Genomic DNA, 56,873 nt, shown 5'->3' on the forward strand with positions numbered 1-56,873 from the left:
TGAATTTAATAATCAATAGGAGGTTACTTACTTATGAAAATGGCACATACTTGTGTTCGTGTGAAAGATTTAGAGGCATCAGTCAAATTCTATCAAGAAGCATTCGGTTTTGAAGAATCTCGCCGTCGCGATTTTCCAGACTCAAAATTCACATTGGTTTATCTAACTTTACCAGGTGATGAGTACGAATTGGAATTGACTTATAATTATGATCATGCAGCTTATGATTTAGGTGACGGTTACGGTCATATTGCAATTAGTTCAGATAATCTTGAAAAACTTCATGAGGAACAAAAAAACAAAGGATTCAACGTGACTGACTTGAAGGGTTTGCCAGGAACAGATCCTTCATATTATTTCATTACTGATCCAGATGGTTATAAAATTGAAGTGATTCGCTAAAAAAGCAACGAGCCAACTCCTCTTGGAGTCGGCTCGTTTTATTGTTTTAGTGGACATGAAATCCGTTTGACACTTTCGCTGCATAAGCTATCTCGATACTCTTTTATATAGACTGATGGTGTTCGGTCAAATTTTTCTTTAAACTTTCGACAAAAATATGAGGTGTCGCAAAACGCCCATTTCAAAGCTACCTCTGTAATCGACAATTGAGAACTGAGCAGATCCTGAGCCGCATGCCGCAATCGTTCATTGACAAGATATTTGCTAAATGTCAGACCCTGTTCACAAAACAATTTCTGGATCGTTCGTGGCGACAGGTTAAAGTGATTCGCTACCGAAGATAAATTTAGTTCCTCGTTTGATAGATGATGTGTAAGATAATCTTGTATTTGAGCAAACAGTAAAGTATTTTGCTGATTTGGCAGCTGATTCTCGCTTTGGATCAACCATTGGCACAGTATGTCTAAATAATTATCCATCACAATCACTCGTTCATCCTGGGATAGCCCGATCAATTGATCTTCAAGTAAAAAGGTGTACTCAATAACCACTTTCCCTAATCCCTGCCGACAATCCAGCCTAAAACAAAAATCAGTCATTTTAGGAATTTTCGATGCCAGTACATCATGGGGAAGCAGTAGATTGATTCCTTCAACGCGGGACAATCTTCGATAACCGCCTTTTCCTGATAAATCAAAAAATAAGCATTCTTCTTTGTCCAGCAGCGTACTCTGTCCATTATAAGAATGCCGTTCCCGACCCGATCGAATAAAACGCAATCCAAAATACTTTTGATGACGATGCTCATTGGTAAAATAGCCTGTCGATGCTTCATGGTCACTAAATGTCATAACTAAATCATTAATTACATGAATTCTAGAATAATGCATAGCGATTTTTTCTTCTGAAGAGAGTGAATAACTAAATTTCACCTGATCCAAGCTTTCGATATATGCTTGCGGATCAGTGAATTCTAATGATAAATCCTTTCCCATTAATAGGCCTCCAAATCATTCGTAAAAACAACAAAGAGTCTGCGTAATTATTCAATTCAGCAACAAAGAAATTTCTTAAAATAGATTTGTAAGCACTAAACACTGCCCTTTTGTGATTAGTGTAACAAATAAAGGTAGGCTTATCAATTAATGGAGGGTGAAAAGATGAAGCAAAAGTACAAACCGTTATTTGAACCATTTAACATTGGTAATGTCGAGATCAAGAACAAATTCTGCATGGCGCCCATGGGAACCTTAGCTCAGACCGACGAAACTAACAGTTACACCCCAGATGCCGTTGACTACTTCGAAGAAAGAGCACGTGGCGGTGTCGGCTTGATTATCACTGGAGCAAATTGGGTGGAAAGTGCGATTGAAAAACACAACGACGCTTTCTTCCCTAGTCCTGTAACAAACGAAAGTGTCTATGAAAAAATGGGCAAGGAGATTACTGACAAGGTTCATCCTTATGGCACTAAAATTTTTATGCAGCTCACCGCTGGATTAGGACGAAGTGCGTTACCAACAGCTTTAAAGGACACAGATTATGTCGCACCATCCAAAGTGATGAATCGCTGGATCGATGTCGAGTGTCGTGCTTTAACTACTGAGGAAGTTGAAGCAATTGTTGATGGATTTGCCGAATCAGCTCACATTGCACAGAAGGTCGGCTTCGACGGGGTTGAAATCCACGCGATGCATGAAGGCTATTTATTAGACTGCTTTACCATGACTTTGTTCAATCAACGAGACGACAAATACGGCGGAGATCTGAGAGGTCGGCTGACTTTTCCAATTGAGATCGTACAAGCCATCAAAAAACGTTGTGGTGAAGATTTCCCAGTTATCTTGCGCTTCAGTATCAAGAGCTATATCAAACAACTGCGACAAGGGGCAGTTCCCGGAGAAGAATTTTCAGAATTAGGTCGTGATGTCGAAGAATCCTTAGAAGCAGCGAAAATCTTGCAAGAAGCTGGTTATGATGGCTTCGATGCAGATGCTGGAACCTACGATGCTTGGTATTGGGCACATCCGCCAATGTATTTTGAAAAAGGAATGTACCTGCCGCTTTCTCAACAATTGAAAAAAGTAACCAATGTCCCTGTGATCGTCGCTGGCCGAATGGAAAATCCAGACATGGCCGTTGAAGCCCTGCAAAATGGAAAGATCGATGCTGTCGGAATCGGGCGTCAGCTACTAACCGATCCTGAATACGTGAATAAGGTCATGCTTGATGACCTAGTAGATATTCGACCATGCTTAGGCTGTCATGATGGCTGTTTTGGGCGTTTGTTAGAAGGCGGCCGCGGTTCCTGTGCGGTAAATCCACAATGTGGTCGAGAAAACTTTGTTCGTATTGAACCAGCAATGACTAAGAAAAATATTTTGATCGTCGGCAGCGGTCCTGCAGGTTTAGAGGCAGCAAGAGTTAGCGCACTTCGCGGTCACAAGGTCACGCTTTTTGAAGCTAAAGATAGTGTAGGCGGTTCATTAATGGTCGGTGGGATTCCAGCCTTTAAACACGATGACCTTGATCTAGTTGAATGGTACAAGCATCAGATGGAAAAATTAAATGTCGATGTCCGTCTGAATGAAGCAGCTACCAAAGAAAAAATTCGCGAAATGAACCCTGACGCTATCTTTGTAGCTGAAGGTTCAACTCCGATTCAATTAGAACTTCCCGGCAGCGAAAACAAACCAGTCAACCTAGCAGATGAAGTCTTAAAAAATCAAGTCGCGCTCGGTGAAACCTGTACGATTATCGGTGGTGGTTTAGTCGGCTGTGAATTAGCACTACATTTAGCATTGCAGGGAAAAAAAGTCTCAGTAGTAGAAGCTCTGCCAGATATTCTTAGATCCGGCAGTCCGCTCCCTCCCATGAATGAATGGATGTTAAGAGATTTGCTAGCCTTCCATAATGTTAAGATCATGACAAATGCGCATGCAAAAGAAGTTACTTCAGAAGGTCTTAAAATTACGGTGGATGATAAGGAACAGTCAATAGCTGCTGACAATATTATTGTTGCTGTCGGTTACCGATCAAAAGGGGATTTATTTGAAGAATTGCGCTACGAATCGCCTTATGTATATCGCTTAGGTGATGGCGCTAAGGTGCGAAATATTCGAGCAGCGATTTGGGATGGATTTGAAGTCGCTCGAACAATTTAAGAATTCAAAAGAGTCATCCATTGAAAAATTTCAATGGATGACTCTTTTTATCCGATCATGACACTTTCTTCTGGAAGCTTATATTTTCCACCTTCTCGTTTAGTTAAACGCATCGTCAAAGAGAAACCGACTGTCAAGATGCCTACCCTGCCGATATACATCAAGCCAATGATCAAAAGTTTTCCCATAAAGCTCAAGCTAGGTGTCAATCCCATCGTCAGACCAACGGTGCCAAAGGCCGAAAATGTTTCAAACAAAAGATACTCAATTCCACGAGAACGCGGCAATATCTCAGTAACAGACATCAACATCGTTACAGCGATACACAAGCTCAAAGTAATGAAGAAAAGAGTCAATGCACGAGATACAACAGAAGGCCGGATTGTTCGGTGAAAGACTTCTGCATGTTCTCTTCCCTTCAGCATAGAGATTGTTTGAACCAACAAAACCCCAAAAGTTGTTGTTTTCAGTCCTCCTGCTGTTGAACCAGGTGTACCTCCAATAAACATTAAAACGATAGTGAAAAGAATTCCTGCTTGACTGACACTACCATAATCAACGGAAAAATAGCCTGCTGTTCGGGCTGTCACTGACATGAAAAGCATGTTGGCAAAGCGCGAAGCAGGAGAGGAATCCCCAACAATATAACGACCTCCAGATTCCGATACATAAAATATAATAGTCCCAATAATCAGTAAGCTTAACGAGACAGTTAAAGCCAGTTTACTATGTAAACTAAGCTTTTTCGTTTTGCGAAAATTCATCAGATCCTGCCAAACGATAAAACCCAACCCTCCAGCAACGATCAAGCCAGAAATCACCAGTAGCACATACGCATTATTTTGGAAGCCTACCAGACTATCGCCAAACAAGTCAAAACCAGCATTACAAAAAGCAGAAATAGAATGAAAAAACGAATACCAAAGACCCTTAGTAACACCGTAAGCTGGAACAAAATCAACAGCCAGCAAAATCGCTCCAAGCAGCTGGAATCCCATCGCAAATCGAAAAATATAAAGCATCAATCGCATGACGCCTGATAAGCTGTCTAAATTTAGAGACTCTTGTAAAATAATTCGAGTGACTAATCCGACTTTTCTCTTCATGATCGCCATAAAGATGAAGGGCATCATCATGAATCCCAGTCCCCCGACTTCAATCAAACTTATGATGATTAATTGACCTCCAAAGTTCCAGTGCTCGCTAGTCGTTAGCGTCGTTAAGCCGGTTACACAAGTAGCAGATGTTGCCGTGAATAACGCGTCAATAAACGGCGTTCCTTGTCCCGATTTTGTAAATATTGGCATAGTTAGCAGTATACTTCCAAATAATATGATTGCGCCAAATCCTAAAGCGATAAATTGAATAGGATAAATTTTAAAAGGCCAGCGTTTTTCTTTAATCATAGATTCCTACCTTCAAAAAAAGGCACTACTTTCTCAAGTAGTACCCATATTTTTAACTTTGATCATGCGCGTGACTTCTGCCCGTTCATTTTCTTCCAACTTCATTTTGATAAAGTAAATCGTTTCTTCCAGCTGCGGAATCGTCATATATTCCAGAGCATTCACCCGACGGCGCGTTTTCTCAATTTCCTTTGCCATTAACTGACAGGTTTTTTCGATCTCAGTTAGCTCCAGCAGTTTTGGTAAAACTGCTGTGAACTTCTGAATACTCTGATCCAAATCGTCATTGGAATTTAGAAAACCGTATTCTAACGGGCCATCAGATAACTCCGACTTATGTTGAAAGTTCATGATTGGCACTTTAACACTCATGATATCTTTTTCAATCACATCAAGCGTTACGCGCTCTTTCGGAACCGCCAATAATTCTTCGATGTATTTATCATTCAGGAGCGCATCCGCTATTGAAAAATTCTTCATCGCTTGCTGCAGTTCCTCTTCGACTTCAGCCCGCATCACATTGTTCTTTTTGACCAATAAAATGAAACGCCGCATCAGTTCATCTTGCTTGTCCTTCAACAGCTTGTGACCACGGCTAGCTGTTGTCAGTTGCTTTTTTAATCGGGTAAGTTCCATTCGTGTTGGATTAACATTTAATTTCACCATAGGATTAATCTCCTTTTGTTAAATATTCGTCCAACATATCGTCCTTGATCCGTTTCAACTCAGTTCTTGGCAGCATCGCAAGCAATTCCCAACCAAGATCCAAGGTTTCTTGGATCGAACGATTTTCATAAAAACCTTGATTGACGTATTCCTCTTCGAATCGTTCCGCGAATTTTGCGTAGATTTTGTCAACATCGGATAATGCTGAATCGCCTAATATCACGGCTAACTCTTTGGCCTGCTTCCCTTGAGCATAGGCCGCAAAAAGCTGGTTCATTGTCGGCGCATGGTCCTTACGTGTCTTACCTTCCCCTGTTCCTTTATCTTTCAAACGTGATAATGACGGCAAAACATCAATTGGCGGTTGAATCCCATTCTTATCTAGTTCCCGTGATAAAATGATCTGACCTTCTGTGATATAGCCAGTCAAATCGGGAATCGGATGAGTCTTGTCATCTTCCGGCATTGTTAGAATCGGAATCTGAGTTACAGAACCTTTCAATCCACGAATTCTCCCAGCACGTTCATAAAGTGTCGCTAAGTTGGTATAAAGATAACCCGGAAATCCACGGCGTCCTGGAACTTCGCGACGCGCCGCAGAAATTTCACGCAAAGCCTCACAATAGTTCGTCATATCCGTCATGATAACCAGTACGTGCATCCCTTTTTCGTATGCCAGATACTCAGCAGCAGTCAGTGCCATTCGTGGCGTTGCAATCCGCTCAATGGCTGGATCATTGGCCAGATTCATAAAGACGACTGATCGATCGATAGCACCTGTCTGACGGAAGTCCTCCATGAAGAATTCTGCTTCTTCAAAAGTAATCCCAATACCGGCAAATACCACCGCGAAATCGTCTTCCGTATTCAGTACAGTAGCTTGACGAGCGATTTGGGCTGCCAACTCTTTATGGGGCAAACCAAAGCCTGAAAATACTGGTAACTTTTGTCCACGAACCAATGTATTCAGATGATCGATCGCTGAGATTCCTGTCTGAATAAATTCATCCGGATAATCTCGGGAAACAGGATTGATTACTTCCCCGTTAATATCGACATTTTTCTCTGCTAAAATTTCCGGTCCGCCATCTTTAGGTCGACCCAATCCATCAAACACACGGCCAACCATATCTTCCGAAACACCCAATTCTAAGGGGTGACCTAAGAAGCGCGCGGTCGATTCCTTCAGATTGATTCCACTGGTTCCTTCAAAAATTTGCACAAGGGCTTTGTCTTCGTGGATCTCCAGCACCTGTCCTCTGCGCAATTCACCATTTTTCAAACGGATTTCAAGCAGCTCTTCATACTTGATCCCTTCTACTTTGTCGATTGCCATCAAAGGTCCGACCACTTCATTAATCGTTTTATATTCCTTAATCATTGGTCATTCCTCCTTCTGCAACAATCGCTTGAATTTCTTTAACAATATCTAGATTAATTTGATCTAACTTTTCTAATTCCGTTTCAGCAATATATTTACTTCGTGCAATTCGATCCCGCAAAGCAACTGTACCATCCATAATCTCTTTTAGATAGGTACCTAATTCCAGCGCACGTTGACTCTCTTTGTCAAAGGTCAATATATTTTGCATCATCTTATACTGCTTTTCTCTTGAAGTAAAAGTATCTACATCATCAAAGGCATTTTGCTGCAGATAATCTTCTCGCAAAGATTTAGCAACTTCTAGCGTCAGACGATCTTTTTCTGAAAGAGAATCGATCCCAACTAAACGAACAATCTCATTCAGTTCAGATTCCTTTTGCAGCATCCGCATGCCATCACCAACCATTTGCGACCAATTGGCCTGCAAGTCGTTGTCTAAATACTTCCCAACTTCAGAGGAATATAATGAATAACTTTCCATCCAGTCAATGGCTGGGAAATGACGTTGTTGAGCTAATGTTGCGCTCAGTCCCCAGAATACTTTTACGACCCGCAGTGTATTTTGCGTTACGGGTTCTGAAGTATCACCACCAGATGGAGATACGGCACTGATAGCTGTGATTGACCCTTCACGTCCATCGCTGCCTAAAGCAATTACTCGACCAGCACGCTCATAATATTCAGCAAGACGGCTTCCTAGATAAGCAGGATATCCTTCATCACCAGGCATTTCTTCCAAACGTCCACTCATTTCACGCAGAGATTCTGCCCAGCGCGAAGTAGAATCCGCCATGATCGCGATGTTGTATCCCATATCACGGAAATATTCTGCGATCGTGATCCCAGTATAGATTGATGCCTCACGAGCTGCCACTGGCATGTTTGACGTATTGGCTATCAAAATCGTCCGTTCCATCAAAGATTCGCCAGTAGTAGGATCGACCAGTTCCGGAAATTCATTTAAAACATCTGTCATTTCATTGCCACGTTCGCCGCAACCAACATAAACTACGATATCTACATCGGCCCACTTAGCTATTTGGTGCTGAACGACGGTTTTTCCAGCTCCAAACGGTCCCGGTACCGCTGCAGCTCCACCTTTAACCACTGGGAAAAAGGTGTCGATCACTCGTTGCCCAGTAATCATTGGCGCTTCTGGATTCAGTTTTTCTGATACTGGACGCCCGCGACGTACCGGCCATTTTTGCAGCATCGAAAATTCTTGTAACCCATTTTGTGTTTCGATCACATATACAGTGTCATCAATCGTAAATTCCCCCGATGAGATTTTTTTTAAGGTTCCTTTAACACCGTTTGGCACCATAATCTTGTGTGTAATAATCTTCGTCTCATTAACTATTCCAACAATGTCGCCGGCAGACACAGACGCCCCTTCTTCAAGAGTCGCCTCAAACCACCATTTTTTGGTATGGTCCAACGCAGGAATCTGTACTCCGCGGCTAAGAAAATTACTATTAGTTTGATCCTTAAACGTGTCTAACGGACGTTGGATTCCATCAAACATTTGAGAAACAATTCCCGGCCCTAATTCAACCGAAAGCGCCTCTCCTGTCGTCTTAACGGGTTCCCCTGGTCCAATGCCCGCGGTTTCTTCATATACCTGGATGGATGCAACATCGTCCCGCATTTCAATAATTTCGCCGATAACCCCTAGGTCACCCACATAACAAATATCTTGAATGGCGGCTTGCTCCATATGTTCGGCCAATACTAATGGACCAGAAACTTTTATTATTCTACCTTCTCGCAAGTCATTAGCTCCTTTATAAAATATTCTGTCCGACTGCTCGTTCGACCTGTCCTTGAATCATGGACTTGCCGATTCCTAATGTTCCTTCGTGATTAGGAATCAATACAATCGCCGGAATCATCTTTTCTTCATAACGTTTGATCGTGTCAGGAACAAGCTGGGCAAATTCTTCGGTAATATAGATGATGCCATAGTCATTATTTGCCATTTCATCAATTTGCTGCCTAATAATTTGCTTATCCTTCGTCGTTCGTGTATCAAAGTCAAAGAGTCTGAATGGTAAGACCGAATCTTTATCGCCGATCGCACCGATTTTATGTGCCATATGTCTCACGCATCCTTTCTCTGATTTGCTCTTCAGTCAAACCGACCCGCTTCCCAGTGATGATCAGCCTAAGATTCTTGGCTTCAATCGACTTAGCATTTAATAAAGCCAGCACCGGCAATGGTCCAAAGGCTTGGGTCTGTGCCGTTTCATAAAAGCCTGTTAAATAATCATCACAAAGTCTTTCTAACTGGCTTAAATCAATCGTATTCTCTTTAATGATTGGCTCAATTACTTCGCCATAAGACGTCGATCGTAAATAGTTGGTAAATTGTTCTAAGTCTCCTTCGACACAATCTAACAACTCTTTTTTCAAGATACTTCCATGACTGGACAATGCTGTAGACATGAAATTACGACTTCGCTTTTGCTTTATGCCACGTGCTATCATTAGTATATTTGTAAAATCAATGAAGCTGATCACTTCTTTCGATAACTCTGGCTCGTCAATCTTGTCCGCTACTTTTCGTTGACAGTACAGATACTTCCGATCCAGAATAATATCGATCCCCTGTAAGCTGTTTGATTCTTCGAAGTGCTCACGAACCTCCTGAATACTTTCAAGCAAAACATCTGGTAATCCACTCGCTTGACCTGTTCGAATCGCCGTTTTGATTTGATCTAGCGAATAAAAACCATCAGAAATGTATAGATCATCAAAATTCTGATCCAGCAATTCAGCCTTTATCAACGCTTTAAGGTTATGAAAAGTATAACGCATGGTATATATCCAAATTACTTTCGGATCAGGGACAATTTTCACTAATTCCGACAATAAATCTTCTTGCGCACGTCCTAAAGCTTCTTCAAAACTCTCAGAAAAACTATCTGACAAATAATCGCCGTAAATCGTTCCCCTAAACAGCGCTTCGACCTCTGCTGAGTCTTCAGCTTTTAGCATTCGCGTAATCAGTTCTGGGGTCAACAACTCCAATTCTTTCAAACGAACCAGCGGATTCAATTCATGATACGTAGATTGTTTCATTCAATGCCTCCTAATTCGTACTATTTACAGATAAAACTTGTATTTCTCTAGCTGTTCGATTCAAAAAGCTCTTGAGCAAATTGGAAACTTTCTCGTTGTTGGATTTCCCTCACCAGACTCTGATAAAGAAAGTTATACTGCACTCCTTCTCTGTCCAGAATAAATCCAGCTTGATCACCAACAGAAGTTTTTCCCAATACTAAATGATACGGTAGGATATTATTTTGCTCACTTAACCATTCTTCCGTGAAAAGAGTCTGTGACTTTTCTCCTGGAATAAAAACTAATTCACCCTGTAATTGCAATTTATTCAAAGCATTATGGGCAAATTTTTGTTGATCCTCCAACGACCAATCTTCCATTTTAATAACTGCTTCGGCAAAGACCCGTTCTAAAATTGCCTGTTTCTGATTTAAAATCATCTGTTTTTGAGCAACTTGTTGCCGATTCGTAGCCTGTTTGTAACTATTCTCTAGGCTCTGTATATTCTTCTCCAAACGTTTTTGATGATCAGTCTTAATCTCTGTCAATTCCGCTTGAAACTCTTGATCAATTCGTGCCGTTTCTTTTTCCTTCAGCTGTCGCAGTTCCAGATCGGCTTGTTGATTCAATTGCTCAACTATCTTTTCGATTGCTTCCATCAAAAATCTCCTTATTCGTACTAAGGTATTTACTTTTTCTTACGGAAAAAATAAATTTGATCCTCTTGCCATAGGTCACTCTTCTGAACCCTCATAGCAATAGTTTTTTAAAAGTGTATTTTTTTAGTCATCTGCTAAAAGAGAATCTGAAATCCTTACACTTGTCCGACTAGCAAGAATGAGATAACGAATCCTAAGATCGCGTACGTTTCAACCATGGCAGCATAAATAATTCCTTTAGTCGAATGCTCTGGTTTCTTAGCTAAAATTTGAATACCTGCGGCTGCTACGCGCCCTTGGGCAATACCTGAAAATAATCCCGTAAAGGCAATTGGTAGTGCAGCTCCTAAGTAGCCAAAACCTTGAACTAGTGTTAAATCAGACGATAAATTGGTGAAAATCAAGAAAGCAATAACGAAACCGTACAAACCTTGTGTACCTGGTAATAGCTGTAAGATTAATGCCTGACCAAATTTTTCTGGTTGACTAGTAGTCAGAGCTGCCGCTGCTTCACCAGTCATCCCTACACCTTTTGATGACCCGATTCCAGAAAAAATCGTTGCTGTTGCCATTCCTAAAATTGCAAAAACCATACCACCGCTGTTGTTAATCAAATACTCCATCATTGTTTAAAATTCCTCCAATTATTTTTCTTGTTCTATATTCACATATTTTTCTTCTGTTTTTAATGGACGAAATGCACGTCCGCCACCTTCGTAAAATTTACCGAAGAATTCTACATACTGTAAGCGGGCACCATGAACATAGGCCGACAGTAAAGATAGAAAGATATTTAATCCATGTAAAGCTACCATCAACAAGATTCCGACACTGAAACGCGCCACTGGCGGCATGTAGCCTACTAACATATTAAATGCTGCAGCGATGCTTCCACCAGAAATTCCTAAAGCCATCAATCGTGTATAACTAACTAGGTCACCAATGTAACTAGTGATGCCATAAAGATTGTAAGCCCCTTTTGCTAATCCTTTGATTTTTGATTTCGATTGTAGCATTGGTGTAATGATAATCAATAACGCACCCAAAACAGCCAAACCCACTCCAATAAAAAATAGTGGCTGACTATTCAAGAGCATTTTTCCTAGACCGCCAATGATTGCCCCGATCATGATCCCTTGCCAGGCAAAGCCGTCTGAGACAGCTCCTAAATAGTTTTTGGCTTTGATATTTTCTTTTGCTGCAAGCCCTAACCCGATAAAAATCTGAATTACACCAAAAATGATTGATAAGATCAATATACTAATAACATCATCACTAGTAGAAAGAATCGGTTTATAACCTAACGAAAAACCAAAGAATGAATTATAGATTAGCCCCCATAGAATAGTAGGAACCGCTAAAATCTGGAAGAACCGCATAAAGCGTTCCATTCCACGCGGCAGAACTGTTCGTAGAGCAATCGTGGTCGCTACCAACATCAATGTGCCATATCCTGCATCTGCCACCATCATCCCAAAAAATACAAAATAAAATGGCATGAACCACGGCGTCGGATCGACCTCATGGTATTTAGGCATACTGTACATTTCTGTCAACATTTCGAAAGGTTTAACTACTGCGTTGTTTTTCAATTTAGTCGGAATTTCTTCATCAATTTCGACCATCGTTGGCTCCTCAATCTCTAAATAGAGATTATCTTTACCAATCAAGTTTCCTACAAAAGTCTCAAATTCTTTGAATGCTTCTGTTTCCAGCCAACCTTGAATTAAAAATACTTTGTCATCTTTAATGAAACGGTCATGAATCAGCCAGCGATTTTTTTTTGCTAATAAAACCTCTTCTGCCGTCTCCAAGCTTTCAATGGACACTTTTTTCTGTCCTATCAGTTGTGCTAAACGCTTTTGTTCTTCAACTAATTCAATCATTTCACGCTGAATCGATGCCAACTCATTTTTAGGTAGCTGTTTTCGATTATAGGTAAAAGCTATTATACTGAACTGACGAGCAAGTTCTAGAACGTTTGTCTGTTCCTTTTGTAAAAATAGTAATACAAAGTTGACGCTTTGATCGTCACTATAAATGACTTCATAATGGATCTGTTCATCTTCCACTTGCTGTTTGAACGAATCCCAAACGCTTGCATCTGCTGTACCCAAAAAACATCGTGTTGAACGTAGAGAATACTCTTTCGGCAAAAAATCTAACGCTTGCCATTTTTGCAAAAGGCTTTCTTGCTCTTGCAGTTTTCGCTGCCTTGCGTTTGCTTCTGTAAAACGTTGTTCTAATCCTTGAATACTTTCTAATTCCAACTTTAAAACAGACTCATCGAAATTTTCTTCAAGCGTTCTTAGCGTTGCCTGCTGACGTTTAAGATGAAGTCCCTTTTCACGACTACTCCCATGATGCTCAACAAATCGGACGGCATGATTTATCTGTTCCAATTGGTTGTCAAGCCGTGTTAATGCATCTTGACTAGGTAACGGTTCTACCTCGTTAAAATACTCATCTACCCACTCATTACTGACCGTTTGCTGAAAGAGGTCCCGAATTTCGACTCCTTGAAATCCCTGAATTGCAGATAGAATTTGCTCACTGTATTCTTGTTGCGCAATCAAAGTCAGTTTACTCATTTTACTGACTGCCATATTCTGCGATCACCCTTTCGATTATTTTTTGAACCGTTTCTTCTTTCTTTGAATCATAATTTTCTTCCATTGTTTTGATTGCTTCTTCGGCATTTCTACTAAGGTTACGTTCTTCAACTTCCATTTCATTCGCTAAAACCTGTTCTCTCTCCGTCAAAGCTTTTGAAAAATCTGATCTCAATTTTTCACGTTTGTCTTGTAGTGATTGTTTCTTGTTTGTTTCATAATCTGAAAGTTCTGCTAGCAGTTGTTCCTTTTTTCTTTCGTTTTGTTCCTCTGCAGATTTTATTTTTTCTAAAGCTTCTAACACACAAACCCTCCTTTTAGATACAAAAAAAGAGCGCAAAACTCTCAGGGTTGCTCTTCTCACCCCTTGAAGAACACGATCCTTGAAGCTTACGCCCAACCATTTTGTATTTATTCAATGAATACAGTATATCAAAAAAAGGAATATTCGTAACTATTTTTTGGCAAAAAGGTCAAAAATCTCATATGTTTAGTTGAGTTATTCAATCCTATTTATAGTAGTTTTTTGTACAATAAGAATGAGAAAAAACTTAATAATCGAAATACTTGCTTTTTAAGTTTTGACTATGTTATTAAAAGATATAAGGAGTGATCAACTTTGAAAAAAAATATTATTGGCATCGCAGCAAATCAGCATTATCAAAAGAATCAAGATTTTTTTGATCAACCATTTACTTATAGTCCCCAAGGCTTTACTGATGGCGTTCATCAAGCTGGCGGCATCCCTGTACTATTACCTATTAGTGATCCAGAACTAGCCAGTGAGTATATTGCAGCAATCGACAAACTATTGTTAGCTGGCGGGCAAGATGTTACTCCTTTTCTTTATGGAGAAGAACCGCATCCAAAATTGGGTCCAACAAGTATTGAAAGAGATTCCTTTGAAATGGCTTTGATCAAAGAAGCAATTAAACAAAACAAACCAATTTTTACAGTTTGCCGCGGCACTCAGCTCTTGAATGTTACATTAGGTGGAACACTGTATCAAGATTTATCTCAATACCCTGATTGGGAAGTAAAACATGACATGTTCCCTACGGTGCCGGACTTTGGGCTGCATTCTATTATCGTCAAGGAAGATTCAGCTTTAGCGCCTTTATTGGGTCAACGCGCAAAGGTCAACTCATATCACCACCAAGCGATTAAAGACTTGGCTGAAAGTCTTATTCCTATTGCTTGGTCTGCTGATGGTATTGTCGAGGCCGTAGAAAGCCGTGATCGAAATACCAAAATCATCGGTGTTCAGTGGCATCCAGAATTGACGCATCAAAAAGATCCTCAGGAACAAAGCCTATTTGATTATTTTGTCCAAGACTTTGAGTGAAAACTGCATTTATTTTTTTAGTAAAAAAGATACGGAATATCATCTGCAAAAAAAATCGTAGTAATGGTGTTACCCATTTACTACGATTTTTTATTAATCATCTTCCAAGCTTGATTCTGTTATTGATACAGAAGAAAACTCATTGATCTCATTTCGATTCAGTCGTTCAAAATATGATTTTGTTTCTTTGATAACAACTGGACTCAAGAGAATTAAAGCAATAATATTTGGAAATGCCATCAAGCCGTTAAAAATGTCAGCGATCGTCCAAACAGCAGAAACTGTTAAATAGGGGCCAATAAACACGGCGAAAATATAAACCCAACGAAATACTGCTGAAAACTTCGTATTCCCACCTGTTAAATAGCTCAAACAACGTTCCGAATAATAATTCCAGCCTAAAATAGTAGTAAATGCAAAAAATGCTAAACAAATCATTAATAATAGTGATGCGATTGTCTCTGAAAGCGGCAGTGCCTCGGCAAAAGCATGGATTGTTACTGCCGAACCGTCTAGCCCTGTTTTCCAAGCACCGGTCAAAATGATTGCCATTCCTGTCATATTACAAACAACAATCGTATCGATAAATGTACCAGTCATTGAAACCAATCCTTGACGGACTGGTTCTTTTGATTGTGCTGCTGCCGCCGCGATTGGCGCACTTCCTAGACCCGATTCATTCGAGAATATTCCACGAGCGATCCCCTTTTGCATTGCAATCATCATTGCCCCAAGAGCACCACCAGATACAGCGCGCAGACCAAAAGCGCTTTGGAAAATTTCAACGATAACAGCAGGTATCTTATTAATATTCAACACAATCATGAATAAGCATAGCCCAACATAGATAACGATCATTAAAGGTACGATAACCTCAGATACGCGAGCAATTCGTTGAACGCCTCCGACTAAAACAATCGCCACTAATACCGTAACTACTATCCCGGTAATAATGACTGCCCACGAATACTCATTTCCAAAAAGTGTAATCGTGTTTAATTTTTGGGGATCAAAAAAAGTTTCCGCCGCAGAAGTGATGCCGTTAATCTGTGCGATCGTCCCAATTCCGATCAAACCAGCTATTGCTCCGAAAAAGGCAAACATCTTAGCCAACCATTTCCACTTAGATCCTAGCCCATTTTCAATATAATAGAATGGTCCGCCTAATGCTTTTCCATGGTCATCAAAGGTTCGATATTTAACGGCCAACAAGCCTTCAGCATACTTTGTTGCCATTCCCAATAGACCAGCCAACTCTAACCAAAATAATGCCCCTGGTCCACCAGCAACAATTGCCGTTGCGACGCCTACAATATTACCTGTCCCGATCGTCGCAGACAGTGCCGTACATAATGCTTGAAAACTCGTAACATCTCCTTGTCCGCCCTCTTCATTTTTCACCATATACTTCAGTGCCAATGGCAGGCGACGGATTTGAATCGCCCGACAACCGACTGTCAAAATGATACCAATACCCAAAATTAATATGATCATTGGGGCTCCCCAGATCAAAGAATTAATTTTTACTAAAAATCCTTCCATCAAAACCCTCCCTTTTTCTTGCTATTTTATCATAAAACCAGTTCTCGAACTATTCTAAATAAAAAAATCACTAATTTTGTACAAATATAGTCGAAAATATCTGAAAGCTACTTCACGCTTAAAATTTGACAAAAAATATCGCGATCAGTGTGAGAATCAATTGCTGGTCACTAATAACTTGACCATCTGTAATTGTTAAGTCAACTCCTTCTATATTTTGATAGATTAGAAACTCTTTGCAACACTAATAACTATAGCCCAGCTGATAAGTCAATTCCTAGTTACCAGCTTTTTCCATGTCATCATTTTTCACGAAACTCTTAATTATAAACCCAATAGAAAACGATTTCAAATCGCAATTTTGCACTTACCCCCCTCGAATTAACCGATTTTGGGCCAAAAACGGCTTTTTTAGCTCAAAATGTGCAAAATTGAGGGGGGTATCTGCAATTTTGCGATTCGCACTTTTTTGAAAAATCCGCTATCTTTTAGTCACCGGCCGGTACTAAAAATTTATTGGAGGAATTCAAATGATTCAACACATCGGAAACAAACTGCAAGTAGAGATTGACGCAGGTGGAGAGAAAGTGAAGAAGATCAGCTTTGCAAATGTGATCGAAGAGCCAAGTGAAGAAAAAGTTCTGGAGCTAGGCGAGATTATGAAGGAACTATCGGTAGAAGGCAGTGAGCTGTACGGCGTGATTCTAACCAGTCAATCACGCTACACCAAGTAAGAATGAGAGAGGAGAAAAATAAATGTCCATGTTAAAAATCGTCGCAACCTTTAAAAACAGCTTTGGCAAGAATCAAATGTGGAGCTTCAATGATCCGGATACTACGAAGACAGGCACCGAAATCAAAGGATTATTAGAACGCATGACGAACGTGAAGCTTTGTCAGAAAGACGGCGCGGAACTCTTCCACACCGTGGAAACCGCTAAGTACGTCGAAACAATTGAGACCATTATTTTCTAAATTAAACACTTTAAGAAGCGGCGGTAACGCGCGACCGCCCTTCTCCATTATGAAAGCGAAAGGATGAGAACCTATGATGCAGATCCAACCCCTGTCGTTCCGGCAGCTATTCCATTTGAAACCAAAAACCTTAGAAACTCGTATTACCGATTTTTATCAAGCCACACAAAACAGCAGCATCACGATCCAATATATCTTAACATTAAAAGTGCGCTACCAGCTGGGAGCGGCGGAGTTTGATCATTTTCTGAAGGATCTTGTCCGTGAGCTGTTTATGAATACCAAGGCAACACGTACCATGAAACGCTTCTTTCATTATTTTGAAGATTATTTTATGGCTCCTGAATGGAAAACGTTAAGCACGAGAATCTCTCCGCAAAGAAACTTCGGTGAGAAAGTCGTGACAAAGCTCCGTTCTCTGTTTCCATTTGCCCGTCCCGAAGAAACCAATGAACCTTGATGACTACGAACCTACGCAGATAAAAAACTATAGAAAGGAAACAGAACAATGATCCAGGATTTAATTGTGACATTTGGAAAAGGCGATGGCGGCACTCATGACTGGACCTATAAAGGCCTCAATCCTGACCTAGCCGCACCAAAGATCAAAGAAGCTTGCGAACTATTGACGAAATTAGATATTAGTACACAAAACGGCGTAAAACTATTTGATTCTGTGGTGACCGCAAAAGTCGTGAAATACATTGATACCTTAATCTTTGATCCAGAACATGAGGCACAGAACGTGAATTATTACGGCGAGCCGGGCAAAGAAGCAGAACCAACCTGTGAAGAAGTACGCTGCTTTGAGGTATCGGATAAGCCAAAACAAACAGAACAGGAACTGTTGGCGACTCCGAAACCAACAGCTCTACCCAAAGCACCACTTGGCCGTTATTTCAAGCGGTTAACTAGTATTGAACCAACAGAAAAAACAGAAGTAGCAGTAGCAAAGGACACTCTTCCACAAGTGAAGACAATGCCAATCGAGACGATCAAACAGAAGCAAGATTCGGTCCAAACTGTTAACCCTGACTCAAACCAAGACACTAAAGAACGAAACGGACTACTGCACTGGCTGCATCGAATCAGGAAGAAAAACAAAGAAGGACCTACAGAAATTCCGCGCGAATAAGCCATTTTCGCGATTATATCCGATCATTGACAAGTTCATAACTGCGTAGGGAACAACATTTTTCTGACACCTGCGATTCTACTCGCAGGTGTTTACAAATAATTTTAGATAAACCTCTTTTAGCTTTGTCTAAATTAAAAAAACACATGAATTGACGAGAAAGTCTGATTCATGCGCTTTTACTATACTGGGAGATATTCAGTCATTCGTTAAAAATCAAAATTATCAGGGTCAGCACCAAGCCGTTCATTAATATTCAAGCCATCAATTTACTTCATCTTGCTATTACTCAGTTCAAAATCAAATATAGCAAAATGCTCTTTGATTCTAGCTCCATGAACGGATTTAGGAATCACAATGATGTCACTTGTGGAGTCGATTTATTGTGGTTCCTGCCAATCTCAATATATCTGTTTATTTCTTTTTGCGATCATTTTGCATAATAGAAATCGATTGTTTCAAGGCACTTAATGTTCCGCCTTCGCTGTATACCAAGACATTTGATTTGTACAATTGAGCCGAGAATAGTGTCAAGAAAATCGTGAATAGCACTAAGATTCCCAATGACACAAAGGCACTCGAAAGTGCGGCTGTTCCAGAAGCAAGTCGCAGCGGCATACTGTAGGACGATAAGAAAGGAATATAGGATGTTACTTTGATTATTATATTTGTAGGATCAGATGTCCCTAAAATCAATCCCAACATATAACCAATCATAGATAAATACATCACTGGTTGAATAGCTTTCGCTGTATCTTCAGGTTTGCTCACCAAGGAGCCGCATAGCGCTGAAAGAACGGCGTACAAGAATAATCCCACGAGCATGAACGCAATAATAACCAGTGCCCCACTACCTAATAAGGACTTAATAGAAACGTTATTCAGAAGGTCTTTTACCATGTCCATATCTTTAAACTGACGATAACCAAAGACTATCGCTACCCCGTATATCAATAATTGTGTCAAGGCTACCAACAGCACCCCTAAAAGTTTGCCGTAGTAGTGTGTTTTAGCCTTCATGCTAGAAAGCAAAACTTCCATGATACGAGTGCCCTTCTCAGAGGCGATTTCTTGAGCGATAATTGAGGAGTAACTGACGATAAATACAAACATGATGATTGTTGTTAAAAAGCTTAAGACAAATTGGGTACCCGAGTCTCCACCATCACTTTGCATTTTACCGTTCTCGAAAGTAACTTTCGTTGATTCAAATTTTGCTGGCTCCATAACTTTTTGAACCTGTTCCGTGGTTAGATTTAGCTGGTTGGCGCGAATATTCGCTTGCATTGAACTTAAAATTTGCTGCAACTGCATTTCAGTTGAAGTTCCTAATGATGCTTTGCTGTAAAGTTTGCCTGAAACTTTTTCTTTCCCCATTTTTAAGTCAAGATAAGCATCGATCTTTTTATCTTCTAATTGTTTTTGCGCTGTTTTATCAGTCGCGATGACTTTGAATTTATAATCTTTATTTTTAGTCTTTGCTAACTGTTCTGCAACGGCTGGTTGATCACTTACAATACCAATCTCATTGATATCATTGGCATCTCCGAAGAAATGTTGAGATAAATAGAAAATCCCCATAAGCAGAAAAGGTGCCAAGATCATGATGAGAAAGGCTGTTGATTTTACATTCTTTTTATATACGTCTTTGATAATAACGCCCATTTTACTCATTTACAGCACCTGCTTTCCATTTGAAAATTTCTTCTAGAGTTGGCGGTTGTTGATTGAACATTGGAATATAACCAGATTTAGTCGCTTGGACAAAAATTTCTTTCCCAGCTGCGGGATCTTCTAAGGTAATATCAAAGCTTCCGTCTTCTTTTTGAATCACTGTATGAACACCAGAAAAAGCTTCTAACTCTTCTTTTGTTAAATGAGATTCTAAATACAATTTGCTGCGGCCGAAGGATTCGCGAATTTCATGAACTTTACCATTCAATACTGTTTCGCCATCGCGCAACATAATCAAGTGATCACAAATTTTTTCAACGTTATCCATATTATGACTGGAGAAAATTACACATGAACCTTTTTCCTTTAATTCGATAATACCATTTTTCAACAATTCAGCATTAACTGGGTCCAAACCGCTAAATGGTTCATCTAAAATAACCAGCTTCGGTTCGTGAATCAGCGTTGAGATCAATTGGACCTTTTGTTGATTCCCTTTAGAGAGTGATTTTACCTTATCGGTTTTCTTGCCTTTGACTTGGAATTTTTCCATCCATTCGTCAATTTTTGGCGCGATCTCTTGTTTTTTTCTCCCACGCAATGAAGCAAAAAACAACAATTGGTTTTCAATCGTAACTTTCGGGTATAAGCCCCGTTCTTCTGGCAAATAGCCGATCATATTATAATCTTTGCCAGACAGTGTATGCCCATTCCATAAAACACTGCCTGAATCTTTCGATAAGAAATCTAAGATCAAACGAAATGTGGTGGTCTTGCCCGCACCATTTTGTCCAATCAATCCTAATATCTTTCCGTCTTCAATCGTAAAGTTCATATTATCCAAAGCCTTATACGATCCAAAACTCTTACTCAAATTTTCAACCTGTAACATCTTATCACTCCTTTTTATTATTAAATTCACCTTTCCCAAAAACTGAAAAATGAACATATCACTTAACACCTATAGTTTCCTTTTGAAATAGAAATAACAAATTAGATAGCTAATAAGAAACACGTACAGTAACCCACTCGCTGTCATCATTACTAATCTTGATACAAAACTACCAACTATACTCAAAATAACTAAGCTTATCGTCATCACAAAGGTCGTAATCTGAAGAGCTCTAGCAGAGATTTCAATATTTCGTTCATCAGTTTTAATAATTCGTTCTTTTCTTAATTTCTGAGGGTTTCTCATCGTCTGACGATTTCTAAAAAAGAAAATCACAAATACTATACAGAGCGAAAAAAAGAATCCGGTTAAAAAACCTACTGCATGGTCACTGATTTTGAGCTCAAACCACTTTGTTCCAATAAATAGTGTGGCTGAACAGACTAACATGAAAATAATTGCAATCATATATCCAATATTCTTTTTACGTAGTTTCTCCCGGTATTCGCGATCCTGTTTTGATAGTTCCTTCATTATTCATCCTCCTCATCAAAAATGAAAACTTCTTCTATCATTAAACCAAAAAATCGCGAAATTTTATAGGCTAGGATCAATGAAGCGTTATAGCGTCCATTCTCTAAAGAAATAATCGTTTGGCGTGTTACTTCTAAATGATCGGCCAATTCACTTTGAGTCATCTTGCGTTCTTTACGTAATTCTTGAATTCGATTTTTCAAACGATCACTCCCTAAATGTATAGCGCCCTTTACATCTTATGACAAAAGTATAGCACCCTTTACATTTGATGTAAAGGGTGCTATACATTATTTTTCCTGTAATTGATTAAATGTATTTTCAGCTACCTGTTTGGGCAGTCCTACTTCTTGTAACTCATCAATAGATGCTGCTTGGATATTCTTTAAAGATTTAAATTCTTTCAACAGCATTTTTTTCCGTTTTGGTCCTAACCCATCAATATTGTCCAACTTCGATGCAAAACTATTTTTACTGCGCAGCTGGCGATGGAAAGTTATCGCAAAGCGATGGACTTCATCTTGAATACGTTGCAGTAAGAAAAATTCTTGTGAATTACGTTCCAGTGGTACTACATTCAGTTCTGGCCCGAATAGTAACTCACTAGTTTTATGTTTGTCATCTTTTGCCAATCCCGCGATTGGGATATCAATCCCCAATTGATTAGCCAAGACATCTTTCGCTACATCTACTTGTCCTTTACCGCCATCAATCACAATTAAATCAGGGAATGGAAGACCTTCTTTTAGAACACGTGAGTAACGACGATAGATGACTTCTCGCATTGATGCATAGTCATCTGGCCCTTTGACCGTTTTGATTTTGTATTTACGGTATTCCTTCTTCGCTGGTTTTCCATCGATAAAAACCACCATTGCAGAAACTGGATCTGTTCCCATAATATTGGAGTTATCGAAAGCTTCGATCCTGATTGGTGCCGGAATGTTCATAGCATCGCCCAATTTTTCCACAGCGCCGATTGTTCGTGCCTCACTGCGACCAATCAAATCAAATTTTTCATTCAATGCGACTTGAGCATTTTTTCCTGCCAGCTTCACAAGTTTTTTCTTATCTCCCCGTTGCGGCTGCAAAACTTTAGTTGCTAACATTGCTTCAACACTAGGCTTATCAATATCATCAGGGATCAGAACTTCTTTAGGAATAAAATGTTCATTTTCTTGATAAAATTGTCCGATATATGTCAAGAAATCGTCTTCCGCATCATTATAAAATGGAAACATTGAGACATCACGTTCAATCAATTTCCCTTGGCGAACGAAAAAGACTTGAACACACATCCAACCCTTATCTGTGGCATAACCAAAGATATCTCGATCTACCAAATCCGTATTAGTCATTTTTTGTTTTGTCATGACCGTCTCGATAGCCTTGATTTGATCTCGGTATTCAGCAGCCTTCTCAAATTCCATATCAGCCGCGGCCTGATTCATTTTTTCCTCTAGTTGCTTTTGAATCTCAGTATGTCCGCCATTCAAAAATCGCTTGATTTCTTCAACCATATCTTTATAGACCTGAGGATCAACATGAAAGGCGTAAGGACACAAACACTGCCCTAAATGATAATATAGACACGGAGTCTTTTGCGACGGTTTGCATTTTCTTAATGGAAACAAACGATCCAATAACTTCTTTGTTTCATTCGCTGCATTCACATCGGGATAAGGACCAAAGTAATGCGCTTTATCCTTCAACACTTTCCGTGTAATCATCAAACGAGGATATTTTTCATTCGTAATCTTCAAGAACGGATAGGTTTTATCATCTTTCAACATGATATTGTACTTAGGATCATTTTTTTTGATTAAATTGATCTCAAGCAGCAAGGCCTCAATATTTGATTCAGTTACGATGTACTCAAAATCCACGATTTCGCTGACTAACCGTTCTGTCTTAGTATCATGACTGCCCCGAAAATAAGATCGGACACGATTTTTTAAGATTTTTGCCTTTCCCACATAAATAATTGTCCCATTCTTATCTTTCATCAGATAGCAGCCCGGTTGGTCTGGTAAAAGCGCTAATTTATTTTTAATTCGTTCGTTCATAAGCTGCTTCCCTTCAAAGCTATCTCTTTCAATTTGCAGTTGATTTAATCCAAGTATTTCCATTTGTAATTATGAAAGAGCTCGGACTGACAGCTACTTCGTCTTAAAGTATTCATTTTTCTTCAAAAAATGAGTTGGATTCTCCCCACGCATATCATCTAAGTAACCATTGCGATCGATAAGATAGATATAAGCAGATGCTTCCTTAAACTTCAAAGTAAACTGTGAAAACTTAGACTGACAGCTAATTTTTATTAAAGGATTCATTTTTCCAAAAATCGGAAAAATGAGTCCTATTTTCGTTTCGCATACGATTAGGCTAAACAGCCTGTCCATTAATTGTCTAAAAATCCATAACTACTTTTCAAACTTGGTCAACTGCCAAAAGCCTAACTCGCAAAAAAGCTGGACAAAATGCCCAGCTCAGTTTCTTACATGTGAGCTTGGATAAGCTCTTTTAATTGGTCTTTGCTATGAACACCGATCACTTTATCAACGACTTGCCCATCTTTTTTCAAGACAAGTGTTGGGATACTCATGATCCCGAATGATGCTGGTGTTTCTGGATTTTCATCTACATCCATTTTTACGACTCTGAACTCATCTTCATCGTATTCTTCAGATAATTGTTCTAAGATCGGTGCTTGCATGCGACAAGGACCACACCATGTTGCCCAAAAATCGATCAAAACAAGGCCGTTATCTGTTTCTTCGCTAAAAGTTTTATCAGTAACTACTTGTGACATTTGAATTCCTCCTATATAACTTGAATGCATCAAAATCAGCATTCTGTTTTCTTACTAAAAGTAGTATAGCACGGTCTTATTTTCTTCGCTACTGTTCTGCTTACACTTGTAAACTATTTAAATGTTACTACTGTTGCACCATTACCACCTTGATTAGCCGGAGCGAAATCAAAACTTAGAACATTGCGATTATTTTTTAGATAATCGGTAATCCCCTTTCGTAAAGCCCCAGTCCCTTTACCATGAATGATCCTCACCTGCGCAAAGTTTGCTAATAAAGCAGCGTCAATGTATTGATCGACTTCCGCAAGTGCTTCTTCATAACGTTTGCCCCGCAAATCCAATTCTGGCTTAACCTTAGAACTAGCACCTCGTTGCACTCCTGTGATCACACGCTGTTTCGGTTCTTCGATTGGTGCAGTCAAAGTCATATCATCCTCTGAAACGGTCATCTTCAAAATCCCCAGTTGAACTTGCCAATCTGTGTCACCGACTTTTTTAATTAAGGTTCCACGTTGACCATAGGTTTCTACGATAACTTCATCATTTGGTTTGAATTGTTTTTTTGCCTTTGCTTTTTGTAGGACTTTATTTTTCTTTAGTTGTTCGTCTTGTTTCAGATCCGCAAATTGCGATTTGGCATCGATCAATTGGTGTTCCTTCACATGTCCTTGGCCATCCAGCTGCATTTGGCGAATATCTTTGATGATTTTTTCAGCGTTTTCTTCAGCTTCACTAACGATTTTGTTCGCTTCTTTACGGGCTTTTTCCATTTCTTTTTCTCGTTCATCAAAGAAATAGGAATAAGCATTCTTCAAATCGCGATACAGTTTTTCGGATTCATCTACATAATGACGAATTTCTAAATACTCAGTCTCAGTAGCCTTCCTCTGGTTTTCCAAATCAGAAATCATTTCATTCAAATCTTGACTTTCTTCATCAATAATTTGTTTGGCACTTTCAATCACCATCGGATCTAAACCTAGACGACGTGAGATTTCAAAGGCATTACTGCGTCCTGGAACACCTATCAATAAACGATAGGTCGGACTCAATGTATCTACATCAAATTCCATGCTGGCATTAATCGTATTTGATCGATTATAACCATAGATTTTTAATTCTGGGTAGTGGGTAGTTGCCATAACGTAAGAAGATTTTGCACCTACAGCATCCAAAATCGCGATTGCTAATGCCGCTCCTTCTTGCGGATCAGTCCCAGCACCCAACTCATCAAATAGTACTAAACTATGTTCATCGATCTTCTCAAGTATCGAAACAATGTTGGTCATATGAGAAGAGAATGTTGATAGACTTTGTTCGATGGATTGCTCATCACCAATATCTGCGAAAACTTCATCAAATATACCCATTTCGCTATCTTCACCGACAGGCAATGGTAATCCCGCTTGCCCCATCAATTGCAACAGGCCTAATGTTTTCAAGGAAATAGTTTTACCCCCAGTATTAGGTCCAGTAATGACCACTGCCTGGAAATCCTGTCCGATCATCAGATCATTCGCTACCGCTTTTTCTTGGTCCAATAATGGATGGCGAGCCTGTTTGAAGAACACATGATTTTCTTGGTTAATCGTTGGTACGACAGCCTTCAATTCTTTTGCAAAACGTGCTTTCGCATTCATCAAGTCAAAGCGTCCCAACACATAAGCGTTATGCAGAATATCTTTACGCGGTGCTACTAACTCTGCAGACAGCTCAGCCAATATTCGTTCAATCTCTGTACGTTCAGCAATTTGTTGCTGGCGCAGACGATTGTTCAACTCAACAACTTGTTTAGGCTCCATAAATAAGGTTTGACCAGATGCACTTTGATCATGGACGACACCACCAAATACTCCGCGATATTCTTGTTTAACTGGAATAACGTAGCGGTCGTTCCTCATTGTGATCAAACTATCGCTCAAATACTTCGCGTTTTTCCCGCGGATCAAACCATCTAATTGTTCTCGAATCGTCTGCTCACTGCGACGAATCTGGCTGCGAATTGTGCGTAATTCTGGTGAGGCCTCGTCACGTACACGACCATCTTCTTCCACAGAACGACGTAACTTCCCGCTTAACTCAGGTAAAGTCGTCAATTGGTCTTCCCAAAAATAGAGCCGAAGAAACTCCAACTCACTATCCTTTAAATCCTCAATAAAACGAACAAGTTCGCTTGTTGTTGAAAGTACACGAGATACCTCAGCAAGTTCCAAACCATTCAAATTCGCACCAATCTCGATCCGTTTCATATGCGGCTTGATATTGTTCAGCTTGGGAATTGGGAGTCCGCCTCGGAGTCGTTGGACTTTCATTCCATCCTCTGATTCATCTAACCAAGCCTGCACAGTATCCTCGTCACTAGAAGGTGCCAATTGACGGATTTCTTCTTCTCCCTGTTCAGTAGATAAATACTGTTGAATCATTTTCTTTACTTGTTCGAACTCTAATGTTTTTAGAATACGTTCATTCATCTTTTCACCTTCTATACATAAACAAACCGAAACCTGTCAAACAGCGTCCCGGTTTTTTACTTTATCCAATAATATTTGTAACCCATAAATTGTTAAACTGTGAACTCAAGAACAACGAATGCTCAATCATAAAACGAGCATACCAGCTACCCTCTATTTGATTCTGTACTAATGCCATCGGTACAAAACTGACCAGCTTCAAAATCAAAAAAATACTGATATAACAAACAACTAATTGTAAGATCCCTGCTAAAATGCCGTCATATTGTGGAATAAGTACTTTAAACAATAAATCTTTAAAAAAGATCGCAATCAGATGCGTTGCCAGCCAGCCAATAATCAGAATCAAAACAAATGCGACACCTGCATAAAAGGCTTTGTCCAAATTAAAAGCTTGTTCAACCGAATAATAGACCATTTTTGATTCACTTGTAACGGATGGATAAGGCACAAATAAGTCTAATTGAGAACCTAATTGCTGATAAAACATTCGTGCTGCAATAAAAGATAATAGGTACCCAATCGAAAATACTATCTGATAGGCGGTGCCTCGTCGATAACCAACGTAAAAAGATAGCAGTAATGCAAATAAAATTACCAATGTTAACATAGTATCCCTCACTTATTTATTTGCCGCTCTTTTTTGAATCTCACGTTTTCGGTTCTCATTGACGATCTGCTGCGCTTCTACGTGATTCCGGATCGGAACATTTTCTTTCCCGTTTTTCCGCATGATTTCCTTGGCTTCGGCTTCAATTGCTTCGATTTTTTTAATTCGATTCTCTAATTCTAGATTGTGAGCAGCTTGCCCATCAAGCGTATTTTGTTGTCTTTCCAACTTTATCAACGCTTCTTGTTTTTTTAATTGATCTGAGATCGCATTGATCGCCAATAGCATCGCGGCTTTTTCTTCCGTGATCTCAGGTGATAACGACATAATCTCATTTAACTGTTCATTGACCAAGGCAGTGACCATATCCATGTGTTGCTTGGATTCTTGCCCAATGATAGTGTAAGTCTGACCGGCAACAATAGCCTTATAGCGATTTTGCGCCATATTGATCAACCTTCCTAAACATTTTTTATTAAATATACTGGTAACAAAAACACTCATTTATTATATGCTAAAACCCTTCATATGTACAACTTTCATCGATTAAAAGCCGATTAACTTAAAGAAAAGAGAAAAATTTATGGATTTTGCAATCTTAAAATTACCCACAAATGAGATTCAAATGTTGGTTCATTGTTACAATACCAATCTATTGAGCTAAAAAGGCACTTACAGTTTTTTTCAGCAAGAAATTAGTGTGAGTAATACTGCTTATGCTTCAGGAAACTTTTTATTCTATGCTACTAACGCTGAGCAAGAACCGGCACACAGGTGCTATTAGTATAAAATGAACATACCTCGCCAGATTTGATCATCATTTTGGCGAGGTATCTGTTTTTTTATACTTCTGTCCCAGCTAACAATACTTTCCGAACATTACGCAATGCTTCAATATCCTCAGTGGCATCACCATCTACTACAAGTATATCAGCTTGCAGCCCAGCCTTTAATTCTCCAGTTACTTCCGACAAATCAAATACTTTAGCAGGATTTTGTGTTGCGGTTTGAATCGCTTCGATCGGTGTTAATCCGTAACGAACCATCAACTCTAGTTCTTCAACGATCGGTACACTCGGTGCCTCTTGCATAACCATATCGGTTCCTGCAAGAATCGTCACTCCCTCATCATAAATCGCTTTGAAATTTTCCGAATACGCTTGAACAGAGCTTTCAAAGAAGTCTAGGTGATGGGAGTAGGTTTCGGTTGATTGATTAGAATGGTCAATCCCGACCTCTTGAACTTTTTGATTGAATTCTGCTAAAAAATGATAAGCAAACATCGTTGGTGTCCATGACTGCTGATTTTTTACCATCTGTTTGGCTTGTTCAACAGTCAAAAAGTTTCCATGTTCAATCGTATCAAAGCCGGCATCGATACACATCTGAATGCCTGGTTGAGTGCCTGAATGTACCACACACTTCATTCCGAGACGATGCGCTTCTTCCACCCCAGCTTCCAACTCTTCCTGTGTAAATTCACAAATGTCATCTCGATTGGTTGTTAATAGCTTGATCCAATCCGCGCCATCTTTTTTTTGGCGACGAATCGTATGCCGAATATTTTCTACGCCATCAACCTCTTCAATACCATCCTCATGTCCGTGCCCGCCAGTAATGCAGATACCGCGATCAGTATGCAAAATACGTGGAGCTTTGACAAACCCTTTTTCAGATGCCAATCGCAATGTTTCCAATAGAAATTGCGGGCCGCAACAATCTCGTATCGTTGTTACCCCTTTTGCTAGACATGTTTCTGCTTGTTTCTGAGCATAATAAGCAATCATAAAATCGTTGTAACGATGCAAGTCTGGTTGTGTCCAATAATACCCCAGGTGGATATGAGCATCCATTAACCCAGGTAAAATCGTGCCATTACCGTAATCTCGAACTTCAGCCTGCGGAAACTCAGCTGTTAACTCCTCGGCCTTTCCCACAGCTAAAATTGTATCTTTAGCATAAACAATTCCGCCATTGTCGATGACAGTTTTTCCATCACCAGTGATTACTTTCTGTGCCTTTATTAGAATCATCCTTGTATTCCCTCCTGTTGAAACGGTTTCACTTTAATAAGTGTACCAAAAGAACCGTCAAAATTAAAAGCCTATTTTGACGGTTCTAATGTTAGAGGACTACTATTTTTGACGATAATACTCAGGTAAATAAAACCCATAGTTTTCTTCAAATAGTTTTCCAACCTGTAGGAGCAGATCTTCTCGTCCACGAGCAGCCATGAACTGAATTCCTAGTGGCAAGCCTTTTTCCGTTACATAAGTTGGCAAACTGATTGATGGCTGCCCAGTCAGATTAGCTAGTTGAGTATAGGGTGTGATTTTCAGACTTTTATCAAACATTTGCTCGATAACATGAGTCAGTTCAGTTTCTGACAAGCTGGCTGATACTTCTAAGGCATCGCGAATCTCTGGGCTTTGCAAGTCATCTGCTATTTTAGGTGCTGTGGTGGCAGTTGTAGGGGAAAGCACCAGATCGTATTCTGTGAATAGCTTCTCCATAACAGAAGCAGCATGATCCCACAGATTCAATGCACTGATAAATTGACTGGCTGGAATTTTTTTCCCATATTGGTAAATTCCCCAAGTCATTAGCTCCATGTCGTTTTTTTCTACGGGACGTTTAAGTGCTTGCTGAATTCCTGCGAACATCGCAGCTGTTTCAGCTCCATTCATCAAATAGTAACTCGATATTAATTCCTTTCCGTTGAGAGGATAAGAAATTATTTCAGCTTGGTGTCCCTCTCTCAGTAAAAAATCATGCGCCATTTCCACGGCACTAGCGGCATCAGGAGAGATGCTGGAATCTATCGGCGAATCAATAATAACTGCCACTTTTAATTTCTTTTGTTTAGCTGCCTGATTATGTTGCCACGCCTTCTCAGGCGCTTGATAGGGCGCAGCACTATCGATGTGACGCATGCCATAAAATAGTTTTTCTGTATCGCGCATTGAAACAGTCAACGCAAAATCAATTGCAGCTCCCTGCCAACCACGCCATCCGCTCGGCCCCACCGGCATGGTTCCGCGAGTCGGCTTCAATCCGATCAATCCACAGAAGGATGCAGGAATACGAATTGATCCCCCGCCATCACTAGCTCCAGCAATTGGAACGATGCCCGCTGCCACAGCACTTGCTGCACCACCACTTGAACCCCCAGAATAATAATCAAGATTCCAAGGATTTTTAGCTGGCCCGTATAGCTCCGCATCTGTGATATTTTTAAAGCCAAACTCTGGGCTATTTGTTTGAGCGAAAGGGATTAATCCATTAGCAATCAATTGATTGGTGAAATTACTATTTTGACTTGCACGGTGCTCCTTTAGCAATTTTGATCCAGATGTACTTAACCAGCCTTTTTTTTCTTGTCCCAACATTTTCAGCGGAATAGGCAAACCTGCAAATGGTCGTTCACCAATGTCGATAAGTTTCTGATACTCTTCGATTGCATCGTGACCTATCATAGTAACAAAAGCATTCAGTTTGGGATTTTGTTTACGAGCTTTATCTTCAAAGCTATCTAATAATTCTCGAAAGCTAATCTCTTTACTACGTAATTTTTCAGCCCAGTATGACCCATCTTTCAATATCAACACCTCTTCGACTTTTTTATATTATGACAAATTAATAGTAAGAATACCAGCAGCAGACCTATTTAATCAGCACCAAAAAAGCCAGAAATGAATAGCCCAGTTGACCTGGCTATTCATTGTGGTGTTACTTAATACGTTCTGCCAGTGTTCTTCTTCCAGAAGACCTCATTACTAGATAAGGTGTTAGTAAGCAGATAATGAGCATTATCAGCAACGAGAGGCCAATTTCAGCTATTGGTACATTGAAGCTGGCGTAGGTCGCAGAGCTTTTAACAATAGTAAACAAAGCATACGTAATTCCCATGCCAAAAGTCATTACTAAACCGCCAACGATCAGTGCATAATAGCCGCCCTCGATCATTAATACAGTATTTGTCTGCCTGCGTGTCATACCGATACTTTCTAGTGTTGCTAACTCTTGTTTTCTAGCCAGAATACTCGTTGTGATGATATTGACGAAATTCAATAGTCCAATCAACGCTAAGATCAACGCTAAGGTATTCCCCATCATTCGCATCGTGCTGATTTCTTCAATGGCTCGATTGATCATTTCAGTTTTTGTAATGATTTTATAAGCTGATTGTTCATCAATAAATCTTTGGAACTGTTCAGAAACTGCTTTTGCTTTAGCTTTTTTAAGATTGAAATTCACATTCCAGATTCCTGCATCTGGTGCAATTTTATCTAAGTAATTTTTTGAAACGAACATCGCTGGTGCTCCCTGTGTTTGAAACTCCAAATAGTCATTAGGGATGAATCCACCGATTTTTATTTTGTGTGATTGATTATTTGAGGAAAATTGCAGATCAGGAATGTTAGCAAAATCTTCTGGTTGATCAGACTGGATAAAACCAATGTCACCCGCTTCAAAAGCCTTTTTGTCGAAAGAACCCTTATTATTTTTTTCAAATAATTTTTCTAGTTCAGCAGAATCAATACTAATAATTTCTCCGCTGAATTTATCTGGCTGAATCGTTTTTTGATCAATCTTGGCATATTTGAAGTACTGATTATAGGAACGAATATAATCGGAAAAATTTTCTTCATTATAAGTAACCAAAACTGGGCTCGAGTAATAAATATGTGCCTCAGTGATATCATCCGTTTGGTTTATTAATTGTGTTAGCTGCTGGCTGACCTGTTCTTTTTCTAATTTTTGGGTATCCGAAACAGCGCCGTCAGATTGGTTGTAACTAGGACTGATCATAACATCATAATCCATTTCACTTATGACAAAATTTTCAAAATCTATACTTTTAACGATTGAATTCACCGCAACAAACGATGTGATCCCTAATGTCATGGAGACAATGACGATCATCGCCCGTTTTTTATCCCGGAAAATATTACGCCAAGCCATTAAATATAACTTGCCTCCATTACGTGAGCGAACATTGTTCTTTTTCACTTTTGATTCGGTAAAATTAATGGCTAAAACTGGTGAAACCTTTGCAGCGTAGTTTGCTGGTTTTATAGAACTGAAAAGCATTACCACTAATGAAAATATGCCAGCACCAATGTAAATTAAGGGACGTGTCGAAACCACCACAGCTTCTGAATAATTAGTAGCCTTCATAACAAATGGAATAAAAAGATGGGAAACGCTGAAGCCAATAATCAACCCTAATGGAATCCCAAATGCAGATAGTAGCAAGGATTGATAAAAAATGATTTTTCGCAGCTGGCGTTTAGTTGTTCCTAAAGCTTTTAACAAGCCGTAAAAACGAATATCATTAGCAATCGAAATATAGAGGACATTGTAAATCAAAAGGCCGCCTGAAATAAGAATGATTGCCAAAAACATGCCTACTCCAAAAAAAATCGAAGTTGAACTTTCATTATTTTCTTTTAATGTAGGTTTAATTTCCTGTGTTTCATTCAACTTTAATTTCTTTGCTATAGTCTTATTTTGTTGTGTCAGATTACTGCTGTCTTTATATTTGATTGAGTAAGTTTTGTTATTCGCAGGTGTACTGTATTTTTCGGCAAATTGATCAGAAACCAAGATATAACTAAAATCAACAACCCGGGCTATTACGTATTCTTTATAATAGCCGGATAGAGTAAAATTCTTCTGATAAATTTCCCCATCGATCAAACACGGCAAAGAGATTTTCTGCCCCACTTTGGGTTGAGAAATTCCTAGTTCTTTTAAGGCTGCGATCGGTGCCATCAACTCATTTTCTTTCTTCGGTAACTTCCCAGTAAAATCATTAATCGCCTCTTTTCTCAATCCTGTCCATTCATCCTCGTTGTACCAATGCAACGCCATTTGAACCTTTTTATTTTTTAGTCTTTGGCTATCCACTGTTCCAATCGTCTGCTGCTCACCGACCACTTCAACCGATGAATCCCTTTTTAAAATATCCACTTGTTTGTTTGAAAGATTATTTAAATTTGCATCCGCAATCGTCCCAACTCTTTGAATGGTTTGTTTATTATTGGCCTCGATAAAGCTCATTCCTAAACCAATAACAGATGAGATCAGTAGGGTCGTCAATGCGAGCGCCAAAATCACAAAAAGATTACGTCTACGATTGCTCTTAAAGCTATTCATCCATAAATTGTGGATTGCTTCTCGTTGTTCCTTCATGACCAATCACCGCCTGTTACCCGAACCTCTGATAGCTTGCCATCTTCAATTCGAATCACCCGATCCGCCAATTGAGCAATTTGATCATTGTGTGTGATCATGATGACCGTTTGATTAAACTTTTTGGCCGATTGTTTTAACAGGCCCAGAACATCCTGACTACTTTTACTGTCCAAATTTCCAGTGGGTTCATCAGCCAAGATGATTGCTGGTTTAGCCGCTAACGCGCGAGCAATTGCAACTCGCTGCTGTTGCCCTCCTGAGAGCATTGATGGCAAACTATTTTCCCTGCCTTTTAACCCTAAGGTCCCGATCACTTCGTCGACAAACTGCTCATCCACTTTGTTGCCGTCTAATTGGATCGGTAAAACGATATTCTCGTAAGCACTCAAAATCGGCACCAGATTGTATTGTTGAAAAACAAAACCGACGTTTCTCCGTCTAAAAATTGTCAATTCTTCTTCGCTCAAATGCTCTAATTGCTTTCCTGAAATTTCAATTTCACCTGCTGTTGGCCGATCCAGTCCACCCAATAGATTCAATAATGTACTTTTACCTGACCCAGATGTTCCGACAATCGTTACAAATTCTTTATCTCCAATCGTTAAATTTGCATCATCAACCGCATGAACTTGATTTTCTCCTTCACCATAAGTTTTTGTTAGATGAATCGTTTTTACTACGTTCATACCAACAACCTCCCTTCTTGATACTTTTAATATAGCAAGGGACTCTTACAGTAAAATGTCAGCTGCTGCATACAAATCTGTCAGTTCTGTAAGAATAAAGAAATCGTCGTCTGGTCTGCTTGCGATTCAGCCAAAACATAACCTCCTTGCGACTCACAAATCAATTTGGTCAGATACAATCCGATCCCAAAGCCTTCAATCGTATTTTTATACTGTGCTCCACGATAGTACTTTATAAAAAGATTAGGCAGGTCTTCTCTAGCGATCGTTTTTCCTTGGTTTTTGATGGAAATTCGCGTATAAGAAATCAAACGATCAACAGATATCTCAATTTTTGAATCTTCATAGGCATATTTCACAGCATTTTCCAATACATTGCCGATTGCTTCACGCGTCCACTTCACATCATGGGGAAGCTCACTTTCCGCCCCGCTTACTAGAAAACGAACTTGTTCATCTGTATTTTGAATATTTTGACCAATCGCTTGTTGGATTGTTTCCTTGATATTTTGATTCACCTTCGTCAGCTGTATTGATTCCGTTTCAAACTTAGACATATGCAAAAATTCCTCCACTAGCCAATTCAAACGCTGAGAATCAAAAGACAAACGTGTTAAAAATTCCTGCGATTCACTTGCGGAAAGTTGATCATTTTTTAGTAATTCCGTAAACATTACCATACTGGTGATTGGGGTGCGCATCTGGTGAGCGGCATCTACCATCAATTCTTGGACTCGAACTTTTTCCCGTGCTGCTGTTTCTCGATAAAGCTGGTTAGCTTCTGCGATTCTCAGTGTTTTGAAAATCAGCTTACTTTTCTGCCCTTCTTGATAAGAGATCGCATTTTGTGGAAAATCACCTTTAATAACGACATCGAGAACTTCCTCGATATTGGACAATTCTCTTTCATGCTGTTTTCTAGTATAGAAGAAGAACAGCAGTAGAATTGATAAGAATAATAGAACTGTCAGGCTGTACAACAACATGAATCATTCCCCTCGTTTCCAAATGTAGCCTACCCCTCGAACAGTTTCGATATATTGCGGATGCTTAGGATCCTCTTCGATTTTCAGACGAATTCGACGAATATTTACCGATAATGCATTTTCATCGACAAATTTTCCTTGATCATCCCATAAGTTTTCCAGCAGCAATTCTTTTTCCAAAACAATTCCAGCATTTTTCATCAAGTAATTAATTAAGCGGAACTCTGTCGAACTCAATAGAACTTCTCGATCATATTTAAATAATCGATGGTTATCTAAGTTTAATACAAAAGGCGGTGATTCAATTTTTTGGCTTCTATTTTCTTGTTTTTTAAACAACAAAGCTACTTTTGCTCTTAAGATTGCCAAAGAGAATGGTTTTGTTAAATAATCATCACCGCCGATCGAAAGACCCGTCAGAATATCTGATTCCAAATCATGCGCTGTTAGGAAAAAAAGCGGAACAGCTGAAAACGTCCGAATTTTCTGACAAAGTTCAAAGCCATTTCCATCGGGCAATGTTACATCCAAAATGACTAAGTCAGGGAGCTCTTCTTGAATCAGCTCCACTGCACCTTGCACACGATTATTAATGAATACCTCATATCCTTCTTGCTCTAAATAGAAAGAGATTCCCCTCCGCAGGTTTTCATCATCTTCAATCAAAAAAATTTTCTTTTTCATTTTCTAACCTTCTTTTTTACCATTTCTTGCTTTTATTATCCTGTTTCTTGAAACAATTATCAATGTAGTCTTTTCTACAGCAAAAAAGCAAAGCCCTTTTGGGACTCTGCTTTCTTGATCCTTCTTTGATTTAATCAATGATCATTGATGAACGATGATCATCTTGTGTATTCACGATAGCTTGGGCGAATTGTTGAACAAAATCAGCGAGTTTAACTGTACCGATTTTCGTGTTTCCTTCGTTCAGAGCTGCATAGATACTCTCTGAGTGCTTTTGATATTGACTGGTTTTCACAAAGGCTTCAACAATAGCTTCTGGTACATGATTAGCTAGCATTCCTTGTTTTAACTGTTCATCTGTAATTTCAACAAAGTGTAAATCTGGAAGATTAGCTACCTCGGCTAGTTCGTGGATAAATTCTTTCATTGAAAATGTATCACTAACCGCGAATCGAACCGTCACGCCTTTTGGTGTATCCAGTATCAAAGGAAGAACGACAGCAGCGATATCATTTGGAGCGACATATTTTTGTTGCACATCTGCTGGTACATTTGAATAGATCACATGTTCCTTCTTGATACTATCAAGATTGCTGTATAAATTATTATAAAAGCCGACTGGTCGAACAAACGCGATATCGACATCAGACATTTTTTTGAGTTCGGTCTCCAGATATTTATAGGCATGCAAAGAGCCAGCCTCTGGCCCTGCTTCAGCTCCAATACTGCTTAGTTGAACCACTTTCTTCACACCAGCCTTAGTGAGTGCTTGCCTAAAAATTTTTCCTTGATTTTGCATTTCTTGATTTAAATCCAATCCAGCACCTGTTCCTGAGATCATCAAGTAGACGACTTCTTTTCCAGTAAATGTCTCGGTTAAAAAATCTACATCTGCCATTGTTCCGACTGCGGGGATCGCGCCTAATTCCTCGATTAGAGAGACACGTTTATCACTAGAAGTAACAACCGTAACATCATGTCCTTGATTGATTAATTCAGGGATTACATAGCGATTGATATTTCCTAAAGAACCTAACATAGCAATTTTCATACATGAAACCTTCTTTCGAATTTTAAAGATAGCTCTATCTTTAAAGGTGATTATAAAAGATAGAGCTATCTTTGTCAATCTTGAAATACTAGAAAAGAAGTTTTATACTATCCTTATGAAAAAGAAAGATAATACAAAAGTCGAAAAAATACTAAACGCTACCGTTGAAATCATTCTTACTGAAGGAGCAGCCGCCGTCTCTACCGTTAAGGTGGCAAAGATCGTAGGCATCGCTCAATCCAACGTCTATCTCTATTTCAAAAATAAGAATGACTTACTTCTAAGTGCCTACCAACGCGAACTCGATCAAATCAAGGCTACTGGTGAATTAAAAACGTTAAACGATTCAGACATCCCAATCAAGACTAGGATCGATAACTATATTCGTTCAGTCTTTAATTATTCCATTGAGCATCCAGATGGGCTAACATTGATCGAACAAATCAAGATGCTGAACATTTCCGATGAGAACCTTTATGACAACAATACAATTGTTATCGACCTGTTGAACGAAGCGATTGAGACGGGATATTTGAAAGACTTGCCGGTTAATTTACATATGGCAACTGTTTTCAATGTGCTCCATCGTCACGCGCTGAATATTAAGGAAGGTTTCTATGATCAAAACAAGTATTCCTATGAAGCGATTGCTCAAATGGTTTTAGATGCTCTGAAAGCATAAAAATCCAAGAACTCATTACTCATGAGTTCTTGGATTTTATAAGTATTTGTGTTGAAAATATTTTTCCAAACGATGCTGAATTAGACCAATCCCGATATACAGTAGCCAGTAAATCAATGCCACTAGAAGATACATAGATAAGTAGTCAAATGTTCTTCCACCAATGATTTTAGCTTTTTGAAAAATATCTGGTACCGTAATCATTGCCGCCAGAGATGTTCCCTTTAGTAGATCCATTGCGACATTGCTCAGAGCTGGCACAGATATTCTCACTGCTTGAGGTAAAATTATAAAGCGCATTGTTGGAAAGAAACGATTGCCCAAAGCATATGCGGCGTCCCACTGACCCGGATTGACTCCAGCAATCGAACCGCGGTAAATCTCACCAATATAGGCACTACTAGTCAGACTGAAGCAAATAATCGCTGCTACTACAGCATTTAATTGATAGGGTAATCCAAAATATAATAAGAAAAGCAGCACCAGTGCAGGCGTTCCACGCAAAAAAGATAGATAGAAGCGAACAAACAATTTAATTGGTCGCCAAGGAATAAATCCTAAGACGGTCATGCTGATTCCAAGGACATTGCCTAAGAAAAAGGCCGCAAGACTGATCCCTAATGTATAGCCTAATCCGCTTAGCAGAAAGGGAATCGAATCCAACATTAAGTTTAAATCAATTGTTGGAATATACATTAGTCTGTCGAGACTTTCTCAGTTACTTCCTGTTTTGGTTTCACTGAAACATCTGTACCAAAATATTGTTCAGATAATTTTTTTAATGTCCCATCTTTTTTCAGTTCTGCTAAAGCTGCATTAACCTTCGCTTTTAAAGCCTGATTTTTCTTGTTTAATAAAAAGCCTGTCGAGTTTGCATTAAAATAGACATCTTCCAGAATTTTGACTGGAATGTCTGGTAAAGCCGCAATAGACATTTTTTGTAAATAGTAATCATTCAAAATCACATCTGTGCGCCCGTTAGCTACATCAGTCAGATATTGATCGTTCGTTGCGTTGTCATAGTTCACCGCTTCAGCCCCGTATTTTTCTGCGATCTTCATATAGCTGGTATTCGGTTCACCAGCAGCTTTCTTTCCTTTCAAATCTTTTAGTGAATGGATGCCAGAATCATCACTTTTCCTTACAATCATACTATCAAAGGAATACTTAATGGGTGAAGATAGCGAAAACTTTTTGCTGCGCTCTTTTGATATTCCAAAATCATTAGCCGCAAAGTCTGCTTCTCCACGATCGACAGTTGTCACTTGCCCGTCGACGTTGTATTCTTTAAATTTAATTTTTAGATTCAACTCTTTTGCAACTGCTTTAGCAACATCAACATCATAACCGACTAGCTTATTTTCCTCGCTATAATACGAAGAAGGAAAAAGTGTTCCAGAAGTCGCAACTGTTAATTCTTTTTTCTCTTCTACTTTTTTCCAACTATTATCTTCGCTTGATTGTCCACTTCCACACGCAGCAAAAATTAATCCAGCTCCTACTAAAACTAAGCCTATCAACTTCTTTTTCAATACTATCTTCCCCTTTTTATTCTACTGAAAACTCTTACTATGAATTCTTTATAGCATATAAAAAACAAAAAGGTGTAGAAAGATGCTTATGAAAAACAGACAATAAGACAGAATTGATTTAATCTTGTCGTGTAGTAGCACAACTTTTAAATAACATATTGTATCTTAAACATGGAAAAAGGAATTATCTTGCAGAAATCTGCTACTGATAGGAGAAAAGGTAGCATTCTTTCTTATTTGCAGTATCTAACGTTTTGTTTTCTCACAGCCGCTCAATGTCTTTACCTGATTTTTTGTACAGAAAGTCTCACCATCTGTTCCCAGTTCATATTCTCAATTTTGATCAATTTATTCACTTTATCCATTTGCGTAAAGAAATTACTCTCTTCTTGAATCGTACCTGTATCTGGCTGAAGATCTACGTTGATAACTTCTAAAAGTGTTGTTCTTCATTGTCCAATTGATCTGATAAATCCAATCCGTTCTCCCTGATAAGCGGTCAAGTGAGCAGTATACAAGATTTTTTCACCGAAATTACATCGAATATTTATAAGTTTTAGAGCTGAATTTTCCATTTTCCCTTCCCCTTCTTGCTAGGAAGGGAGAGAAAGTGTATAGAAAAAAAGGCATAGTCTAGCACCATGCCTTGTATTTCGTTGATTTTTTTTAAAAGTGTACACTCATCCCTTGAAATTGCCGCATTTGGACTTTGAATGAATATTTATTTACTTATTCAAAAGTTTTCTGCGCAATTCCACTGATGCTATTATTACTTTCTCTACTCTTGTTCGCTTAATCAAAAGATAGCATGTACAGCAGGATTAGAAAAGAACACTTATCCAATTTTATAAATAGCGATTATCTCGTAGGCGAATCTTCTTGATGTCTTCTACTGATTGCGTACCTGCCAGCTGCATGACCATCTCTAGCTCTTTCTTAAAGAAGTCAAAGACCTGTGTAACTCCTGTGGAGCCACCAAGTGCCAACCCATAAATCACTGGACGGCCAATAGCAACGAGATCTGCTCCGGAAGCAATTGCTTTAAAGACATGCTGACCACGACGAACCCCGCTGTCAAAGACAATTGGTACTCTTCCAGCGACTGCTTCTGCAACATATTGTAACGAGTCAAACGAAGCAGGTCCACCATCTAACTGACGCCCACCATGATTAGACACCCAGATACCAGCAGCACCAGATCCTAAAGAGCGTTCGACGTCTTCTTCTGATTGAACGCCTTTCACATAGACAGGAAGATCAGAAAAATTAACAATAAACTCTACATCTTTTGGACTTAATTTTTGCTTGGATGAACCATAGACAGCATCCATTGTCTGACCAATACCCGATTGATAAGCTTGAACGATGGGCATCGCCAAAGGAAAAGTAAAACCGTTTCGTCGATCTGTTTCACGATTCCCGCCAACCGTGGCATCCGCTGTTAATACGATCGCTTTCGACCCGTTACGTTTTGCCATATCCAAAATATCACGATTGATTCCATCATCCTTACTCATGTAAAACTGAAACCATTGAGGTGACTGTTCTCCACCAGCTTCACGAATTTCCTCTAAAGTACAAGAAGCATATGAACTAGCTGTGTAAATAGTTCCAAAACGAGCAACTCCTTTAGCCGAAGCTCTTTCAGCAGCCACATTGGCTAAGCCATGAGCCGCGACGGGAGCCATAATAATCGGAGCGGTTAGATCTTCCCCTGCAAATTTTGTTTTCGTACTCGGTATTTCCACATCCCGCAGAACATGCGGTATGATCAGCTTATGATTAAAAGCCTTTTCATTTTCTTTATAAGTAAATATGTCTCCAGCACCGCTGCTGATGTACCCATATCCGCCTTTAGGAATCACTTCTTTTGCTGCCTCTTCCAAATCAACAGTATTAATAAAATCGATTGCGCCTTCTGCGGTACTTGCTTGATAAATTTTTTCCATGTGAACTCCTACCTCCAAAGTGATAACGTTTACATAAACAATGGTACGCTTCCCTTTGAAATGTGACAAATCATTTGTTTATAGAGCATATTTCGCTAAATAGCAGAAAATTAATCCTGAATATCGATGAAAAATCTTCTTTAAAAAAGGGATCAACATATAGCCCTGTCGATATTTTAGGTAAACGATTATTTAAATGATTTTCTAATACCTTCAAGACAGAAATATGAAAGAAAGAGTAGCAACAAGTACAAAACTCAACTTCTGACATTTTTCCTATTCTCGATCGTAAAAAGTGGCTCTAAAGTATTACGAAAAGGAGTAGCTTTTTAATAATGTAATAACGCTAGGATTTTTATGTTTCATCGCTTCTCTTTGCACCTATGTAGCAAAGGCACAGTTGAATCCATCCACTTTTATTCATTTCATTTTTCTAAACTTTTTTATAGTAATGGTCGTATCATTAATTATGGAACTGATTTTGAATAAAAAATAAGAGAAAGCCTAGAACATCGGGCTTCCTCTTACTTTTTTATGCTATTCTTCTTCAGTCATGAATATCTGTTGTTTTATCAAGGTTTCAAGTCACTTAAATGACAATAATTATATTTCAGAAAACAGCTTTCGTTTTGCTGTTATCTGATACATTCTAAGTAAATTCTTGGTCAATTTCTTAGTCAAAAGAATTCTTCATCTAACGTGGGGCGGCCGTTCACTTTGTGGGCGGTTTTTTTTATGCCATTCTGAACCTTCTGTTTGCTGCCATCACTACATCTTGAGTTCCAGTAGTATGGACGTGGTAACTCTGATTGTTATTACTGTTTGTGTTATAAACATTGTTGACAACAGTTGAAGTCGTGTGAGAAACACTCTGAGCCAATCCGGCGAATGTCCTTGAAATCTGACCACTTCTCAATTTTTCAAAGAATGGAACTCCCAAAGCAGATACTATTTTTTCTGGAATCACATATTCGCCATTGTCCAATAATGGATTTTCTGGTGAGTCTTGAATCTCAGCTTTATATCCAGTTGGAACAGTGATCAATCCACCGCTAGCTTTTGTTGTTTTACTCTTTTTCTTTTTCGAACTAGTACTTTCTTTTTTTGTCTCGGTAGTTTCTAGTTCAACAGCAATTTTAGTTGAATATTTTTCTTGTAATGCTGAATTAATCGCATCGCGGATCGTGTTACCTATGTTCAAACTATTTTTTAAACTGCTGTTGATTGCTTCAGCGATCTTAGTTCCAGCAGTTCCCGCTCCTTCGGCAGAAAGATTTTGTAATTTTTCTGACAAAACCTTTTGCAAATCAAGTTTATTCTTAAATCCTTCGTTTAACCTTTTTGCAAGTAGTTCCCCTAATTTATTAAACTCAGGAGGAAAGCTCTGAGTCAAATTAGCAACGATTTCATCCAAAGCCTGTGACATTCCAGATAAATTATTGACTATATCATCTGTAGCGACACTGGAAATACTACTAATTGCATTTTTAATGATATTGATTTTTTCAGTTAATGATTTTTCAGTTATTTGAAGTCCTTGTATTCCTACTAAAACATCGCCAATACTTTTTAACTCAGTAAAGACCGCCAAAACAGGGGATAATTCTGCTGCCTTAATTCCGCCAGACACAAAGTTGTTCAATGATTCAACAAGAGATCCGGAAGTAGCTGTTTTTATAAGTTTTTTTATAGTACCTATATTTTTTTCTACCTTCTCATCATTCAGTTTTAACTTTTGCAGCTCAGTTAGTTGATTTCCTACCTCAACGATATTTGATACAATACCACGCGAAATAAATGAATTGAACAGTTCAGCGATTGTATCGAATACTGAGCCATCGAAACCAAATTCGCTTAGGTTAGAAAGTACACTTTTGATCGCTTCTGTGTTTTTCTTGATTGTCTCATTCTCTAACTCTAATTTTTGTAGATCGATTAGCTGATTTCCAACACTAACAATATTACCGACTATTCCAAGTGATATGAACGAGTTCAACAACTCGCCTAGTTTCTCAAATACTGAGCCATCAAATCCAAATGTACTAAATTCAACTAAACTTGTTTTGATCGTCTCTATTTGGTCCTTCACCACTCCTGGATCAAGTTCTAACTCTTGAAGTCTGGTCAGTTGATTGCCGATACTAACAACATTGGCCACTATTCCAAGTTGAATAAACGAATTGATCATCTCAGCAATTTTTTCAAATGGGTTACCATCAAATGCTAGCATACCTATATCGGCTATTGCCGTCTTAATAGTTTCTATACTCGTTTTAATTCTTCCAGGGTCTAGTTCCATGCTCCCCACTGATGCCAGTGCTTTAGCGGTTAAATACAGTGTTCCTGCAATTCCGATAAGCGCCACAAGCCCACTAATCAGAAAGCCAGCCCCTATCCCCGAACTCATGATAGCACCTACAGCAATTGCCAAAACGCCAATCTCAGAAATAGACAACGCAATCTGCCCTATCTTAGCTTGAATCGAACCAAAGTCCGGGTCAATCTCTCCTACTTGCTGTAATGCCTTTGCAGCTAAATAGATATTTGCTGAAATCCCAGCGATTGTAGCAAGTCCGGCAATAATCATGTCTGGCTTTTTATCTGCAATAAAACCAACCGCCATTGTAAGAGCGCCCATGCCTACAATTGCTTCGCCAATTGCTAACAGTTTTGGCTGCAATCCTTTTAGATCACCTACTTTTTGAACTTCTTGTAACGATTTTGCAGCGAGATAGATATTCGCTGAAAGTCCGGCAATCGTCAGCATTTTCATGCCTAAACTCTTTAAATCATTGATCCCGATTGCCTTCAGTTCTTTAGATGATTTTGTAAAACCATCTAACCCCTTGAACGATGGAAGCTTTATCCCTAAATTTTGAAGAAAACCTAAACCTTTAAAAAGTCCACCAGTAGCTTTTAAAGCTAAGCCGGCTCCTTTTAAGCCAACAGCAAGTTTTAACAGATTCGGGATCACCGACCCCACCCAAGAGAAATCTGGCTTCTTACCTTCAGTCGATTTTGAAAGGTTATCGAATACCTTTTTAATAATATCTGTGAATGGGGCCATGCCTTTTACGAAATTATCTACGGTTCCTTGGCCAAAGATTGAATCCAAGCTTTCAGTTAAGAGTTTTTTTAGGTCTGCCGCAATTGGTTTTATTTTTTCCGGTAGCACCTTGACCATTTTTTTTATACCTTTTATGATTTTAGGCGTTAAATCTTTAAGCTTTTTATCCAAATTGTCTAAGTAGATAGGTATTGCAACTTCAAGACCTTCAGTATTTCCATCAGATAAGAAATTTTCCCAAGCGCCTTTCATCATTTTTAGTGATCCTTCATAAGTAGTTGCCGCTTCTTTAGCCGTTGTTCCTGCTATATTTTGAGCTTCCTGGGCGTTATGGATTGCGTCAATCATCATAGGTGCTGTCACTTGGCTTATATCTGTAATTTTATTATCTAGATTACCATAAGTATTAATCGCTTCGATTGCGCCTTCTTGTGTAGCCTTAAATCCTAATTTAAGGTTATCGAGCATCGTATAATTATTTTTCATTATTCCTTCATACGCATGCTGAACAGATCCAATATCTGTCCCGAATGTATTTGAATTATCAGACATATCTGTGATTGCTTTATCTACGTATTCGGCAGCTTTCTTTTTGTCACCATTTAAACTAGTAATTAAAGTTGCCGAATAAGATGTAGCCTGTTCTAAATAATCGTTTTTACTCAATCCGGCCGTTTTATATGCATCATCAGCTTTACTCATGATTTCTGGTGCTACTTCACCACCGAAGAGCTTTTCTACACCACCAGTATTCTGTTCTAGGTCACTAGCGGCATTTACTGAGTCCTTTAGTACCTTACCGGCAATTGCTAACTTACCGAGCGTTAACCCACCTATCGCTTTAATTAACCCAAATACCTTGTTAGAAAGGCCATCAATAGTATTACCAAAACCTACAACTTTATCCCCAGCCCCGCTAAAATCAATTGAAACTTTTTGACCATTTATTCTATCGATTTCTTGTTCTACTTTGTATAATTCAACATTGGCTGTACGAATCGGTTGAATTTCAGCATCTACTTCTAGTTTTTGACGATTCAAACTAGCAAGCTTCTGATCAATGTTTCTTAGCTCTTTGTCTGCATCGTCAACATTTTTCATTCCAAGTTTAATTTCTGTTTTCTGCTGGCGGAGTTCTCGCATCTCAGCAGCAATTCTTTGAGATTTATCTCGAAGCTTGTCAAGCTGTGCACTATCAATTTGTAACTGGTGTTTCTTGTCAGTTAAATCCTTCATTGTGCTCTTTGCTTTTGTAAGATCTCCATAAAAGGCTTTAAGGTTCGACTTTACATTGATTGAAAACTGGCCTACTCCTGATGCTGCCATGTGTCCTCTCCCCCGTCATCATTTGCTACAACCGTACTATTCTTTTTTGCAATAAAATCTAATTCTGATGCAAGACCTTTTGCTTTTGAATTAATCCACGGATTATCCTTGAAAATAAAACTTAATAAATCAATATTTGGAAGAGTCGCCACGATAGCCGTATCCAGTTGGAACATGCAACCGATAATTTCTTTTAATGGATTCTCCATAAGAGCCATTAGTTTTAGCCATGGCCCTACTGTCGTGTCAAGATTTTCAGCGATTTCTTTTATTTCTTGCATGTTATCGCCAAGGTCACCAGCAGCTTTCATGATTCGCGCCTTATCCTTTTCCGAAAGATCATGCAACATGACATTAATTTCTTTCAAGTCTTCGAGATTATCCTCGAAAACAACAATGGTGAAGCCTGTCTTTTTCGCTTTCTCTGAACGTGCTTTTGCTAACTGTTCTTCTAATTCTTTAACTTTATCTTTCATGTTTTAATCAATCTCCTTCTAGTATTTTCCTTCTGATTGCATCCACGCTGGTATTTTATTTTTCGGATTTTTAGCTACTATATTCGTTGTATCAATGGTTGCCGATTCTGTTTTACTTTTAGCTTTTACCTTTTTTTTGCTTTTAGCTTTTACTTTTTTTTCAAGTTCAGCCTTTTCTGCTTCTAGTTTTTTCTTTTCTGCTTTTAATTCGTCAAGTTTTGTCGTCATGGTATTACTCTCCTTCAAAATTTTTATAATAGTTCCGTTCTTGTATTCTTCAGCAAAAGCGAGCATCGCTTTTTGCTTTGCATTCTCAACAGTGTGTCTACTACACTTTAATAAAAATGCTGTTTCTGCTATGTTCTTTGGTTCTCTGGCAAGATAGTTATAAAAGAGGATTGCTTGCCCCCTTTTATCTAATGCCTGCCAAGCTTTGACAATTGCATATTTTTCTAATAGTCTCTTTTCGTATGTGTCCGCATATCCATCTAATAAATCATAATTGTATGATTCAGGTCTTAGTGACAATCGTCTAAGTTCAGACAACGATTGAAATCCATCTGTCATTCTCGACAACCTAGGGTAGTATTGAAAAATAGTTTTAGATTGCTTAACGACACTTGCCCTAAAGCGTTTCATATTATCATCCAAACAAAATCACACCACTTGAAGTAACTCCTATGAATAACCGAGTTATTTTAGATTTAGTTCATTTTTAATGGTTTCGAGTTCTTCTTGAATCTCGTCAATTCCAATTGATCGATAAGCAATTTCTAGAACACTCTTAGCAGCCTGAACCTTCGAACTTGGTGTTGATCTCTTATCGCTCATTACTTCTCTTAAAACTTCTACAGCTTCCTCTGAGGCCTTTTGAAGCCTAGCAGTTACTTGCTGCATAGCATCTCTTCTCAACTTCCGGTACTCTTCCAGAAATTTTTGGTCTTTAAGATATTTGTACCCAGTCGTTTTATTAATGCCGGCCATCTCACAAGCTTTCTCAATGTGAGGCGCTTCTAGTAATGCCTTTAAAAATCTATCCTGTCTGATATTTAATTCTATGGCCATAATTCCCACCCCCTTTTGTACCCAAAGAAGAATTAATGAGAGTTTTCCTTGATATGATCGGATTTCTTTTTCGGTAATTCTGTTTTGACCAAGAAATTGACCAAGTTTACTCATTATTTGGTTAAAGGATAATCGTAAATTTTTCACCCGGAATCCGATCAAGATGTTTGTCAAGCTGAGTTCTAGAAAAAACTTTGCCTTCATGAGTGATTGTTCCGTCCTCATTGTCATAACCGACAATTATCTTTAGGTTTCCCCCTCTTTGAACAATTGCCTTTTTGATGTCTTTTATTTGTTTCTGCAAGTATTTGACATTCATGTTCATCCCCCCTTTCTTCCGTTGATATTCGTTCATTTGTGTAGATCGTATCTTTAGACGAACAAATTATTCATTCATCTTCTAAGCTTAAAAATGAACTTCCTTACTGTTCAAAAACCTGTGATATAGCCATTTCTCGCCGCTGGATGAAATAAAAAAGAGGACACAAGAGATCCACCAGTAATCTGGCTTTCTCCTGTATCCTCTGGTTCTTCCTAGTAAGATACTGTTATTCGACTATCATTATTATATCATTTCCACCCCTAAATTGATACGTTCTCACGTTGTTTTAAAGTCACTTCCTGTTACTTTTTGGACTGTTCTTCTGTAAAAACATGAGATTCAGTAATGCAATATTGAACTACTTTCCCATCTTTTATGATAAATTTTACTTCGCCATATTCCGGCAATTCTACTACTTCTGCTCGCTGGCTATTATCAATATAAATTCTATCCAAAAACCTTACTTCCTTTCCCTGATACCTCTAAACATTTTGCTCGCTGCTTTTCCAATGTTAGCAATCGCTTTAGCTGCTCGGCTGAAGCTCACTGATAATTCACTAGAATCATATGAGCATTCCGTTACACTTCCATACTTTCTTTTCAATCTTTCTACCCTTCGATGTCGATCATTCATTTTCGTTAACCTTTCGTATTCAATTTTTCTAATAGTTTTTTTCCTTTTTCCGTGATCGTGATTGTTCTAGGTTTATACGGAATGTAGTTAATAAACCCACTTTCAGTTAATCGACACATTTCTTTTTGAATCGACGATGAAGATTTCAAATTTGATCCGGCTCCTATTTCTCGGACTGTTGGTGGATACCCTTGTTCTTTAATGAATTTATCAATAGCTATCAAAACGGAATTGCTCGTGGTCAAATGACTACACCTCTACTTTCTCGATTGTTTAGTTAGCGTAATGATCCACGCCAACCATCTAAATCTGCTGATTCAATTTGATCGATAAGCTTCGTCATATCTTTTACTTGCGCCTTGTAGGCTGCTAGGCCTTCTCTACGCTCTTCTTCTGTCTCAGCAATGAAATAGCCGCCATTTTCCCCGCTACGCTTAGCACAAACAGGAACGCCCTTTTTACGTAGACTATTGATGACCTCGTACACAACACGATCATCCACGTTCACTAGATTGCTAATTTCTCGAATCGCAATCTTATGTTCGCTGCCACTAGGGATCACATCTAGAACGTCACTTTCTAATGTATTCAATTGGCTCACTTCTAATACCTCCAATTTAATAAATTTTTGAGCTGTGCAGCTATGACTACACAGCTCGTTGAACTAATTTGAAATCACTTTCTCTTATCCTTTATTCCAGCAAAAGTAATTACTTTGATTCTGAACCTCATTCTTGAGTAAATCCTCGGATCAATCATTTTCTCTAAATCTTTCCAAGGAATATTGCTTGTAATTATCGTTGGCTTATTTTCTGCTCTCGCATCCATGACAGCATATAGTATTCTTGCTGAGAAATCTGATACATTGCCTTTCATATCCATAGGATTAATTTCACTGGCAATATCATCCAAAACTAAAATATCAGCATCGATCATTTGAGTAATAAATTTACCTTCGCTGTCCTGACTACTCTGATCGTTGTAACTGGCTCGAATACGTTGTTGGAGCGCTGGGAAATTCATAAACAAGCATCGTTTGCCATTTGCCAATGTATTAGCATTTCTAATCAATGCACTAGCAAGATGGGTTTTGCCGCATCCTGGTACTCCTTGGAGAAATACTGTTATCGGTTCACTGCTAGCAAGTGGTTCAATCAAGAGCTTGGCTTCTTGAAGAAGTCTCTTTTCTGTATCATTTTTTGTGAAGAATGTTTTGAATCCTCTGTCTAAAACAGACTTGTTGGATACAACGCTATTTTTATAAAGAAATTTTCTTCTTCCTTCTACACTGTCAGCATAATAAGCATCGCTATTTTCTTTAGACACTACCCCATCTCGTTGATCTTTATAGCAAACCGGACAAACGATCTCGCCATTTGGAAGCAACATTTTTTTATAGCGGGGATGTTCATTGCAATATTCATCCACTTCAAGGATTCCATTTGCATGTTCCATTAGATTCTCAGCTACTTCTTTAGGCAACCCGCTTAGTAAATCCATTAAATCACCACCCTAGATTGTCATACTCGCTTGACCCAGTATTTTCTAACTCTTTACCCACGCTATAGTCTGGCCACTGTCTCTTGGCATCGCTAGATTTATTCTTTTTATCCTCAGCCTTTACTTGATCCACTGAAAGATAGCAGTTCTGTTCCCAGTCTTTAAGTATGCTATTAACATATGCATATTTCTTTACTCCGTTATCTACTGCGATTCCCAAAGCGTGTAAGATTAATTCAATAGCCGCCGTTGTAGTCGTTCCGATCTTTTCAAAATCCTTAACCCAATAATCAAAATCTTGGACTGTTTTTGGTGCTAGGGTTCCGAATCCGTTTTGCTCCCAAAAATTGAAAACAGGTTTCAAAGATGATTGTTCTTTACTATTACTACTATCACTACCCTTACCTAACTCTAACCTATCCTTACCTAACCTAACCTGAGGCTCCATTTGGTATGACATTTGGTTGTCGGTTGGTATGTCAGAATTTACGTGAATTTTATATGCGTTATTTTCATCAAAAGAAAGTCTGCTCTTTTCGTCTTTATACATTGTTTCGTAATATCGATCAGGGCGAATGTAATTATGAATTTTCCAATCCTTAATCACGACAACGCCACTTTCGAATGGAATAATATATTGTTTCGTCATTAAGATAGTTAAGTCATCTTGACTCGCTCCTATGGTTCTTTGAACTTTTTTTGGACTCCCGACAAAACCATCATCATCTGCATTCATATTTAAATGAAAATATAGATTTTGAGCAGACGCTGGCATGTCAATAAATAAATCTGTATCTGTTATTTTTTTACTAAACATTCTTCTATTTGCCAATATCTATCCCCCTAAATTTTATTTGTAGCAGTCGATACTTATTCATCAATGAATCCTTTGTTAATGTCAGATAATGCACTTTCGACTTGTCCACTCATATGCTCTCGACAATCCCATAAAGACTGAGATAGGATTTCTAAACTTCCTTTGATTGCCTCATAGTTATCAATCAACTCTTTGGAGACCACATCCGACTGAAAATATTTCATTACTAAATCAAATTGGCAAAGTAAATTTTTCATATCTTTTAAATAGCAGTTCTTTAAATCATCAAATACTGGGTAATGATTTTTTAATCCCTCTTCAAAGGCTAGCTTCATCACCTTGATTTCTACATCATTTGCTGCAAAGTCCATAGACTCTCGAAGCTTTTCTGATTGCTGCACGCCTTCAAATTGTGACCAATACCTTTCTTTTAGCTTATAGCTTTTATCTACCAGGTCTTGAACATCGGCATTATTTTGCCTAACAATTTTATTCAATGTACTAGTATTCATTTGCATTATGATGCTACCTCCAGGGTCTCAAGATTTTCTGCTACTATGATTGTGTTACCAGACTCACTACCACATAAAAAGATTCCGTTTTGAAACTCCATTAAAATCTGTACAAAAGTTCCAGCAGCAAGATATTTCGATTTCTTTACTCGGCAAAAATCGCCTACTTCAATTTTTTTCATGATATACGCTCCATTCAATTTTGTGGTAAAATAGAGCAAAAGAACGGCTGTTCAAGCCCTTTAGTTGCCTTTATCTCGTTGCTTTGGTCGGCGTGTGAGATATTGGCTTTTTCTTTTGCTCTATTCATGGTTTTATCCCTCTAATTCGATTCCTAGTAGCTCTGCTAGTTGCTCGACATCAGCATAAAACATAGCTTGCAACACTTCTAGACCAATGTCAGGGGAGAATCTGGCCTCGCTAAGTTGATACATGTCTTGCACAACCGATTGAACTGTTGGTTGCTCAACGCCGTATACTTTCTTTTCATAGTCTTCAATCTCCGCAACAGCTTCACTAATCAACGCTTGGCCTTCTTTCACGGTAACATGATGAAATGCGGCTTCTAATCCGTTCAGAATGCGCGTTTTCTGACGATCAATTTCAATTGGATTTACTTGTTTTTTATTCATTATTAGCCCCTCCTGCTATTTCAGTCCCAAGAATATCGATCAATGCTAAAACACGCTGATATACATAATCCCGATACTCAGAATTAACATAAACATCTTCACCGTCTATATAAAAGTGCCCAAACGGTCTAGAAACTTCGGATAAATCTGCTAGCACTGACTTTACTGTGTGTTCTTCAGTATCTTTTTCCTCGGGCAGTAATCCAAGTTCTTCTTGGATACTTTCAATTGGTGTATCCATATCAAATTCCATTAATTGACTCATTAAATCTTTTACATTTTTGCTCATTTTTAAATTCCTCCTGTTTTTGCATTAAATGCAAAATCTATTCGTGCATCTGATGCACAATTCAATTGTCCTAACTAATAGTGTTTCTTTTTCTCGAAATCATCTGACCAAGATTTCAAAAATTCTAACAGTCCTTTGAGTGCTCTCTTAATATTTTTCATTTGATTTCTCCGCTTTTGCTCCCATCGCCCCACACGTTAGGAAAATTATTTTTTATGTTTCTCTAAAAAGGCGTCCGCATCTCTTTGGTCAATTTTTTCATAACCATCGATCATCACGACACGCAATCCCAACTTTTCGATAAATACGTATTTCAAAGTGTTATAGCTTGTATTCATGTAATGGGCTGCCTGCATATAGCCCATAAATCTTGGCAGCTCTAGCTTCTTCTTGTAATCAACAAGGAAAGCCATAGCCTGCTGTTTTCCTTCCTCTGCTGCGGCTTTCCTGACCTCTTCACGTAGGGATGGGGATAGGTCTAACTCGTCAATACTCAGTTTCATGGATGATTCCCTCCTAAATCATTTGCAAACGTTAGCCAAAGTATTTGACATTGTATTTAAGCATCGCTTCCAAAATCTCTTCAACTTCTTCAATCGGCAACGTATGAATATATGTCGCAACGATCATCTTATCTTCGACCTGAATCGTTTCGACATACTTCCACTTAGTAGCTCCTAAAAGCCCTTTTTCCTTCTTTACCCGTAAAGCCTTATAAAAACGCTTAGGTAATGCTCCGGTGCGAAATTCATTAGCAGCTCCTGCATCGATGACAATATCGATCGTTCCGTCCTCGTGGATACAGCAAACATTTTTGAAACGGATTTCCGGATAATATCCTGTTAGTTTTCTTACATCTAAAATCTCTTTACCATCATATTTAATCGAGCGTAGATTCTTTTTTTGGATTTTATCTAGCTCTTTTACTGGGATAGCGTAACGGCCATTGCTTTCTTGAAATACGTACATTTGTTTTCTCTCCTTCTACCCAGTTTTAGGTCTTGTGGTTGGACTCAATTTTTTTAATAACATTTTGAGAAATTAGCTACGATTTCGATCAGCTAACAACTCATCGATTGCCTTTTCTACACGTCCTTTCCGATCACCTCGCATTTCTGAGCGTAGCCAACGACTTAATGTTGCATCAGTTACTCCTGACTGCTTGGCAACCTCCCAGTATAAGATGCGGTTTGACTCGATCTTATTTCTAATTTCCAGGTTTGCTTTCATTTCCCCACCTCCTATCCTTCACTATTGACGTCATTTATCTTTTAACAAAAAGACGCTATCGACGTCTAAAATTACTATATCAACTGATTCGGAAGATGTCAACAATTATAATTGCTATCAGCGTCAAAAATTGATATATTGATAGTGGAGGTGAAGTAATGAGCATTGGAGAGAACATAAAAACAGTTCGCAAACTCAAGGGTTTAACTCAAGAAGAGTTGGCGATACAAATGGGAATTTCTAGATCCTATTTGGGTGATTTAGAAAAGAATAGACGAAACCCTAGCACCGAAACAGTTGAAAAGCTATCCGAAAAGCTTGGTGTATCTGTCTTATATCTAATAAAAGGAGTAGAAACTTTAGAAGATTACGGAGTCTTAACCGGGGCGGCTAGTTTTGATCCAGATGATTTTGGTGAATTGTATATTAATGATTCTATAAACACTACAATAAAACGATTAAAAAATTTAGCGTATACCGAGGAAAACAGAACTCAAATATTTCTTCTTTTTTCATTTTTGAATCTAATTGATTATCAGTCTGAAACTAAGGAAGACGTTATAATCAACTCCATTCTGACTTCTTTTCTTGATTCTACACATTTAATAAATAGCATTGTATCGTCTTATTTAACAACAGATTTGAAGGATATTTCTAACATAGAACTACACAAAGCTAATATTGATGAATACACTAACATCTATAAAGAATCTCAAAAAAGTATCATCGAGAATATAGAAAAAGTTGATGATATTCTTTTGAAGCATAAAAAAAAACACACCCACCCGTCTAATGACTAAGTGAGAGTGCAAGTTTTAGGAAAGAGAATCAATATCAGATGTTTGTTAGCATCTACAGCATAACAGAAATACAAGTTTCATGCAATATACAACCTCCTAATTGGATGAGTTAAAAACCATCCGATTATTACCCATCGCCCCACGTTAGGTACTGGGAGGAAAACACAATGGCAACACAAAAGAAAAAGAATCCAATCAAAAAATATACAAAAAAAGACGGATCAACCGCCTATATGTTCAAAGCATACTTAGGCATTGATCCTGAAACAGGGAAAGAGGTTCACACTACACGGCGTGGATTTAGCTCATCAAAAAAAGCCAAGCTTGCCCTATCTCGGCTAAAGCTTGACTATGAAGAAAACGGCTTGAAGAAAGACGAAAATGAGACCTTCAAGCAAGTTTATGAATTATGGGTTGAAACCTATAAAACGACTGTTAAAGAAGTCACGTTTATTAAAAATGAGATCAAGTTTAATAAATGGATCCTGCCCGTTTATGGTGAACTTCGCATTAAAGAAGTCACTGTAAAACGAGCGCAACAAATTGTTAATACTTGGGCAAAAGAGACCGATCAATACAAAGTTCTTCATTCAACAGCTAAACGAATCTTTGAGTATGCTATCAGCCTTGGCGTTATCCAGTATAATCCATTGGCCCATGTCATGATGCCTAAACGCCCCAAAAAGGCCGTTAGCGGCGATCCAGTTAAAGTCTACACCAAAGATCAACTAAAAGCTCTTTTTAGCTATATTGACTCTCTGAAGCCGAATTACAGCAATGACTATAATAAAACGTTGCTACGCTTTCTATTTTATAGCGGCTGCCGTATTAGCGAAGCTCTGGCTCTCAATTGGTCAGATATTGATTTTGAAGAGAATAATGTTCTAATCAATAAAACACTAAGCCAGACGAAACACGGCTATAAAATTAGCGATCCTAAAACAGATAAGAGCGCCGCTAGGATCACTCTTGATGCTGAAACAATTGCGATCCTGAAGAAATGGCAAATCAATCAGCGCAAGTACATGTTAAGTCTTGGTATCACCGATCCGACTATGATATTCTGCGGCATCTACAAACAAATGATTACCCATCATGCTATTTATGTTCGTATGCAGACTATAACAGGTAAATGCGGCATACCTTTTCTTGGACTTCATGTGACACGTCACACCCATGCCAGCCTTCTTTTAGATGCTGGCGCAAGCATGAAAGAAGTCCAAGACCGTTTACGTCATGCAAAGATTTCTATGACTATGGACACCTACGGACATCTAAGCAAAGAGACAAAAGACAAGACGATAGAAAAGCTTGTCGCGCACCTAAATTTTTAAGTGTCTTGGTCAATGTCTTGGTCAAACAAAAAACAGAAAAGGAGAAACCTTGTTGCACCAAGGTTTCTCCTACAAATAAAGCTTATTATTCTTCTTCCGTCATGAATGTATTGAATACTTCTTCAATCATATCCCACTCAGCGTCAGTTTCGATTTGTTGCAATTCGCCTTCGCTGCCGTCTTCGTTTTCAACATACGCGTAAGCCTGTAATTCAACATCTTCATCTTCAGGAGCGCCCGCTGGATAAAGTAATACATAGTTGCGGTTAAATTCTTCTTGACCATCAATTGTCAAAAGAATTTCATAAAGCGTTTCATTTCCTTCATCATCTACTAAAGTGATCACTTCATGTTCGTCGTGGTCATGATCATGTTCATGATCATGGTCGTGTGTGTGTTCATGTGCCATATACTATTCCTCTTTTCTAAAGTTTGTTGCTGGTTCGATCAAGATAATTTTGCAAGATCATGACCGCCGCGAGTTTATCAATGACTTTTTTTCTTTTTGACCGAGAGACATCCGCCTGTTCGACTAACATACGCTCCGCTTGAACTGTCGTAAGGCGCTCATCTTGAAATTCCACCGGTAAATCAAAAAGCTCTTTGATTTTATCCGCATAAGCCATCGAAGCTTCCGCTCGAGGACCAATCGAATTATTCATGTTTTTGGGAAGTCCCACTACAAATTTGGTGACTTGGTATTCTTTGACTAACTCACCTAAACGTTCAAAACCAAACTTCCCTTTTTCTTCGTTGATTCGGATGATTTCGACTCCTTGAGCCGTCCAGCCAAATGGATCGCTCACTGCAATTCCAACAGTTTTTGAGCCGACATCTAGTCCCATCACTCTCATCGAATATCTATACCGTGATCTTTCAGGTAGTATTTAACCAAAACTTCCATGACTTCATCGCGCTCATGACGACGAATCAAGTTCCGTGCATCTTGATAACGAGGAATATACGCAGGATCTCCTGATAATAAATAGCCGACGATTTGGTTGATCGGGTTGTAGCCTTTTTCAGCTAATGCGTTGTAGACGATCGTCAATGTTTCGCTGATCTCTTTCTTACGGTTGTCATCAAAATCAAAACGGACTGTTTCATCTGTGTATCCCATTTTCTCACACCTCTCCTTGGACTTATCAACAATTACATTTTACTAAAAGAAGACAAAACTTACAAATTTTGCAAGTTGCCAATCTCTTGGCTTTAGAAAATCTTCCGAATTATTATAACATGCTTTTGCTAATAGTATGTTACTTTTCTTAAGCATCTTTTTTTCTTTTAACGATAATGCTAGCTATACTTAAATGAGTAAATCATCTACTGGAGTGAAACTTAACTTCTAAAAACATTGGAGGCAGATTTATGCTAAATAGATTTTTTAAATTACTCGCCTGTATCATTGGCGTTGAATTAATCGGTTCATTATCCGGCTTCTTCGCCGGCGACATACCAGCTGTTTACGCTCAGTTGAACAAACCCTTTCTGGCACCACCAGGAAATATCGTAGGAATCGTCTGGACAGTTCTTTATGCGTTAATTGGCCTAGCCTTATTTCTCGTGATCGACAGCAAAGAAGCAAAGAGCAAAACGACGTCTTATTTTCTATTCGGTATTCAGCTAGTGCTTAATTTCATTTGGAGTATTATTTTCTTCGGCGGTTCCCACTTTTGGATTGCTTCATTTATCAGTCTTTTCTTGTTGATCACAATCGTCTTCAGCATCCGCGAGTTTCGCAGTATA

62 protein-coding genes, 1 pseudogene and 1 other annotated feature (1 of these 64 running past the window's edge) are annotated in these 56,873 nt (G+C 38.7%); of the genes and pseudogenes, 11 read left to right on the forward strand and 52 right to left on the reverse strand.

The features are described 5' to 3' along the window. Nucleotides 1-33 precede the first annotated feature (33 nt). Nucleotides 34-402 (forward strand): lactoylglutathione lyase, encoded by a 369-nt coding sequence (gene gloA / locus AC4J95_RS11095; RefSeq protein ID WP_316401810.1) that lies wholly within the window; start codon nt 34-36, stop codon nt 400-402. Between the two features lie 38 nt (nt 403-440). On the opposite strand, the gene AC4J95_RS11100 is transcribed toward gloA, so the two are convergent. Further along, the gene (locus tag AC4J95_RS11100) at nt 441-1,397 is read right to left on the reverse strand and encodes a helix-turn-helix transcriptional regulator (RefSeq protein WP_316401811.1); all 957 of its coding nucleotides are present in this window, start codon (nt 1,395-1,397) and stop codon (nt 441-443) included. A gap of 165 nt (nt 1,398-1,562) precedes the next feature. Between AC4J95_RS11100 and AC4J95_RS11105 the strand changes: the two genes are divergently transcribed. Beyond that, on the forward strand, nt 1,563-3,566 hold the full coding sequence (locus AC4J95_RS11105) for an oxidoreductase (protein ID WP_494549948.1): 2,004 nt from the start codon (nt 1,563-1,565) through the stop codon (nt 3,564-3,566). Between the two features lie 47 nt (nt 3,567-3,613). Here the strand turns inward: AC4J95_RS11105 and AC4J95_RS11110 are convergent, their stop codons facing one another. The 10 genes from AC4J95_RS11110 to AC4J95_RS11155 all read right to left on the reverse strand — a co-directional run bounded on the left by AC4J95_RS11110 (nt 3,614) and on the right by AC4J95_RS11155 (nt 13,660). Further along, nucleotides 3,614-4,972, reverse strand: a complete 1,359-nt coding sequence (locus tag AC4J95_RS11110) for a TrkH family potassium uptake protein (RefSeq protein WP_494549949.1) — start codon at nt 4,970-4,972, stop codon at nt 3,614-3,616. Between the two features lie 33 nt (nt 4,973-5,005). Further along, nucleotides 5,006-5,638, reverse strand: a complete 633-nt coding sequence (locus AC4J95_RS11115; protein ID WP_494549950.1) for a V-type ATP synthase subunit D — start codon at nt 5,636-5,638, stop codon at nt 5,006-5,008. Nucleotides 5,639-5,642: 4 nt separating this feature from the next. Continuing rightward, nucleotides 5,643-7,019, reverse strand: a complete 1,377-nt coding sequence (locus tag AC4J95_RS11120) for a V-type ATP synthase subunit B (RefSeq protein WP_316401815.1) — start codon at nt 7,017-7,019, stop codon at nt 5,643-5,645. Further along, the gene (locus AC4J95_RS11125; RefSeq protein ID WP_494549951.1) at nt 7,012-8,793 is read right to left on the reverse strand and encodes a V-type ATP synthase subunit A; all 1,782 of its coding nucleotides are present in this window, start codon (nt 8,791-8,793) and stop codon (nt 7,012-7,014) included. The genes AC4J95_RS11120 and AC4J95_RS11125 overlap by 8 nt, the downstream gene beginning before the upstream one ends. Nucleotides 8,794-8,806: 13 nt before the next feature. Further along, nucleotides 8,807-9,118, reverse strand: coding sequence for a V-type ATP synthase subunit F (locus AC4J95_RS11130; RefSeq protein ID WP_316401817.1), 312 nt, complete (start codon nt 9,116-9,118; stop codon nt 8,807-8,809). After that, on the reverse strand, nt 9,108-10,103 hold the full coding sequence (locus AC4J95_RS11135; RefSeq protein ID WP_316401818.1) for a V-type ATPase subunit: 996 nt from the start codon (nt 10,101-10,103) through the stop codon (nt 9,108-9,110). Before AC4J95_RS11135 ends, AC4J95_RS11130 begins: the two co-directional genes overlap by 11 nt. A gap of 47 nt (nt 10,104-10,150) precedes the next feature. Further along, nucleotides 10,151-10,744, reverse strand: a complete 594-nt coding sequence (locus tag AC4J95_RS11140) for a hypothetical protein (RefSeq protein WP_316401819.1) — start codon at nt 10,742-10,744, stop codon at nt 10,151-10,153. A gap of 155 nt (nt 10,745-10,899) precedes the next feature. Beyond that, nucleotides 10,900-11,370: a V-type ATP synthase subunit K gene (locus AC4J95_RS11145; RefSeq protein WP_316401820.1), complete on the reverse strand. Its 471-nt coding sequence runs from the start codon at nt 11,368-11,370 to the stop codon at nt 10,900-10,902. A gap of 18 nt (nt 11,371-11,388) precedes the next feature. Beyond that, nucleotides 11,389-13,350 (reverse strand): V-type ATP synthase subunit I, encoded by a 1,962-nt coding sequence (locus AC4J95_RS11150; protein WP_494549952.1) that lies wholly within the window; start codon nt 13,348-13,350, stop codon nt 11,389-11,391. After that, nucleotides 13,337-13,660 carry a hypothetical protein gene (locus tag AC4J95_RS11155; protein ID WP_316401822.1) on the reverse strand — a complete coding sequence of 108 codons (324 nt, stop codon included), beginning with the start codon at nt 13,658-13,660 and terminating at the stop codon, nt 13,337-13,339. The genes AC4J95_RS11150 and AC4J95_RS11155 overlap by 14 nt, the downstream gene beginning before the upstream one ends. 50 nt (nt 13,661-13,710) lie before the next feature. Then, nucleotides 13,711-13,758, reverse strand: a sequence feature (sodium ion sensor (DUF1646 type); this cis-regulatory element may regulate processes involved in with the transportation of sodium ions). 217 nt (nt 13,759-13,975) lie between these two features. Here AC4J95_RS11155 and AC4J95_RS11160 point away from each other — a divergent pair. Further along, on the forward strand, nt 13,976-14,701 hold the full coding sequence (locus AC4J95_RS11160; protein WP_494549953.1) for a gamma-glutamyl-gamma-aminobutyrate hydrolase family protein: 726 nt from the start codon (nt 13,976-13,978) through the stop codon (nt 14,699-14,701). Between the two features lie 93 nt (nt 14,702-14,794). Here AC4J95_RS11160 and AC4J95_RS11165 read toward each other — a convergent pair whose 3' ends face one another. After that, on the reverse strand, nt 14,795-16,243 hold the full coding sequence (locus AC4J95_RS11165) for an alanine/glycine:cation symporter family protein (RefSeq protein WP_494549954.1): 1,449 nt from the start codon (nt 16,241-16,243) through the stop codon (nt 14,795-14,797). 530 nt (nt 16,244-16,773) lie between these two features. Between AC4J95_RS11165 and AC4J95_RS11170 the strand changes: the two genes are divergently transcribed. The 4 genes from AC4J95_RS11170 to AC4J95_RS11185 all read left to right on the forward strand — a co-directional run bounded on the left by AC4J95_RS11170 (nt 16,774) and on the right by AC4J95_RS11185 (nt 18,353). Beyond that, nucleotides 16,774-16,977, forward strand: a complete 204-nt coding sequence (locus AC4J95_RS11170) for a DUF1659 domain-containing protein (protein WP_494549955.1) — start codon at nt 16,774-16,776, stop codon at nt 16,975-16,977. Nucleotides 16,978-17,005: 28 nt separating this feature from the next. Beyond that, the gene (locus tag AC4J95_RS11175) at nt 17,006-17,218 is read left to right on the forward strand and encodes a DUF2922 family protein (RefSeq protein ID WP_316401828.1); all 213 of its coding nucleotides are present in this window, start codon (nt 17,006-17,008) and stop codon (nt 17,216-17,218) included. Nucleotides 17,219-17,294: 76 nt separating this feature from the next. After that, nucleotides 17,295-17,678 (forward strand): hypothetical protein, encoded by a 384-nt coding sequence (locus AC4J95_RS11180; protein ID WP_494549991.1) that lies wholly within the window; start codon nt 17,295-17,297, stop codon nt 17,676-17,678. Nucleotides 17,679-17,726: 48 nt separating this feature from the next. Continuing rightward, on the forward strand, nt 17,727-18,353 hold the full coding sequence (locus AC4J95_RS11185) for a DUF2922 family protein (RefSeq protein WP_494549956.1): 627 nt from the start codon (nt 17,727-17,729) through the stop codon (nt 18,351-18,353). A 269-nt stretch (nt 18,354-18,622) separates the two neighbouring features. Here AC4J95_RS11185 and AC4J95_RS11190 read toward each other — a convergent pair. The 17 genes and pseudogenes from AC4J95_RS11190 to AC4J95_RS11270 form a co-directional block, all read right to left on the reverse strand. After that, a pseudogene (locus AC4J95_RS11190) lies at nt 18,623-18,721 on the reverse strand (aldo/keto reductase); the annotation flags it as partial. 46 nt (nt 18,722-18,767) lie between these two features. Beyond that, nucleotides 18,768-20,027, reverse strand: coding sequence for an ABC transporter permease (locus tag AC4J95_RS11195; protein WP_494549957.1), 1,260 nt, complete (start codon nt 20,025-20,027; stop codon nt 18,768-18,770). Then, nucleotides 20,020-20,919 carry an ABC transporter ATP-binding protein gene (locus tag AC4J95_RS11200; RefSeq protein WP_316405562.1) on the reverse strand — a complete coding sequence of 300 codons (900 nt, stop codon included), beginning with the start codon at nt 20,917-20,919 and terminating at the stop codon, nt 20,020-20,022. Before AC4J95_RS11200 ends, AC4J95_RS11195 begins: the two co-directional genes overlap by 8 nt. Before the next feature lie 69 nt (nt 20,920-20,988). Next, nucleotides 20,989-21,453 carry a hypothetical protein gene (locus tag AC4J95_RS11205; RefSeq protein WP_316405563.1) on the reverse strand — a complete coding sequence of 155 codons (465 nt, stop codon included), beginning with the start codon at nt 21,451-21,453 and terminating at the stop codon, nt 20,989-20,991. Then, complete coding sequence (locus tag AC4J95_RS11210; RefSeq protein WP_216410258.1) at nt 21,453-21,656, reverse strand: helix-turn-helix transcriptional regulator; 204 nt, start codon at nt 21,654-21,656, stop codon at nt 21,453-21,455. The genes AC4J95_RS11205 and AC4J95_RS11210 overlap by 1 nt, the downstream gene beginning before the upstream one ends. Nucleotides 21,657-21,743: 87 nt before the next feature. Beyond that, the gene (gene uvrC / locus AC4J95_RS11215) at nt 21,744-23,519 is read right to left on the reverse strand and encodes an excinuclease ABC subunit UvrC (RefSeq protein WP_316405564.1); all 1,776 of its coding nucleotides are present in this window, start codon (nt 23,517-23,519) and stop codon (nt 21,744-21,746) included. A 431-nt stretch (nt 23,520-23,950) separates the two neighbouring features. Next, nucleotides 23,951-24,265 carry a thioredoxin gene (gene trxA / locus AC4J95_RS11220; RefSeq protein WP_316405565.1) on the reverse strand — a complete coding sequence of 105 codons (315 nt, stop codon included), beginning with the start codon at nt 24,263-24,265 and terminating at the stop codon, nt 23,951-23,953. Nucleotides 24,266-24,378: 113 nt separating this feature from the next. Beyond that, entirely contained in the window at nt 24,379-26,739 is a 2,361-nt protein-coding gene (locus AC4J95_RS11225) for an endonuclease MutS2 (RefSeq protein WP_494549958.1), read from the reverse strand. Nucleotides 26,740-26,800: 61 nt separating this feature from the next. Then, entirely contained in the window at nt 26,801-27,349 is a 549-nt protein-coding gene (locus AC4J95_RS11230) for a CvpA family protein (protein ID WP_316405567.1), read from the reverse strand. Nucleotides 27,350-27,361: 12 nt separating this feature from the next. Then, nucleotides 27,362-27,796 carry a cell division protein ZapA gene (gene zapA / locus AC4J95_RS11235; protein ID WP_316405568.1) on the reverse strand — a complete coding sequence of 145 codons (435 nt, stop codon included), beginning with the start codon at nt 27,794-27,796 and terminating at the stop codon, nt 27,362-27,364. 395 nt (nt 27,797-28,191) lie between these two features. Then, nucleotides 28,192-29,382: an amidohydrolase family protein gene (locus AC4J95_RS11240; protein WP_494549959.1), complete on the reverse strand. Its 1,191-nt coding sequence runs from the start codon at nt 29,380-29,382 to the stop codon at nt 28,192-28,194. Nucleotides 29,383-29,484: 102 nt separating this feature from the next. Continuing rightward, entirely contained in the window at nt 29,485-30,948 is a 1,464-nt protein-coding gene (locus AC4J95_RS11245; protein ID WP_494549960.1) for an amidase, read from the reverse strand. Nucleotides 30,949-31,078: 130 nt separating this feature from the next. Continuing rightward, entirely contained in the window at nt 31,079-33,547 is a 2,469-nt protein-coding gene (locus AC4J95_RS11250; protein ID WP_494549961.1) for an ABC transporter permease, read from the reverse strand. Continuing rightward, nucleotides 33,544-34,236, reverse strand: coding sequence for an ABC transporter ATP-binding protein (locus tag AC4J95_RS11255; protein WP_316405572.1), 693 nt, complete (start codon nt 34,234-34,236; stop codon nt 33,544-33,546). Before AC4J95_RS11255 ends, AC4J95_RS11250 begins: the two co-directional genes overlap by 4 nt. Before the next feature lie 80 nt (nt 34,237-34,316). Then, nucleotides 34,317-35,222: a sensor histidine kinase gene (locus AC4J95_RS11260; RefSeq protein ID WP_494549962.1), complete on the reverse strand. Its 906-nt coding sequence runs from the start codon at nt 35,220-35,222 to the stop codon at nt 34,317-34,319. Between the two features lie 3 nt (nt 35,223-35,225). Then, entirely contained in the window at nt 35,226-35,906 is a 681-nt protein-coding gene (locus tag AC4J95_RS11265; RefSeq protein WP_494549963.1) for a response regulator transcription factor, read from the reverse strand. A 130-nt stretch (nt 35,907-36,036) separates the two neighbouring features. Further along, entirely contained in the window at nt 36,037-36,957 is a 921-nt protein-coding gene (locus AC4J95_RS11270) for an SDR family oxidoreductase (RefSeq protein ID WP_494549964.1), read from the reverse strand. Between the two features lie 115 nt (nt 36,958-37,072). On the opposite strand from AC4J95_RS11270, the gene AC4J95_RS11275 reads away from it, so the two are divergent. Next, nucleotides 37,073-37,639: a TetR/AcrR family transcriptional regulator gene (locus AC4J95_RS11275; protein WP_316405576.1), complete on the forward strand. Its 567-nt coding sequence runs from the start codon at nt 37,073-37,075 to the stop codon at nt 37,637-37,639. A gap of 36 nt (nt 37,640-37,675) precedes the next feature. Here the strand turns inward: AC4J95_RS11275 and AC4J95_RS11280 are convergent, their stop codons facing one another. The 20 genes from AC4J95_RS11280 to AC4J95_RS11375 all read right to left on the reverse strand — a co-directional run bounded on the left by AC4J95_RS11280 (nt 37,676) and on the right by AC4J95_RS11375 (nt 52,990). Further along, nucleotides 37,676-38,335 carry an amino acid ABC transporter permease gene (locus AC4J95_RS11280; protein ID WP_494549965.1) on the reverse strand — a complete coding sequence of 220 codons (660 nt, stop codon included), beginning with the start codon at nt 38,333-38,335 and terminating at the stop codon, nt 37,676-37,678. Next, nucleotides 38,335-39,171 carry a transporter substrate-binding domain-containing protein gene (locus tag AC4J95_RS11285; protein ID WP_494549966.1) on the reverse strand — a complete coding sequence of 279 codons (837 nt, stop codon included), beginning with the start codon at nt 39,169-39,171 and terminating at the stop codon, nt 38,335-38,337. The genes AC4J95_RS11280 and AC4J95_RS11285 overlap by 1 nt, the downstream gene beginning before the upstream one ends. An 845-nt stretch (nt 39,172-40,016) precedes the next feature. Further along, on the reverse strand, nt 40,017-41,120 hold the full coding sequence (locus tag AC4J95_RS11290; protein WP_494549967.1) for an alpha-hydroxy-acid oxidizing protein: 1,104 nt from the start codon (nt 41,118-41,120) through the stop codon (nt 40,017-40,019). A gap of 733 nt (nt 41,121-41,853) precedes the next feature. Further along, nucleotides 41,854-45,513, reverse strand: coding sequence for a hypothetical protein (locus AC4J95_RS11295; protein ID WP_494549968.1), 3,660 nt, complete (start codon nt 45,511-45,513; stop codon nt 41,854-41,856). Beyond that, nucleotides 45,495-45,989, reverse strand: coding sequence for a hypothetical protein (locus AC4J95_RS11300; RefSeq protein ID WP_494549969.1), 495 nt, complete (start codon nt 45,987-45,989; stop codon nt 45,495-45,497). Before AC4J95_RS11300 ends, AC4J95_RS11295 begins: the two co-directional genes overlap by 19 nt. Before the next feature lie 18 nt (nt 45,990-46,007). Beyond that, nucleotides 46,008-46,556, reverse strand: coding sequence for a hypothetical protein (locus AC4J95_RS11305; protein ID WP_494549970.1), 549 nt, complete (start codon nt 46,554-46,556; stop codon nt 46,008-46,010). Between the two features lie 126 nt (nt 46,557-46,682). After that, entirely contained in the window at nt 46,683-47,054 is a 372-nt protein-coding gene (locus tag AC4J95_RS11310; protein ID WP_494549971.1) for a phage replication protein, read from the reverse strand. A 121-nt stretch (nt 47,055-47,175) separates the two neighbouring features. Further along, the gene (locus tag AC4J95_RS11315; protein ID WP_494549972.1) at nt 47,176-47,373 is read right to left on the reverse strand and encodes a hypothetical protein; all 198 of its coding nucleotides are present in this window, start codon (nt 47,371-47,373) and stop codon (nt 47,176-47,178) included. A 305-nt stretch (nt 47,374-47,678) separates the two neighbouring features. Beyond that, a complete protein-coding gene (locus AC4J95_RS11320) occupies nt 47,679-47,831 on the reverse strand; it encodes a hypothetical protein (RefSeq protein WP_494549973.1) in 153 nt (50 codons plus the stop codon). A gap of 184 nt (nt 47,832-48,015) precedes the next feature. Further along, on the reverse strand, nt 48,016-48,255 hold the full coding sequence (locus AC4J95_RS11325) for a LexA family protein (protein ID WP_494549974.1): 240 nt from the start codon (nt 48,253-48,255) through the stop codon (nt 48,016-48,018). A 32-nt stretch (nt 48,256-48,287) separates the two neighbouring features. Then, nucleotides 48,288-48,611, reverse strand: coding sequence for a hypothetical protein (locus AC4J95_RS11330; RefSeq protein WP_494549975.1), 324 nt, complete (start codon nt 48,609-48,611; stop codon nt 48,288-48,290). Nucleotides 48,612-48,685: 74 nt separating this feature from the next. Continuing rightward, nucleotides 48,686-49,510, reverse strand: a complete 825-nt coding sequence (locus AC4J95_RS11335; protein WP_494549976.1) for an ATP-binding protein — start codon at nt 49,508-49,510, stop codon at nt 48,686-48,688. 4 nt (nt 49,511-49,514) lie between these two features. Then, the gene (locus AC4J95_RS11340) at nt 49,515-50,327 is read right to left on the reverse strand and encodes a DnaD domain-containing protein (RefSeq protein WP_494549992.1); all 813 of its coding nucleotides are present in this window, start codon (nt 50,325-50,327) and stop codon (nt 49,515-49,517) included. Nucleotides 50,328-50,380: 53 nt separating this feature from the next. Then, nucleotides 50,381-50,845: a hypothetical protein gene (locus tag AC4J95_RS11345; RefSeq protein ID WP_494549977.1), complete on the reverse strand. Its 465-nt coding sequence runs from the start codon at nt 50,843-50,845 to the stop codon at nt 50,381-50,383. Then, a complete protein-coding gene (locus tag AC4J95_RS11350; RefSeq protein ID WP_494549978.1) occupies nt 50,845-51,021 on the reverse strand; it encodes a hypothetical protein in 177 nt (58 codons plus the stop codon). The genes AC4J95_RS11345 and AC4J95_RS11350 overlap by 1 nt, the downstream gene beginning before the upstream one ends. 132 nt (nt 51,022-51,153) lie before the next feature. Next, nucleotides 51,154-51,471 (reverse strand): hypothetical protein, encoded by a 318-nt coding sequence (locus AC4J95_RS11355; protein ID WP_494549979.1) that lies wholly within the window; start codon nt 51,469-51,471, stop codon nt 51,154-51,156. Continuing rightward, complete coding sequence (locus AC4J95_RS11360; RefSeq protein ID WP_494549980.1) at nt 51,464-51,760, reverse strand: hypothetical protein; 297 nt, start codon at nt 51,758-51,760, stop codon at nt 51,464-51,466. Before AC4J95_RS11360 ends, AC4J95_RS11355 begins: the two co-directional genes overlap by 8 nt. A gap of 206 nt (nt 51,761-51,966) precedes the next feature. Next, a complete protein-coding gene (locus tag AC4J95_RS11365) occupies nt 51,967-52,263 on the reverse strand; it encodes a DNA-binding protein (protein ID WP_494549981.1) in 297 nt (98 codons plus the stop codon). Between the two features lie 31 nt (nt 52,264-52,294). Further along, on the reverse strand, nt 52,295-52,729 hold the full coding sequence (locus AC4J95_RS11370) for a hypothetical protein (RefSeq protein WP_494549982.1): 435 nt from the start codon (nt 52,727-52,729) through the stop codon (nt 52,295-52,297). Between the two features lie 72 nt (nt 52,730-52,801). Beyond that, nucleotides 52,802-52,990 carry a helix-turn-helix domain-containing protein gene (locus AC4J95_RS11375; protein ID WP_494549983.1) on the reverse strand — a complete coding sequence of 63 codons (189 nt, stop codon included), beginning with the start codon at nt 52,988-52,990 and terminating at the stop codon, nt 52,802-52,804. A 158-nt stretch (nt 52,991-53,148) separates the two neighbouring features. Between AC4J95_RS11375 and AC4J95_RS11380 the strand changes: the two genes are divergently transcribed. Then, on the forward strand, nt 53,149-53,790 hold the full coding sequence (locus tag AC4J95_RS11380; protein WP_494549984.1) for a helix-turn-helix domain-containing protein: 642 nt from the start codon (nt 53,149-53,151) through the stop codon (nt 53,788-53,790). Between the two features lie 167 nt (nt 53,791-53,957). Beyond that, nucleotides 53,958-55,124, forward strand: coding sequence for a site-specific integrase (locus AC4J95_RS11385; protein WP_494549985.1), 1,167 nt, complete (start codon nt 53,958-53,960; stop codon nt 55,122-55,124). Between the two features lie 85 nt (nt 55,125-55,209). Here the strand turns inward: AC4J95_RS11385 and AC4J95_RS11390 are convergent, their stop codons facing one another. The 3 genes from AC4J95_RS11390 to AC4J95_RS11400 are packed head-to-tail and all read right to left on the reverse strand — an operon-like array spanning nt 55,210 to nt 56,244. Beyond that, nucleotides 55,210-55,533 carry a DUF1292 domain-containing protein gene (locus tag AC4J95_RS11390; RefSeq protein ID WP_316405580.1) on the reverse strand — a complete coding sequence of 108 codons (324 nt, stop codon included), beginning with the start codon at nt 55,531-55,533 and terminating at the stop codon, nt 55,210-55,212. Between the two features lie 16 nt (nt 55,534-55,549). Then, nucleotides 55,550-55,978, reverse strand: coding sequence for a Holliday junction resolvase RuvX (gene ruvX / locus AC4J95_RS11395; protein WP_316405581.1), 429 nt, complete (start codon nt 55,976-55,978; stop codon nt 55,550-55,552). Next, nucleotides 55,975-56,244: an IreB family regulatory phosphoprotein gene (locus AC4J95_RS11400; protein WP_010739601.1), complete on the reverse strand. Its 270-nt coding sequence runs from the start codon at nt 56,242-56,244 to the stop codon at nt 55,975-55,977. Before AC4J95_RS11400 ends, ruvX begins: the two co-directional genes overlap by 4 nt. Before the next feature lie 251 nt (nt 56,245-56,495). Here AC4J95_RS11400 and AC4J95_RS11405 point away from each other — a divergent pair, with 251 nt between their 5' ends. Further along, nucleotides 56,496-56,873, forward strand: partial view of a TspO/MBR family protein gene (locus AC4J95_RS11405; protein WP_316405582.1) — the 5' portion only. It continues 90 nt past the right edge of the window; the window shows 378 of its 468 coding nt (coding positions 1-378); it begins with the start codon at nt 56,496-56,498; its stop codon lies off the right edge, out of view.

The sequence above is a fragment of the Enterococcus sp. GPZ-007 genome (assembly GCF_059374735.1).

What these genes read in the sequence shown, in the direction of transcription:
- gloA (WP_316401810.1), top strand. Translation starts at nt 34, where the DNA reads ATGAAAATGGCACATACTTGTGTTCGTGTGAAAGATTTAGAGGCATCA.
- AC4J95_RS11100 (WP_316401811.1), bottom strand. Translation starts at nt 1,397, where the DNA reads ATGGGAAAGGATTTATCATTAGAATTCACTGATCCGCAAGCATATATC.
- AC4J95_RS11105 (WP_494549948.1), top strand. Translation starts at nt 1,563, where the DNA reads ATGAAGCAAAAGTACAAACCGTTATTTGAACCATTTAACATTGGTAAT.
- AC4J95_RS11110 (WP_494549949.1), bottom strand. Translation starts at nt 4,972, where the DNA reads ATGATTAAAGAAAAACGCTGGCCTTTTAAAATTTATCCTATTCAATTT.
- AC4J95_RS11115 (WP_494549950.1), bottom strand. Translation starts at nt 5,638, where the DNA reads ATGGTGAAATTAAATGTTAATCCAACACGAATGGAACTTACCCGATTA.
- AC4J95_RS11120 (WP_316401815.1), bottom strand. Translation starts at nt 7,019, where the DNA reads ATGATTAAGGAATATAAAACGATTAATGAAGTGGTCGGACCTTTGATG.
- AC4J95_RS11130 (WP_316401817.1), bottom strand. Translation starts at nt 9,118, where the DNA reads ATGGCACATAAAATCGGTGCGATCGGCGATAAAGATTCGGTCTTACCA.
- AC4J95_RS11135 (WP_316401818.1), bottom strand. Translation starts at nt 10,103, where the DNA reads ATGAAACAATCTACGTATCATGAATTGAATCCGCTGGTTCGTTTGAAA.
- AC4J95_RS11140 (WP_316401819.1), bottom strand. Translation starts at nt 10,744, where the DNA reads ATGGAAGCAATCGAAAAGATAGTTGAGCAATTGAATCAACAAGCCGAT.
- AC4J95_RS11145 (WP_316401820.1), bottom strand. Translation starts at nt 11,370, where the DNA reads ATGATGGAGTATTTGATTAACAACAGCGGTGGTATGGTTTTTGCAATT.
- AC4J95_RS11150 (WP_494549952.1), bottom strand. Translation starts at nt 13,350, where the DNA reads ATGGCAGTCAGTAAAATGAGTAAACTGACTTTGATTGCGCAACAAGAA.
- AC4J95_RS11165 (WP_494549954.1), bottom strand. Translation starts at nt 16,243, where the DNA reads ATGGAAGGATTTTTAGTAAAAATTAATTCTTTGATCTGGGGAGCCCCA.
- AC4J95_RS11170 (WP_494549955.1), top strand. Translation starts at nt 16,774, where the DNA reads ATGATTCAACACATCGGAAACAAACTGCAAGTAGAGATTGACGCAGGT.
- AC4J95_RS11175 (WP_316401828.1), top strand. Translation starts at nt 17,006, where the DNA reads ATGTTAAAAATCGTCGCAACCTTTAAAAACAGCTTTGGCAAGAATCAA.
- AC4J95_RS11180 (WP_494549991.1), top strand. Translation starts at nt 17,295, where the DNA reads ATGCAGATCCAACCCCTGTCGTTCCGGCAGCTATTCCATTTGAAACCA.
- AC4J95_RS11185 (WP_494549956.1), top strand. Translation starts at nt 17,727, where the DNA reads ATGATCCAGGATTTAATTGTGACATTTGGAAAAGGCGATGGCGGCACT.
- AC4J95_RS11195 (WP_494549957.1), bottom strand. Translation starts at nt 20,027, where the DNA reads ATGAGTAAAATGGGCGTTATTATCAAAGACGTATATAAAAAGAATGTA.
- AC4J95_RS11200 (WP_316405562.1), bottom strand. Translation starts at nt 20,919, where the DNA reads ATGTTACAGGTTGAAAATTTGAGTAAGAGTTTTGGATCGTATAAGGCT.
- AC4J95_RS11205 (WP_316405563.1), bottom strand. Translation starts at nt 21,453, where the DNA reads ATGAAGGAACTATCAAAACAGGATCGCGAATACCGGGAGAAACTACGT.
- uvrC (WP_316405564.1), bottom strand. Translation starts at nt 23,519, where the DNA reads ATGAACGAACGAATTAAAAATAAATTAGCGCTTTTACCAGACCAACCG.
- trxA (WP_316405565.1), bottom strand. Translation starts at nt 24,265, where the DNA reads ATGTCACAAGTAGTTACTGATAAAACTTTTAGCGAAGAAACAGATAAC.
- AC4J95_RS11225 (WP_494549958.1), bottom strand. Translation starts at nt 26,739, where the DNA reads ATGAATGAACGTATTCTAAAAACATTAGAGTTCGAACAAGTAAAGAAA.
- AC4J95_RS11230 (WP_316405567.1), bottom strand. Translation starts at nt 27,349, where the DNA reads ATGTTAACATTGGTAATTTTATTTGCATTACTGCTATCTTTTTACGTT.
- zapA (WP_316405568.1), bottom strand. Translation starts at nt 27,796, where the DNA reads ATGGCGCAAAATCGCTATAAGGCTATTGTTGCCGGTCAGACTTACACT.
- AC4J95_RS11240 (WP_494549959.1), bottom strand. Translation starts at nt 29,382, where the DNA reads ATGATTCTAATAAAGGCACAGAAAGTAATCACTGGTGATGGAAAAACT.
- AC4J95_RS11250 (WP_494549961.1), bottom strand. Translation starts at nt 33,547, where the DNA reads ATGAAGGAACAACGAGAAGCAATCCACAATTTATGGATGAATAGCTTT.
- AC4J95_RS11255 (WP_316405572.1), bottom strand. Translation starts at nt 34,236, where the DNA reads ATGAACGTAGTAAAAACGATTCATCTAACAAAAACTTATGGTGAAGGA.
- AC4J95_RS11260 (WP_494549962.1), bottom strand. Translation starts at nt 35,222, where the DNA reads ATGTTGTTGTACAGCCTGACAGTTCTATTATTCTTATCAATTCTACTG.
- AC4J95_RS11265 (WP_494549963.1), bottom strand. Translation starts at nt 35,906, where the DNA reads ATGAAAAAGAAAATTTTTTTGATTGAAGATGATGAAAACCTGCGGAGG.
- AC4J95_RS11270 (WP_494549964.1), bottom strand. Translation starts at nt 36,957, where the DNA reads ATGAAAATTGCTATGTTAGGTTCTTTAGGAAATATCAATCGCTATGTA.
- AC4J95_RS11275 (WP_316405576.1), top strand. Translation starts at nt 37,073, where the DNA reads ATGAAAAAGAAAGATAATACAAAAGTCGAAAAAATACTAAACGCTACC.
- AC4J95_RS11280 (WP_494549965.1), bottom strand. Translation starts at nt 38,335, where the DNA reads ATGTATATTCCAACAATTGATTTAAACTTAATGTTGGATTCGATTCCC.
- AC4J95_RS11290 (WP_494549967.1), bottom strand. Translation starts at nt 41,120, where the DNA reads ATGGAAAAAATTTATCAAGCAAGTACCGCAGAAGGCGCAATCGATTTT.
- AC4J95_RS11295 (WP_494549968.1), bottom strand. Translation starts at nt 45,513, where the DNA reads ATGGCAGCATCAGGAGTAGGCCAGTTTTCAATCAATGTAAAGTCGAAC.
- AC4J95_RS11300 (WP_494549969.1), bottom strand. Translation starts at nt 45,989, where the DNA reads ATGAAAGATAAAGTTAAAGAATTAGAAGAACAGTTAGCAAAAGCACGT.
- AC4J95_RS11305 (WP_494549970.1), bottom strand. Translation starts at nt 46,556, where the DNA reads ATGACAGATGGATTTCAATCGTTGTCTGAACTTAGACGATTGTCACTA.
- AC4J95_RS11310 (WP_494549971.1), bottom strand. Translation starts at nt 47,054, where the DNA reads ATGGCCATAGAATTAAATATCAGACAGGATAGATTTTTAAAGGCATTA.
- AC4J95_RS11315 (WP_494549972.1), bottom strand. Translation starts at nt 47,373, where the DNA reads ATGAATGTCAAATACTTGCAGAAACAAATAAAAGACATCAAAAAGGCA.
- AC4J95_RS11335 (WP_494549976.1), bottom strand. Translation starts at nt 49,510, where the DNA reads ATGGATTTACTAAGCGGGTTGCCTAAAGAAGTAGCTGAGAATCTAATG.
- AC4J95_RS11340 (WP_494549992.1), bottom strand. Translation starts at nt 50,327, where the DNA reads ATGTTTAGTAAAAAAATAACAGATACAGATTTATTTATTGACATGCCA.
- AC4J95_RS11345 (WP_494549977.1), bottom strand. Translation starts at nt 50,845, where the DNA reads ATGCAAATGAATACTAGTACATTGAATAAAATTGTTAGGCAAAATAAT.
- AC4J95_RS11350 (WP_494549978.1), bottom strand. Translation starts at nt 51,021, where the DNA reads ATGAAAAAAATTGAAGTAGGCGATTTTTGCCGAGTAAAGAAATCGAAA.
- AC4J95_RS11355 (WP_494549979.1), bottom strand. Translation starts at nt 51,471, where the DNA reads ATGAATAAAAAACAAGTAAATCCAATTGAAATTGATCGTCAGAAAACG.
- AC4J95_RS11360 (WP_494549980.1), bottom strand. Translation starts at nt 51,760, where the DNA reads ATGAGCAAAAATGTAAAAGATTTAATGAGTCAATTAATGGAATTTGAT.
- AC4J95_RS11365 (WP_494549981.1), bottom strand. Translation starts at nt 52,263, where the DNA reads ATGAAACTGAGTATTGACGAGTTAGACCTATCCCCATCCCTACGTGAA.
- AC4J95_RS11370 (WP_494549982.1), bottom strand. Translation starts at nt 52,729, where the DNA reads ATGTACGTATTTCAAGAAAGCAATGGCCGTTACGCTATCCCAGTAAAA.
- AC4J95_RS11375 (WP_494549983.1), bottom strand. Translation starts at nt 52,990, where the DNA reads ATGAAAGCAAACCTGGAAATTAGAAATAAGATCGAGTCAAACCGCATC.
- AC4J95_RS11380 (WP_494549984.1), top strand. Translation starts at nt 53,149, where the DNA reads ATGAGCATTGGAGAGAACATAAAAACAGTTCGCAAACTCAAGGGTTTA.
- AC4J95_RS11385 (WP_494549985.1), top strand. Translation starts at nt 53,958, where the DNA reads ATGGCAACACAAAAGAAAAAGAATCCAATCAAAAAATATACAAAAAAA.
- AC4J95_RS11390 (WP_316405580.1), bottom strand. Translation starts at nt 55,533, where the DNA reads ATGGCACATGAACACACACACGACCATGATCATGAACATGATCATGAC.
- ruvX (WP_316405581.1), bottom strand. Translation starts at nt 55,978, where the DNA reads ATGAGAGTGATGGGACTAGATGTCGGCTCAAAAACTGTTGGAATTGCA.
- AC4J95_RS11400 (WP_010739601.1), bottom strand. Translation starts at nt 56,244, where the DNA reads ATGGGATACACAGATGAAACAGTCCGTTTTGATTTTGATGACAACCGT.